Origin of the sequence: Segatella copri, from assembly GCF_019127135.1 — a bacterium.
GTDB lineage: Bacteria > Bacteroidota > Bacteroidia > Bacteroidales > Bacteroidaceae > Prevotella.
The window spans coordinates 1-57,671 of the sequence record NZ_JAHOEA010000017.1; the positions used below are offsets into that span (position 1 = coordinate 1).

Consider the following 57,671-nt stretch of genomic DNA (forward strand, 5'->3'; position numbering starts at 1 on the left):
TCTTTAGAGTTTTGTTCGATACCTAACCCCTGTTCATATGCTGCCCCAATGTTGTATTGCGCTTTCGGATTTCCTTGCTCGGCAGCTTTCTTACACCAAACTGTACCTTGCTTATAATCTTTGTGATACCCATTGATTCCCATAAAATAACAATCTGCCAAATAGCATTGGGCAGTAGTGTCACTTTGCTCGGCAGCCTCCTTTAAAAGCGTTTGAAATTTTAAAGTATCTTTTGGCACACCTGTTCCCTGAAGGTAGTAATCTGCTAAGATTACCTTGGAACGGATATTACCTTTCTCTATGGCTTTCTTTATCCATTTGATACCTTCTTTTTCATCCTTTTCTACAGCTCCATCCCCATTCATGTAATATAAGCCGATGTTGCGAATGGCGCTTGCATAGTCTTGCTTGGCAGCTTTCTTGTACCATTTCATAGCTTCCTTGTCATCTTGCTGAATTCCTGTGCCTGTACCATAGCACCAGCCAAGATTAAATTGCGCTTCTGCATCTCCATCCTTAGCCTTTTGGAGGAGTTCAGGAGAATACGTAACTTGTGCCAATGCCATTTGAATGGCACTGAGACAGAAGATAATTATCGGTATAACTCGTTTCATCATATTTATGCGTTTTGATTAATCATTTGGGTCGTTTACTTTGCCTTGAACTTGAATGTGATAGTTCGTACCATTTATTGTAAGGTAAGCTTTCTTCATGGTGTAATAGTCTTCTACTATCCAAACCTCAGCATCATCTACAGATTCTTTGTATTTATATTTTAGAATAGGGTTTTGAAGCCCTTGGCTGCTAAAATATAAAAACATAAAATAATTAACATCATCTTTCTCCAAGTTTGTTCCAAGTTTTTCATTGATGTATTCTGCCATATCCTCGCTGGTTGTCCAATTACGTCGATGTTCATCTAAATCGTCACGAACTTCTTGTGAGACATCAGACAAGGTTGGAGCATGACCAGCCATTCTTACCTTTCTGATAACTCCACTCAACATCTTTATTTGATTAGACCAGGTAGACTTTTGATTTGCGATAAAAAAGTCCTCGCAGAATTCCTTTGCAGGTTGGTCTGGCTCACTCCATCCACTAAAAATATCGGTTGTCGTTAGAAATCTCACGCCATAGATGCCACCTATCAATATGGCAATGGTTATTACGATATCTCTGGTGGAAATGTTGTAATGCGGAAGAACCTTCTTGAAAAGGAAATAAATAAAAGCTCCGATAGCTATTAGTAATATGAAACTCATGGTTTGCTATTGTTTGAAGAAACAAAGGCTCCATTGTCTTCCTTTAAGTATTCGTTTATTAAGTTGATACATACGAAAAAAGCGTAGAGCCATTCTGTTGCTCGCTTCACGATTCAAAGGCTCTCGCATTGCCCGACAAGTCTGAAACGAACAACGCTGAAAGCCCCTACGCCGATGTAAGTATATAGTATACCCTCCCTACCAACGAATGTTTTTGGCATCCGAAGACAATGAGGGCTGTATATAATACATCCCTTGGGGCGTTCCCGTTGCTTTGTTCTTGACTTGTCGATGAATTTGCGAGATTCTTGAATCGCCAAAACCAAAGCGTCCAAAAACGCCTTTTACCGATATGTATGTCTGCCCAACCTTTGCCCATTAAGGGCTTTTAGCCGAGCTAGACATTGCAAATATAGTCATTTCTTTTTAAATAGCTTCATTTTACCAGTAAAATCTTTCTTTGATGCTTGTTTTTTAACGATAGTTTGTAATTTGTAGAAGAAATCTGTTTATAAAGTATATTTATGAGGTGTACATTTCTTTTGCTCCGATTGAGGTAGATGCTTGTTGCATTTTTTTGCAGAAAGTTCCTTTTAATCTTGTGCCTTGCTGTACAAAACTTGATATTTTTGCTAATTCAATGAAAATGAGAAAGATAGATATGTAGTATCCGATTCCCCCAAAATTTTTGGGAGTATATCAGGTAAATAAAGAAGAAAGTTTGTAATAAAAAAAGTCCGTGAACATTCATTTGTCCACGGACTTTTTAAATTATCTGATTCTTATAAATGTCTTATGCCTTGAAGCTCTCCAAGTCTTCTGCCTTGAAGTTCTGGATGTATGCTGAATGACCGAGAACTTCCTCCTCTGCCATGCGAACATATACGTTGGCACTTTTGGCAAACATCTCTGGTGCCTTGGTTGCATCATCGAGGATGAGAAGTGACATTACGATGTCGCCAGTCATATTGTAGAGACGGCGAGCCAGGAAGTCGTGAACTGCCTGATCGTTAGCTTCCTTCACCTTGTTGATGGCTGCCTCGTAAAGATCTACAAGCTTAGCTACACGCTCCTTCAATGCCTTCAAGTCATCTGATACCTCGTTCTCCAACATCTCCTTGATGATGCTGAGATAAGTACCGTTGGTGATGTAGCGGATGGCTGCAACAACCTGAAGCTGGGTAGTTCCCTCGTAGATAGAGAAGATGCGGGCGTCACGGAACAGACGCTGGCACTTGTACTCCATGATGAAACCAGAACCACCGTGGATGCTGATAGCATCGTATGCATTCTGGTTAGCATACTCTGAGTTCATACCCTTAGCCAATGGAGTAAATGCATCAGCCAAGCGGGTGTATTTCTTCATCTCCTGACGCTCCTCTGGAGTGAGCTTAGTGTCGCGGGCGATGTCTTCCAAAGCCTTGTAGATATCTACGTAGCGAGCGCAGCAGTAGAGGAGTGAACGGCCTGCATCCAACTTAGCCTTCATTCTTGAAAGCATGTCGTAAACGGCTGGGAAGTTGATAATCTTCTCACCAAACTGAGCACGCTCCTTGGCATAAGCCAAACCCTCGTTGTAAGCCTCCTGCTCAACACCTACACTCTGAGCAGCAATACCCAGACGGGCACCATTCATCAGAGCCATCACGTACTTAATCAAACCGAGACGAGTGTTACCGCAAAGCTCAGCCTTGGCATTCTTGTAAACCAACTCGCAGGTAGGAGAACCGTGGATACCCAACTTGTGCTCGATGTGGCGAACAGTTACGCCACCATCACGCTTGTCGTAGATGAACATAGAAAGACCACGACCATCCTTGGTGCCTTCCTCTGAACGGGCCAGAACCAGGTGGATGTCTGAGTCACCATTGGTGATGAAACGCTTCACACCGTTCAGACGCCATGTGCCGTCCTCATCCTGTGTAGCCTTCAGCATCACGCGCTGCAAGTCAGAACCTGCGTCAGGCTCAGTCAAGTCCATACTCATGGTCTCGCCTGCGCAGATGCGAGGGATGTACTTCTGGCGCTGCTCCTCAGAACCGAACTCATAGAGTGTATCGATACAGCTCTGGAGAGACCAGATGTTCTGGAAGCCTGCATCGGCAGCAGCGATGACTTCAGAAGCCATAGAGAAGATGGCGTTAGGCAAGTTCAAACCGCCGTAACGACGAGGCATAGACAAACCCCAGAGGCCAGCCTTGCGGGTAGCATCGAGGTTCTCGAATGTCTTGCTGGCATAAATCATGCGGCCGTTCTCCAAGTGTGGACCTTCGAGGTCAACATCCTCAGAGTTTGGTTCGATGATGTTAGCAGCTACATCGCCGGTAATATCCAGCAATCGCTTGTAGTTCTCGATGGCATCCTCGTAGTTGACAGGAGCATCTTCAAACTGGTCTTTTTCTGCGTAATTTCTTTCCTTCAAGTCCACAACACGCTTCATGAGCGGATGATTCAAGTGGAACTCTATTTCAGGATGGTCTGTATAATAATTAGCCATTTTGCTTTTCTTATTTAAATAATGTGTAATGCAGATTACTTAGAATTCTGCTTGTAGTACTTGATGAGCTTAGGAACCACATCTTCAACATTGCCGTTGATAACGTAATCGGCAATCTTGTTGATTGGAGCATCAGGATCGTTGTTCACAGAGATGATGATACCTGAATCCTGCATACCGGCAATGTGCTGAATCTGACCAGAGATTCCGCAGGCGATATAAACCTTAGGATGAACGGTAACACCAGTCTGACCAATCTGACGGTCGTGATCTACCCAACCTGCATCTACGGCAGCACGGGAAGCACCTACCTCGCCATGGAGGAGATGAGCCAACTCGAAGAGCTGGTCGAAACCTTCCTTGCTTCCTACACCATAACCACCAGCTACAACGATGGCAGAACCCTTCAGGTTGTGCTTGGCAGCCTCTACGTGGTGGTCGAGTACCTTTACTACAAAGTCTTCAGCAGGAACATACTTGCTTACCTCTGGATAAACCACTTCCTTCTTGCACTCACCCTCGTAGATGCTCTTCTGCATCACGCCAGAGCGTACTGTAGCCATCTGAGGACGGTGCTCTGGGTTTACGATAGTAGCCACGATGTTACCACCGAAGGCAGGACGAATCTGATAGAGCAGACCCTCATAGTGCTTGCCGCTCTTCTTATCGTCGTAATCACCGATTTCAAGCTCTGTACAGTCGGCGGTAAGACCGCTGGTCAATGAAGAAGAAACACGAGGACCGAGGTCGCGACCGATAACGGTAGCACCCATCAATGCAATCTGAGGCTTCTCCTCCTTGAAGAGGTTGACGAGAATGTCTGTATGAGGAGCTGAAGTGTATGGGAACAAACCCTCAGCATCGAAAACAAATAATTTATCTACACCATAAGGGAGAATCTGATCCTCTACCTGACCCTTGATGCCAGTACCAGCCACGATGGCATGGAGTTCCACGCCCTGCTGGTTAGCGAGCTTACGACCCTTGGTGAGCAATTCTTGAGATACTTCGGCAACGGTTGTGCCTTCTACCTCGCAATATACAAATACGTTGTTCATTGTCTTTTCTAATTTTTGAGGAGTTAAAGGAGTTAAGGAGTTATCGCTCCTTGCGGTCGCTGAGGAGTTAAGACAACAGTTTTTGTTGCTTGAGTCAAAGAGAATGACATATAGCCCTAAAGCTGTTGTCTTAACTCCTTAACTCCTTTTACTCCTCTTAAAATACTATCCGATAATACTTTCGTCCAACAATTCCTTCATCAGTCCGTCGATGTCCTCATCGCTGCTGGTCAAGGTCTTGCTTTCCTTAGCCTGGAACACGATGTTCTTCACGGCCTTCACCTTGGTAGGTGAACCGCTCAAACCGCACTGTGCAGGGTCGCCGTCAACATCGGCAACGCTCCACTGGTTCAGGGTGAGGTAAGGGCGCTCCTCATAGAGGTTGGTCCAAGGTTCATCACCCTTGCGCTCCATAGGGCAGGTAGCGTATTTATATTTCATAACGAGCTTCACGTTGCATGGGCGACATGGAGCAGCACTTCCGTTTACGGTAATTACCAATGGCAATGGAGCCTCTACGGTCTCAACACCACCATCAATGAGGCGGCGTATAGTAGCCTTGCCATCCTCTACCTTGAGGATTTCCTCTGCATAAGTAACCTGGTTCAATCCCAGCTTCTGAGCCACCTGAGGACCTACCTGGGCTGTATCACCATCGATAGCCTGGCGACCACCGATTACGATGTCAACGTCACCAATCTTCTGGATACCAGTAGCAAGGGCATAGGAAGTAGCCAATGTATCAGCACCGGCAAAGAGACGGTCGGTAAGCAACCAACCCGTATCTGCACCACGATAAAGACCCTGGCGGATGATTTCGCCAGCACGTGGAGGACCCATAGTCAAAATACCAACTGTAGAACCTGGATTCTGCTCTTTCAATCGGAGAGCCTGCTCCAATGCGTTCAAATCTTCAGGATTGAAGATTGCAGGAAGGGCAGCGCGATTTACTGTGCCTTCGGCGGTCATCGCATCCTTACCCACATTTCTTGTGTCAGGTACTTGCTTGGCAAGTACTACGATTTTTAAACTCATATTTTTAAAAATGGTTATTGTTATAATTTCCTAAGTTTGTTAGTGCTCAGTACTCAAGTTGTACGTCGTCTAGTGCGATTGTCAGACTTGCTATCGTCTAATAAGTTACTGTCCAATGTTCAATTTGGGACAAAACACGGGGGCAAAAGTAACACTTTTTTATGGCTTACGCAAATATTTTATTAAAAAAATGCCCATTTAGTCTTGCTTTGTGCGCAAAACGCAAGAAATGTGCAAGTTTTTTAGAACGTCCGTACTTAACTTTGCTGGCTTATTCAAAGCTCTTGAGTCGAGCGATATATTTGCCCAGAATGTCGAATTCGATATTCACTACCGTTCCCACTTCGATGTCGCAGAAGTTGGTATTCTCTCTGGTATAAGGAATGATGGCAACGGTAAATGTGTTGTCTGTAGGATCACATACGGTGAGCGAAACGCCGTTAACGGTAACGCTGCCCTTGTCCACCGTGAAATAGCCTTTTCTTGCCATTTCCTTATTGAGCTCATATTCGAAAGTAAAATAAGTAGAGCCATCAGCGTCTTTCATTGCGATACATTTGGCAGTCTCGTCCACGTGTCCCTGTACGATATGACCATCCAGACGGCCGTTCATCACCATAGAACGTTCCACGTTTACCTTGTCGCCCACCTTGAGCAGACCGAGGTTGCTGCGGTCCAGGGTTTCCTTCATGGCAGTAACGGTATAGGTACCGTCCTTGATTTCCACCACAGTGAGGCAGACACCATTGTGCGCCACGCTCTGGTCGATGCCGAGTTCATCAACGAAAGAGCATCTCAATGTGAAGTCGATGTTCTCCTTATCATGCTTGATAGCTACTACGGTAGCCATTTCTTCTACGATTCCACTAAACATATATTCTATTTTTATTTGGTTTCATTATTATTTAGAATGCAAAGATATTGCATTAGCTAGAAACAGCCAAATTATTTAAGTTCTTTTGATAAAATAAGCAAGATATATTTGTTTAATTGCCATATTTTTTATATTTTTGCACCTTATAATATATGCACATGATAAATGTGATATACATGTCTTTTCAAAACTCCACCGAATATGAAGAATAATGAAGACTATATAATAAGGTATAGGAGCAGCAAAATTAGATAACACAGTTTAGGTAACAATAAAAACATTTGAAGACAATGGAAATCAAGGAAGGATATATGCCCTTCATGGGCTATCAAACATATTATCGTATCGTTGGTAAAACAGAGGAGGGCAAGAGCCCTATCATCCTCTTGCATGGTGGACCAGGCAGTACCCACAACTATTTCGAGCTATTGGATAGGGTAGCGGAATCAGGTAGAGCTGTCATCATGTACGACCAGTTGGGCTGTGGCAACTCATTTGTGGAGGGACATCCCGAACTCTGGACTCCTGAGACTTGGCTCAACGAACTCTGTGCGCTCATCGACTATCTCCACATCGACCATTTTCATCTCTTGGGACAGTCGTGGGGTGGCATGCTCGCCATCATCTATCTGATAGAGAAGCAAGCAAAGGGCGTGAAGTCAGCCATCCTCAGCAGCACTCTTTCGAGCAGCAAGCTTTGGGCAAGTGAGCAACATCGCATGATTAAGTTTATGTCGGAGGAAGACCAGCGTGCCATCGCTGAGGCTGAGGCGAAGGATGACTTTTCGAGCGAGGCGTATGCCAAGGCGAATGAACACTTCATGCTCCTGCATTGTGCCGGTGAGGTGACGGAGGATAGTCCAGAGTGTCTTCGCCGGAAGAAGCGTGCTGGTGCTGAGGCTTATCTCTATGGTTGGGGACCAAATGAATACACTCCTACTGGTACGCTCCGTGATTATGATTACACCGACCGCTTGGGCGAGATACAAGTACCATGCCTTGTGATGAGTGGAACCAATGACCTCTGCACTCCATTGGTAGCAAAGACGCTCTACGATGGTATCCCAGATTCCAAGTGGCATCTCTTCGTAGGAGCCCGACACATGCCATTTGCCGAGCAAAATGATGAATATTGCAAGGTATTGGAAGAATGGTTAGGGGAGAAAGATTAGGCTTCTTCAAACTTTAGAAAAATGGAATTTCATCCAATCGATTGGACAAATTAAAATAAAACCGTCCAATCGATAGGATGAAATGTATAGAATCAATAATCAATATTAGTAACTTAAAGAGAGCTTTTCTCTTTTTCTGGTGCAAAGGTAGTAAGTTATTTCCAAACTTGCAAGAAGGCACGATTAGGTTACTCAGTTTCCCTGAGGTTACTATTACTGATAATGAATGGCTTGTGAAATGTAGATTTAACGATAATTAATGTGAACAAGCTTTGTTAATAGAGAAACTATTGCTTCTTGAGAGTTAAGTTGGGCTCTATTCCATTGATGCCAAGTCCTAGAATGTTGGTTACTTCCCTGCATCCACAATCACAATTCTTAGCCGATGAACATCCATTGCAGACTGTAGGCTGATAAGAGCGGAATGCAAATTTGTTCCAATAATCAGTATCCTTAATCCAAGGTTCTTCGAAAACATTTCCTACGATGTGAGGAGAATGATTGCAGGTTCTTATTTGTCCTGCTGGATCAATAACGAAGAATCCTTTTGCCGCAGCGCATAGATACCCTACATGTATTCTTTTGTATGAATTAGCAGAAGCTATGATGCACTTTGGTATTTCTGTACCCACATTTCCATAGCGATTAGCTAGTGTTAGTACTTCTTCTGCAGTATCAAGCATTCCGTTGATTTGCTCTGTGGAAAGGCAAAGTTCATTCATATATTTCAAACCACGTCCACCAGGCAGAAAACGGTTGAGAAGAATTTCTGTAGCTCCATTGATGAGGGCAAGCGATATGGTCTCAAATAGCTCATAATAGTTCTTTTTTGTAACGGTAATGTTTGCTGTGCATTCTAAGCCGATTTCTTTGGCTTTCGAAAAGTATTCTAACACATAATCTGCATTAGCAACTCCTGTATGCTCTTCAAATGATTGGTAGCCAGGAAGGCTCATGCTAAGATGAACATTCATTTCCTTGAAGAATTTGAGTTGTTCTTCATTCATGAGTTTTCCATTGGAGATGAGTATGATTGGATAATTCATCTTCCTTTGGTTGCCAATCATTCGGATGTGTCCGATGATTTCATGAAGGTCTTCTCTTAGCAATGCTTCTCCGCCAGACAAAGAAAATGTCTTTACTCCATAGTCGTATAGTTTTTCTATTACCCATTTCCATTGAGTGGTGGATAGTTCCTTTCCTAATGGATATGAAGAGTTAGGCGCATACCAAGGGCATGAGCAAAACAAGCAATGGTGATTGCACCTATATGTCAGTTCCAAAGCGACTGACTTCGGAAGTATGGGTATGCTATTCTTCATTGCTATCATTTTCGTTTATTTCTATTCCCGTCATTCTCTTGATAGGGTCTTGTTCATCCATGATGCTATGGTAGCGGTCATAACTATCTTCAAAATAAGACTCTCCTTTTAAGAATGCCAATACGGCTTGATAGTCATAAAGTGATTCCATATCAGTTATAGCTTGATGATAGTCCTTGTCGTTTTTTGTCTTGAAGCAGAAAAGATGGTATGCATTTTCCTCACAGATATCATCTTCGGAAGTAAATGGTAAATCGAAAAACTCTGCTTCTTCCTTCGCTTCTAGGGCGCATGAACCACATATTACTTCAAGAGACGCATCATATCCCAAATCTTTTATCTCTTTGATGATGGAGTTGAACATTTCTTCATCACTGTGGAAAGCTTGATAGGTCAATGGACGATGGCAATGTTGGCATATTGTGGAAAAACTATCTATCATCGAAGGTTCATAGCACATGGCTCCCATGTGATTTGCCAGATACGTTGGCAGCTTTTGAGCAGCTAGTTCCTTTAGCTGCTCAATAAGCTCTTCTCTGTTAAGTGAATGTTTCATATTCCTGTTACTTTTTTCTCTTGATAGGAGAGAGGTTAAACAATAATTTATCTATGTCTTCTGCTGGCATGTCTTTGAAGAACTCTAGAAGTTCCTCTTGTCTGGGCTGTCCCATGGTTAGACGGTAGAGGCGTAATACAGACTTCATGTGTCTGTATCTATCATAGTCCATGCTCAGAGGATAGAGTGGTACAAATATACTCTCTGTCAGTTTCAGCTATGCTTTTTAGCATATCTTGTGGAATCGACCAATAGGGAACTAGCTCGCAGAAGCCCTTATCTTTAGCTTCGGTTCTTGCCAAATCAAACATCTCATTCCAGGTATATGTCTCAGGGTGGAACTTGGCTACGTTTCGTCTTACAAACAAACTCTTGTATCGATCTATTCTTCCTTCTCTCTGCTCCATGTCTTGTGGATTGGATGAGATGTTCCAGTGCATGATTTTACGGCAATACCAATGGAAGTCAAGACCTTCTTGTCCTACGCTTGTTGAGGCTAAGACGAATGGACGAAAAGGAGAGTTGAATGCCAAACGAACATCATTTGCCCTGTTGGTGGCTTGATCTGTCATTCTAATGTTGCCATAAGGCATAGCGTAATGAGTGCGGATTCTCCATTTCTTTTTCTTCTCTTTGCCAAATGACTCGGTAGTATCAATCTCTTGATAGTTTCGATCGATGAACGATTCTATCATTCTTTTCTGAATCATTTCTACATTTCGCTCACCATTACTTCTTTCATCTATCATGTAGGCGAACTCATCCAATACGGCTTGCAGATTGCCCATCACGCAATAATCGATGACTTGCTTGAAGTAGGGTTGAACGCTCTTCTTGTTGTAGAGTATGTCTATGACGGCTGCATTGTATCTACGGTTGAAGATATTATTGCAGAATTTTGTTGCTGCTTCTTGGGCTAAGTCTTTGTTGCCCAATAGACGATAAAAGCAAATACCAGGTGAACCTATAGCCATATTGACCAAAGTGTCTAAGCCGTCTTCGGATATTAGGATTTTCTCTCCTGCATTCGAATCTAAAAGTCTTATGGCTTCCAAAAGAAACTTTGCTGTTGTTGGCTGCTCAACTAAGGTGAGTCGGCCTGTGTTCTTTATATTCTCCTTTATGTTGGCTCTTATTTCTTTGATGTCTTGTCCAAGGTTGGTTTTTGGATTATAGGCATCTGTCAAGAAATCAGAGCTGCAAGTTACCAGTTCCAAGCTTTCTCTACGTAATCTTCCTGTTCCGTGTTGTTTATCAAGTGCATCCTTTTCGGAATTTTCTTTCGTGTTTGTATATGTGGCAGATGGAAATGCACGGCTGATACTCTTTTGCTCGACGGCATAGGAAATCATACAAGCTATCATACGTGGTACCATTTCCCATGCAGAAAAGACCAACACCTTGGAAAAGTCATGGTTCTTGGCAAATATGTTGTTGGCTGGTATCTTGTAATAAGGGTGAGACGCTGGAATCCAAAATAGTTGCTCTCCATGCTTTTCACCTTTTTCATCAAATAGAATGTTGCTTAGTTTGGATAATTTTGCATTGCATAATGGAATGTCGTTATATTTATATATATCATTTGTCTTCAACAGAAGTCTTTGTTTCTGCATATTGCTATTCCATGGATTCTCAACGTATGCTTTTACAAGTTTCTCCTTTAGCTTATATTTATCCATGAAGGACAACAAATAAGGAGAAGATTTGGCGTATTCCATAGGCAAAGTTTTTACGCTGAATCTTCCTTCGCTCATTTTGTTGCATTCATCAATAACCTCTTGCATTTGGCAATAAGACACAATATCCCCTGTACTGATTTTCAAGTGGGTGTCATCTTGGGCAGAATTGCGGTAACGCTCTGTTCTGCTCATGGCTTGATACATTGCTTCCTCTGCTATGTTCTTTCTAGCAATGAGTATGTCTAAGTTATCCGATGAGATGTGGCACAATTCTTTTGAATAGTCACGCCAAACCTGTTGGAATGTAATGTCCTCTCTGCTGTCAAAGAGAAAATCTGTCAACTTGTTGAAGTCTTGATATTGAGTGTCTATCTTGTTTTCATTCAATTCCTCCAAAGTCGTGAATGGTTTGTAAGGTGTGGCAGACACTAACAATATGAAAGGACCATCCTCTTTTCCAAAAAATGTACGTGTTAGCATAGCCTCTTCGCTATTCCCTTCCAAGTCAAGAAGTGAACTAAAGCGTTGGAACTCATCCATGATAACCAAATCGGGATTAAGTTCTTTCATGCTAATTTTGCAGAAGATGATTCTGAACTGAGTGATGGCTCTGTTCTTGGTGTTATAGTCAGCTTTTTCCTCTATGGCTTTGAGAAGTAAATTCTTAGCCTCTTGATAGTTGTCATCCTTTACCACTTCTTTGCAGATGTTTTCTCTGTATCCAGTGCATACCTTTTCTATTTCAGTGACTTCGTTTTCGTATTTTTTGATGGTATTTTCCCAATTGTCGTTATTTGCTTCATAAATGTTTAGACGATTCTTCAATGCCTTCGTATGTTCTTTGAAGTCTTTCACATGGCTAAGTATAGCGAACATCAGCGCACGTTCGTTCATGTTGCCCGCTGATGTTTGGAGATTGAAAGATGTACCAGGTGTGAGAGGAATCAATATGCTAGGTTTGTCCTTCTTAGCCTCGATTAGCTCTTTCACCTTTTTAGCCACGATGAAGTGCTGCATGGACAATCTGCTTTCTTCTATGTTCATGACATCCTCTATTCCCAAGTTTTCTGTGTTTTGCTTTACGATATTGGCGTTGGAGCAGATATACACTACTCGATAGGTGTTGTCGTCCCATATACCATATTCATCGCTTAATTCTCCAACTGCTTGAATGACACCTTTGGACACGATAGTCTTACCCAGTCCCACTTCGTCTGAAAGCAGAACTCGGCGTTGCTTCTTGCTTTTGAATATATCAACGATGTGTTTTACCGTTGCCTTTTGAAAATCCTTTAATTCCTTTTCCATCATGATTTCTGTTTTATGGCTTCCTTAAAAGTTTTGTAGATCTCAAGAAATTCTTGGGTGTATTCTTCTTTGCCGATTTTTCTGATGACATCCTCTATCTCTATGAACTTTTTGGGATTGCTGCTAGCAGCTTTCAGCAGTTGCTCATAAATGTTGAGTGAGAGAGGCACGGAATCTTTATCATTGCCGTGCTGAGCAATCAGCTTCATGCTTTGTTCTGCATCAAACAGATATTCGTCTATGTCATCGGTCAGTATAAATGACAAGTAACGGAGAAACTTCTCCTTGCTATCCACAAACGTTTTATATATAGCAATGTCTCTATCTTCGTATGGTATGCCTTCGGTCGGAATCTTGATGACTTTGTCCATATTCTGTCCATTGGCATCTTGTACCGATATAATGTAGAAGTCTGACAGTTGAGCCAATGTCAGGTTTGAAAGTATTGCCTCGTTTTCTAGTTCTACTTTGTAACCTGCTGTTTGCATGGGTGCAATCTGTATTCTGTACCTGTTGTCGTGATGTCCTGCCTTGATAATGACATTATATTTGCCATCTTTACAGGAATAGCACTTTGCCAAGAAGTTATTCGTGATATAATTTCGTACAAAGGCTTCTAGCTCTGATGTCTCATGCGTTTCTTCTGATTCTGGAGGGAAGTTGACGGTCTCGAAGATTTTACTTTCTTCTCTTGCATCCATTTGTAGAAATTCCTCTTTGAAAGAGTCAAATACTAAATGCTTGCCATACTTGTATTGCAGTCGGATGATGAATTCTGAATTTTTATGGAAGGCTGCATATGTGGCATTAGCAGATCCGACGAACAGAAAATTTCCGTATTCCCCTTTAGGGTTACATACTAGAAATGTCTTTGCATGAAGGTCAGTTGGCATAATGTCGTTATGCGTCATTCCATCTTTCATTACGTAGATTTCATGATTTTCTTTATTGAACAGGTCGTATATGTCTTTAGATACATATCCTGATGTGGTAACGAGAATGTGCCTGTTTTTTGCATTCTTGTCTAACTCTCGTAGAGTTTTTATGTCAATAAATGGCGAGATGGTCATTTGGTCTGTTCCTTGCCATGCTTCTGGATAACTGATGTTCTTGTTCAGGTTTTGCCCAAAGAGTATCGGGATGAATTCATACCCATCCTTCTCGAATAAATCTGTATCTATCTCAAAATGTTTGACTTTTCTTATGGATTCAATGACCATTTTCATCTTTTTCTTCTTGTCTTTGATGATGTGCTGGTTGTTGGTAGTGCCATTTCCCATCAAGGGAATTAATGAAGTCAGAAAGTCAATGAGAGGCTTATGCTTCTTGTTGTTGATGGTTTGTTTCCCGATTTTACCTGTGAGGCTAACAACCATATCAAGGTTATTGTCTAGAGTAAGGTTTCTGCTCATGACGATGACTTTGATTTGCTGGTCGTTTTTTTCTTCTCTGTTGGTCTCTTTGATAATCCATACTTTCGGATGGAAGTTGGATAGAAATTGAGACTTTTGAGGGCTTTGTACTTCATAGATACAGTTATCCATGAGGGATAGATAGGGTTGGCAGTTTGATGGTATGTGCGTTCCACCTTTGTTGCAGAACAACACAAATTTGTTTGCACTTCTTCTAATTCCTTCTAATAGGCAAATGGGGGATTGAACGGCAGCTTCGTTGTTGCTGCTTAGCAAACCTAATGCCATAGGGATGATAAGCAATGCTTGTGGATTAACGCTATAGGTTGTACCAATAGCGAAGTCCACGTCATAGCCTGGTGAGACCAGCATCTCGCCATAAGTATAATTGCAGAGTTGTTCTTTAGCCATTTGACAGTCCTTTCTTTATTTCTGTGATGATGTTATATACGGTTCCCCAACGATAATCGAAGAAATAGGCTTCTATTCTGTCGATTCCCTTATATTTGTTAGGATTCGCCAACTTACTTCTTGATGAACCTTTTGTTTGTTTTTCCCGATTAACAATGATTTCTTGCAATCGGATGAAGTTTTCATCTGTAGGGTTGTTAATTAATGAGCATGCTTCTTTGCAAAATTTGATGGATCCATTGTCTTGTAGGGTATAGCCAACGAAATCTAATGCTTGGAAGAGTTTTTCTTCGCTAATGTCTGATTTCCATTCTTCTTTCAACTGTTCGTAACGTTCAAATTCCTTTTCTGCTTCTTCTGTTCTATCTGTTCTTGTGTAAAACACATAGTTATAGACTAACCGAAGAAGATACTGAAACTTAGAAAATCTTGCGGATAGCGTATAAATCATGAAATGCTCATCGGTTATGTATTTCTTCCATTGGTCTCCAAGGTCGAAATATGACTTCTGGGCAAGTCCAATAGGGTAGTTGTCACGAAGAATAGTAGCCAAAAATGAATCTTTGGCTATTGATGAGGCTATTATCTTGTCTTTGATAAACTTAGCTTCGTCAGATGTCAAGTCTATATTGATGGGAGTGTAGCCATCAAATGTATATGACAATCCACCGCCATCAAATAGTTGATAATTGCCCGATAACTGATTAGCGTCTCCCATTTCTTTTTCTTCATCTTGGGAAATGTATTTCTTGGGTTGTTTGTGGATAGTCTTGCTTCTTTCGTAAATAAGACTATAGATGTTGCTGTTTGTCAATATCATCCCATAAGAGACAAGTGCGCCATAATAGATGTAAACTGGGTCGTACTTTACGTATTTATTATTCTCGGTTTCTGCTGTATCGATTACGCTACTTCCTGTTATTCCCCAGTTGTTGGCTGGTTCTGTACCTCGCAATAATTGACGAGTCAATTTAATCTCCAGATTCAACACCTTGGCTCTGACTTCATTTGCGCTTTTGTATGTGCCTTTCTCTGCTTCCAAAAACAAGGAAGGGAGTATGGCATAGTATTTCGCTCTATTATGTAATGTGGAGATTCCTGGAAACAGCTTGTTTGAAAATGCATCGCGAATGCGTCCCAGACCAAGCTCGTCAATTGCTTGATGCTCTTGGATGGCTTGTATAACTTGATGCATTTTCAGTTGTTCCTCGGAACTGAAGTTTATGAATCCTAATTTCATTCTAATTTCCTTTTTTGTTTTGACATGGTTACTAACATAGTTACTATAGCTCTGTTACTAGCTCTGTTACGATTTTACGAAAAGTAACAGAGCTTGAAATGCCTGACTCTGTCGTTGACTCTGTCGTTCAGTACTAAAAAGCGACAGAGTCGTATTGTTTATATTGTCTCCAAGAACAACAAACCCTTTTTGGTCGTTCTGTATTGCTGCTTAGGACTTGTCGGCTTGTCTGGTACCGTAAGTTCCAGATAATCATGAAGTAACAGAGGCTCGATGAATGCCTTGAAGTTCTTTGATTGATAAGTAACACCGAGTAGCTCGAATATATCTTTTCTGAATTTCGGGTCTTTGCAAAATTTGAGAATGGATACAACTTTGTCTGTAGCATCTATGTATGTATCTTCTTCAGCTCTGTTACTAGCTCTGTTACTAGCTCTGTTACTAGCTCTGTCACTAGCTCTGTCACTATCCAGCCAAAAAGTGACAGTGCTGGTACAAATATCGCTCTCAAAAGTCACGTCATTGCCTGTGATTTCTTTCCACTCGTTCATCATGTCAAAACCATAACCGATGGTTTCAGATAGGTTCACCAGTCTGAATATCTTGGCGATAATCGGGTTGCGAGGATTGGAATAGAGATGGTTGCCCAGTTGGGATATAGGCACAGGATAGCCACCAGCATTGAAGAACTCGACTCTGTCGGTATAGATATGAATGCAGGAGTGAATGGTGCTGAATGGATCGAAGTGAGAGAGCATATTGACTAATGCTTCTCGCAAAATCTTAAACTGCGAGCGATCTTCCACATTGAATCCCTCGTCGTTCATCATGAATGGAGTATCCACGATGAGGCGCAGTCTCCTAATCATAATCTGAAAATACTCCCAAAGGTTCTCTTGCTCTGGGATGCGATAGGTATAGCGAGTTCGTGCTTCTCTCACGCTTCTGCCAGGAATCTCCACCAAGTCCATCCAAAACGTAGGGACATAACGGCGAACCCATTCTTCTTTTCCAAAACACATCAAACCACCATAGTTCAGATGCCCTTCATTATCGTAGATGCCGATGCGCTTGCAGAAGTCGGCGATGTCATTGCCTATCAGATTGGGACGATGACTGTATAGCTTGAAGTAATTGCGATAGTCACGAATGGTGTCCTCATTGAGCATGGAGAGGTCGGAGTCTAAGAGTATCTGCTCAGACTTGATGCCGAATGATTGGTTATGAAACATGGCGGTTATCTCGCCATTGGTAGCTCGCTGGTCTTCACTGCCGAATCGGATGAATGTATTCTGCGGATTGTTATAGTAGATGGGTTTGTGGGGTGATGAGGCGATATGAAATGCCAAAACCTTATGCCCATCTATATGATAGAGCATGCTCTTGGCATCGACTGGCTCATTGAATTTCTGAGAACGCAAGGTGCCCAGGAAGTCTTGTTCCAACTTCTCTGCATTGTCAACTCCTGATATTTCAAACTTCTTGCCATTCTGCTTTATTCCAAGCACTATCCATCCGCCGGAAGTGTTGGCGAATGCACTTACGGTCTCCCATATATTCTTAGGGAGTTCACTCTTGGCCTCCTTAGCCTCGAAGTCCTCCCATTCGATGTCGTTGATTCTGTCTATCAGCTCTTCCTTTGTCATAATCTTAATGTTTTGGTGATTTCTTTTTGCAAATATACTCATAATAATAGATATTTGCAAGTTTTTATTTTTCTTTTCCAATTTCATTTTTCCTTTCACCTATCTTGCAATCATTTGTGAATCATTTGTTTATGGTGAAAGGAGAATGGAGAAAGCTGCCTTTGTTACTTTAGAAAATAGATAGGCGCATGCTGGGTGCCTTCCTTCACCATGATACCCTTCTCGCAGAAATGAGTGAGCCACTTCTGAGCCATGTATGGAGTCAAGCCGAAGTGGATGCGCATGATGCGAGTGGTGATGTAACGATTCTTTTGAAGATACTCCTTGATATTTTCCAACAGCTTTTCTTCCGAGTATTTTGTGGATTGGTTGGAATAGCGAGAGCGTTTGAAATGGACGTTGCGCTGTACCTCCTCCATCAGTTTAGCCTCTGGTCGGAAGTTGATGCCGGTGATGCGTACTTCCTTGCCCGTAATCTTCTTGTCTGGATTTTCCTCAGGCATCTCTAGGCTAGCCGACATGGAGAAGTAGCCTATCTCTGGGATATAAAAGCGGCGTCCCATGGAGAATTCTTCCACCAAAAGGTCGTGAAGCTCTGCCAGCACCGCAGCCACATCTCCCTTGGTGAGTGAGCAGCGGTTCTGGATTTTCTCTTGCAGTTGCTTCTCGGTCATAGGTTCATGCTGCACGATGCGAACGTATTGGCGCTTTTCTCCTGTACCCTGAGCATTGTTGAGAGTGTAAATGTCGTATTTCAGTTCCATATTTCTTGTTGTTTGATGGTTCGTTGTTTTCTATTTTCTTTGTCTTCTATGAAAGATGATGCAAATATATATAATAATGTGATAACTTGTATCTTTTGGTGTAAAATATTAGGTTTATTTATACATTGGTATATGTCATGTGATTATACGGCATTTGTCATCCGACCGTATGATAAGTGTCGTATAATCGCATGACAAATGTCACGCAATCGTTATAATAGCTTCCTTGCATCGTTATAATTGCTTCCTTGCATCATATAAGTCACAACATAGTTATCATCCATCTCACCCTTGGCAATTCGCAGGGGAGGTATGTGATGAGGCTGAGACTATCTATTTTTGCTCATTTTTACTCATTCTGAATGAGTAAAAATGATAGAAATTACTCATTCTGAATGAACAAAAATGAAGATTTATTTGGTTGTTTACTTAAAAAATCGTATTTTTGCAAGCAAATAAATGATTGAACATGAAAGAGTTATTAAAGCAAATTATATTTGAGCAGCAGGAATACTGCAAGAATATAGCACAAGATACTGTGCCGAGAGACATAGAGGAAGAGTGGCTTACCACAACGGAGATACTAATTATTACTGGTATAAGACGTTGTGGAAAGTCTGTTTTGCTCCAGCAAATGCGCAGCAAATTGCCGGAGCAAGACTTCTTTTTCAATTTTGATGATGAGAGACTGGTCAACTTTACTGTGGCAGATTTCCAAACATTGCAAGAATGTTTCTTCGAACTCTTTGGTGAGCAGCATACCTATTATTTTGATGAGATACAGAATGTGAAGGGCTGGGAGACCTTTGTGCGCCGTCTCTACAACGAAGGCAATAAGGTGATTGTAACCGGATCAAATGCCCGAATGCTGAGTAGAGAGCTTGGCACTCATCTCACGGGGCGTTATATCGCAGTGGAGATTTTTCCTTTTTCCTTTCAAGAATACTTGCAGTTGGCAAAGGTGCAGCTGGAAGCCAAGGACTTTTATCTAACCAGCAAGCGTGCCATTCTCTTGGGGCATTTCAAGGAGTATTTGGAGAAAGGTGGATTTCCTAAGTATCTCCAGTCGTCATCCACTCGTTACCTCTCGTCACTCTACGATAGCATCATCTTCCGTGATGTGATGGCTCGTAATGGGTTGACCAATGATAAGGAGATGCAGGAACTCATCTTTTATCTCGCCAGCAATGCCACGAAGCGCATTACCTATACCTCACTGGGTAAGATAGTGGGCATTCGTCATTCCGAAACCGTCAAAAACTATTTGGAGTACATCGAGCAAACCTATATGATATTCCAGCTCTTGAAGTATTCGCCATCGGTAAAGGTGCAGATGCTGAACCCGAAGAAGATTTACTTCATCGACAATGCCATCGTGAGTCGCATTGGATTCAATGCCACCGACAATATGGGAGTGAAGTTGGAAAACATCGTATTCATCGAGTTGAAACGCCGCGGATATGATGTTTTTTATTATGCAGATAAGAAGGAGTGCGACTTTGTTGTTAGAGAGGGCATGAGAATCATGAAGGCTTATCAAGTAACGATAGTGATGAATGACGAGAAAACTCGCAAGCGAGAAATCGAGGGGCTGATGGAAGCCATGAATGCTTATGGCTTGGCTGAGGGATATATTCTTACGATGGAGGAGAAGGAAGAGCTTGAGATAGATGGCAAGCAGGTTCATGTTCTTCCTACGTGGGAATGGATGTTGAGAGAGAAATGAAATAGAAAAAAGTGATCCTAATGTCGGGACTGTTGTTGCTTATCAGAAGGGTGACATCCTGCTTTCAAAGAAAGGAAATGGAAATATAATAATGTCTAAGCATAAGTCATACAAGAATATCATTTTTGACTTAGATAATAACAAAGACGAAACAATGATGAATAATAATATAAAATGTCCAAAGTGCAATTCTGACAATGTGCAGACAGAGGGTGTACTGCATCTTTGCTTGGATTGTGGTTATAAATGGGAGGACGCACCCCAAACTGATTTGGGAGAAATGATCATTTACCAATCTGATGATGGCGTGAAGCTTGATGTGAGATTGGAGAATAAGACGGTTTGGCTAAACCAAGATCAAATCGCCTCCTTGTTTAATAAGAGTAAGTCTACGATAGTAGAACATATATCAAATATTTTTGAAGAGGGAGAACTTGATGAAAAAGTGGTTGTTCGGAAATTCCGAATAACCACTCAGCATGGTGCTATGGCAGGAAAAACCCAAAGCAAAGAAGTGAAGTTCTATAACCTTGATGTTATCATATCTGTGGGCTATCGTGTAAAATCTATTCAAGGCACTCGTTTCCGTCAATGGGCTACAGAGCGACTGAATGAGTACATCGTAAAAGGGTTTACGATGGACGATGAACGACTCAAAAATCTCGGTGGTGGCAACTATTGGAAAGAGTTGCTCGACCGTATCCGTGATATTCGTTCGTCAGAAAAGGTGCTCTATCGACAAGTTCTGGACATCTATGCCACAAGTGTTGACTATGACCCTCGAACTGATGCCTCAAAGCTTTTCTTTAAAATCGTGCAAAATAAGTTGCACTATGCTGCTCATGGGCATACTGCGGCAGAAGTTATCTATGAGCGTGCGGATGCCGACCAACCATTTATGGGCTTGACGACATTTGAGGGCGAGCTGCCAGCTATCAAAGACATCAAAATAGCCAAGAACTATCTGAAAGAAAATGAGCTGAAGATACTCAATAATCTTGTTTCCGGTTATTTTGACTTTGCCGAGATTATGGCAATGGAGCATCGCCCAGTCTATATGATGGATTATGTGAAACAACTTGATACTATCCTGCAATCCACAGGGCGACCTTTGTTGAAGGGGTCGGGAAGTATCAGCCATGAAGAGGCAATGGACAAAGCTATAGCTGAGTATCGAAAATATCAGGTCAAGACATTAACTCCAGTAGAGGAAGCTTATCTTGAATCCATCAATGCTTTGGGAAAAATTGCAAAGCGCAAGGGAAGACAATCGGGGGAAAATCATTAATGTAACGTTCTGATCATTTGTAGGATAGTAAATGCTGTAGATGTTCTCTAGCTTCTCATTCAAGTCGACATTGAAATTTACCTCTATTGGGGATGCGCTAATTTGAAGCAAAAATGCCATCTCCATCAAAACTGATAGAGGTGGCATTGGGTTCTATGCAGTATGTCCTTTCTTACATCACATATGTATTAAATGAATGTGACTGAAAGTTGAGATTTTTATAATTTATTGTTCATATGCTTTTTGATAAAGCGACCCACATGATTCTCTTGTAGAGTTGTTGGGAGGGCTTTGAATATTTTCTTTTGATTCGAAGAACCTTTTATCAAATGCTGATAGAACAGATAGCAGATGATGCCAGGAGAATGGATATTGCTGAGTGCGTAAGCCGTATACTTGCGCTCGTCCCATCCATCATGGTTCTTGCTTTCCTCTTCCACCCACTGTTTATAGAAACTTGATCCTGTGAGGCTGTAGTAACCATTGTGTACGCTTAGCTCTGCTATCTCTCCTGGTACAAAAGGAATGTCTATCCATTCCGAGCAGATGGTTCCATCTTTCATCAGTGCTCTCACTCTTCCCATGGTTATGTCCTTCAGGTCGTGCTTGTATGAGAAGTTAGTGCCGTTGGTAGCTACAAGGATGGGTTCTACATACATATCTGTTTCGTCTTTGTAACAGATAAAATAGCCACGGTCCCAAAGTTCAGGGTCACGCTTGCCAATAATCTCAAAGTTGCCTTTCAGGTTGGTCTGAGCATCTTTAAGCATCTTGGTCAACTGCTCATTAGGCACTTCTTTTTCTTCTTTAGTCTCTTCTTTAGGAGCTGCCTTTTCTTCTTGGGTGTCTATTGGGGTAAGAACACCTGTATAGTGGACGGCATTATATGGTTTCTGGTTTATTTCATCAGCCACGCGGTGCTTGTTTAAAGGAGCTTTTCCTTCTACGATGCTGATGTTTCCTTCATAGCCTTTTTCGTTAACCAAACCATTCTCTATGATATGGCCCCATTCTATGGCACAGACTCTGCGCATGCCAGAGTGACCCATTTGTTGGCGATTGATAAGGACGCTATATGCCGAGAAATTTCCAACCATAATAAGGTCGTTGCCTACAGATATGTCAAAGTTCATCCATGTTTTAAGTGGGTTGTTGTTTCCATCTACCATATAGTAAAAGTCAGTTACAGGCTGATTGCAATCTTTTTGAAAAGCCTTGTTGATTCTGTCCAGTTCCTTGAGAAACTTGTCTTTCTTGAGAGTTTTAAAGCGATATTTTTTCCAACTCCATTGTGCTGTGTCACCAACCTCATTTTTTGCTCCTGATTGATTCATGGTGAACGCCTTGTTGCTTACCAATTTCTCCAAAGCCTCTTTGAAATAAGACTTTTGTGCCTGTGCTCCCATTGATGAGAACATCATGAGTAATAAATATATGACATACTTTTTCATGTTCTTTGTTCTTTAATGTTTATACCTTAATTATATATACTTTCTTTAGAGTTTAACGGTGATTCGCCGTTCTTGTAGGCAATCATCCTCACTTTGCACGGCATTGCATGTAGTGGCTTGAACCTCTGCTGTCTGCATTTTGAAAAGATGCTCTTCGGGCAAGGTTGACATAGGGAAGAGTACCGGACCTTTTTCTTCGGTGTCTGGCATGTCATCTCCAAACTCAGCTTTAGGCTTAGCCTCCCTTTTGGGAGCATTTAGCTTGGCGAAAGTCTTTTTCTTCTCGTATGTTCTGCTCTCTTCTGTGATGTCTTTTTCTGCTGTATTTTCCTTTTCTGCCGTCAAATTCTTTTCTTGCATCATAGCTTTTTGCATCGGCTGTGTAGCCTTTCTCACAGCCATTGTCGCATTGCCCGACGCAGAAGTGGTATCCTTGGGTGGTTGCAGGATGATAGCGATGATGCCAGCCACGCATGCTGCGCAAATCCATGGAAAGATACGCAAGGTGCGATGGCTGACCAAGCTCTTCCTTGCCTTCTCTATTACTTGTTGCTTGGTTTGGGAGGAGGCATGGAAATCACATTGAGGTTGGAGCAGTTGCTCTATATCCTCAAATCCTTTGTCATTATGGATGTTCATTTGATCTTTCATATACTTTTCTCCTTTCTGAGTCGTTGTTGGATATGTTGGATGGCATAGCGATAGCGAGATTTCACGGTAGCTTCTGGTATCTCCTCCAGTTCGGCTATCTCTCGGAACGTCAAGTTGTCGTAACATTTCATTCTTACGATTTCCGCTTGCTCCTGTGGAATATCTTCCAGCAGTTTTGATATTCTGAGAAATTCCTCGTGTATTTGTTTGTCACCATTGCTGTTAGGTATGCTTGCCGCTTCATTGATAGCTATGATTTGCGGACGTTTTTTGCGCAAGTAGTCTCGGCATGCGTTGCTAACAGAGCGAATGATGTAGCGGTCCAACTCTTCCACTTGTTGCCCTTCTTTCAGTTTCTTGAAAGCTGCAAGCAGCACCTCTTGCACCATATCTTCTGCATCCTCACGTTGCCCGATTCGAATATAGGCAAAACGAAATAGCCAGTCTTGCCGATTGTCGACAAGACTCTCCAGTTGTTTTATGAGTTTCGGGTTGTCTATATTCATTCGTTTCTTGTTTTTATGTTTCTAACTTTACTCATATAAACGTATATTTCTCAAAAAAGATTTAAAAAATACTCTTTTTTTTCATTTATTTGTTACTATTGTGATTGTTTATGTAAAAATGAATGCTACGAAGTATGGAACATAAGAAGATAGTGATAGTTTGCGTAAAAAGAATAGGCACGCATCCTTTCGTGGGTGCGTGCCTATACCTTTATTATATGCTACCTTTAAATCACCTTGACTCTCTTTTTTCCTCCTCTTCCATCAATCACGATTTTCTCGAAGACGATGGCTGGGTCGTTAGGAGTGAGGGTGAGGGTGTGGATGCCATCGGATGAGACAGGCAGCTCTAGCTCTATCACCTTGTCCACGATGCGAGTGGCTATCGTTGGATAATAGATATTGTAGATGTTCTCCGGCTTCTCGTTCAAATCTTTGTTGAAGTTAACCTCTACAGGAGAAGCGCCATCTAAACTTACACCATAGGTTAAGCCGCCCTTGTTGAGATAATCCAAGGTTGATTTGGTAATCACATGAATGCGAACCTTCTGCTTGCCATTAAATGCCTTGCCATCCGAAGTCTTGCTAACTTGCATCTTAAACTTGTAAGTGATGCTGGCTTCCTTCACGCTCTTGGTATACGGCATCAGAGTCATTGCCGATACGCTTTTGCCCATGAATGGAATCTCTGTCCATTTTGCCTCGGCAGCATCCGTCTTGCTGCTATAATAAGGTGCTTCGATTTCTACCACGCCATCATTGCCAGCTATCACCGTTTCATTAGAAGATGTTGATACCCGGAAGAGCTTAGGACAGGTGTCCTTCTCGAAGGCATCGTTCCATGAGGTGTAGCCGATGTGCTTCTGCGTCATCATGCCGTTCCATTTGCCACCAGCCATCTTGTGGTTGTATTCATCGCAAATCAAAGAGTCTCTCTTGAAATGGTTCTCGCATTCATCCGCCCAGATGTTCGCCTTCGGGTTGCCCTGCTCATAGAGCTGATTGTTCATCGCTTGGGCAAAGTACATCTGGTGCAGATTGCTCATCACTTCGATAGGGAAGAGGATGATCTGACGGTAGGCGTCATGATAGGCTGCTGGCAGACTGTTGTACTGGCGCAAGGCATCGGCTTCTATCTTCAGATACTGGTTCACCACTTCCTGCCATTCGCCGTTCTCCAGGCTGTAGGTGTTTTTGTCGAGCATCTCTGGGGTGCAGCGACCATTGTACTTGCAGATGAGGTTGAGTAATCTTGCTGCCTCGTCAGCTTGCTCCTCGCCAAACTGCTGGGCACACCAGTCTCTCGTATGGTTGGTAATCTGGTTGACGGCATATTTATGAGGATTCCAAGCGATGTCCATAAACTGGCTGATAGGATATTCCATCGGCTTGAGGTCGCCCACGTTGAGAATCCAGAGACGGTCGATGCCATTCTCGTAGGCTAGGGTGAGCTGCTCCCATGGGTTCTGCACTGGGGTACAGTTGAGCATCTTTGAGTTGCGAGGTGCTCCCACATAGTCCACGTGATAATACAATCCCCATCCGCCCTTGTGCTTTCGTTCCTGGGCATTCGGCACACGGCGCACGTTGCCCCAGTTGTCATCGCAGAGCAGGAGGGTTACATCGTCGGGCACCTTCATGCCCTTGTCGTAGTAATCCAGCACCTCTTTGTATAGAGCCCATACTTGCGGTGTTTCGCTTGCCTTCTTTCCGGTTACGTCAGCGATAATTTTTCGCTGGTCGTTGATGATGTTAGTCATCAGTTTGGTATCTGCCTCTGCGCTCATCGCCTCATCGCCGTCGCCACGCATTCCGATGGTTACAATCTGTTCGGTTCCCTTCATGCGCTCTATTCCCTCACGGAAGAACTTCTGCAGGTTTGCCTTGTTCTTCTGGTAGTTCCATGGTCCCCATCCCTTTCGGTTGCGGGCGTATTCCTGGTGGTTGCGGGCCATCGGTTCATGATGGGAAGTACTCATCACTACGCCCATCTCATCTGCCGTCTTCTCGTTCTCCGGGTCATCGGCATAGAAAGCCCAGCCCCACATGGCAGGCCACATCATGTTACCTCTCAGTCGCAATACCAGTTCGAAGACGCGCTGATAGAAACGGTGGTCGCCATATCCGGTGCCGTAGGTGTTCTTTACCCATGACGTTAGGCAAGGTGCCTCGTCGTTGAGGAAGATACCGCGATAACGTACGGCTGGTTCGCCATCTGTATAGATTCCCTTGTTTACGAAAATAGAATCGTGGTGCTCTACAGGCACGTCTGCCCAGTCATACCAAGGCGATACGCCCATCTGCTGCGAGAGTTCGTAGATGCCATAGATGGTGCCTCGTCGGTCGCTGCCAGCAATGACGAGCTGACCATCTATGAGCGTGATGATAAACTTTTCACGTTTGCCCTTCAGCAGATTTCCGTTGATGCGCTTCTGTTTCACCAGTTGGTCGATGGCTGCTGAATGGCCGATGGTGCCTACGAGGATAGCTGGTCGGGCTGTGTCGGCTTTTTTCAGGAAACCGGCATCCGAGGTGAGGGTGGCTGTGGCTCCACTCACACTTTTGATATCTTTCAGCAGGGCATGAGCAGCATAGCTCACTCCCTTGCAGTCGTTGGTGTCCATGTAGATTTCTACCCGGTTATTGGCATTCAGTAGCAAGTCTCCTTGCTTGAAATTCACAAATCTGTCGGCTGCGCTCATGCTGATTGTTGAGAGCAGGGCAGCGCTTGCCAGGAATGTTCGCTTGATGTTGTTTAGTTTCATATTTATTTATTTTGTTGTTATTTTCCGATTGTCAGCAATGTGTTTTTGCCGGTTGCAAAGATAGCCAAAACTATCCGAATGTACCTTGTTTTATGTAAACTTTAGTTTTTAATATGTTTCATTTTTACTTTTCTGTCCGTTTCTCTTTGTGTTTTCAAAGAAAAATAGTAATTTTGCATAGTAAAAACAGAAAAAAGAATATATATAATGATAGACAGACCGACGATAGCAAAAATTATGGATGCCACTAAGATAGAAGAGGTGGTATCTGAATTTGTTACGCTCAAGAAGCGTGGCATCAATTATGTCGGCTTGTGTCCTTTTCATAACGATTCCAATCCATCTTTCTCTGTATCTCCAACAAGAGGTATCTGTCATTGCTTTACCTGTGGAAAGGGAGGCAATGCAATCAACTTTCTGATGGAACTGGAACAGATGACCTATCCCGATGCTCTTCGCTGGCTCGCCAAGAAATATAAAATAGAGATTCAGGAACGGGAACTGACTAATGAAGAAAAACAGCGCGAGAGCGAAAGAGAATCCATGTTTATCGTCAACGATTGGGCGGCGAAATATTTTCAGGATATTCTCTTGCATGATGTGGATGGTATCGCTATCGGTATGGCCTATTTCCGAGGAAGAGGTTTCAGAGATGATATCATCAGAAAATTCCAGTTGGGTTTTGCGCTCCCTAAGCGTACTGCTCTTGCTGAAGCGGCTAAGGCGGCTGGCTATAATCCGAAATATCTGGTTGATACGGGACTCTGCTTCAAGGTGGATAAGGACGAAGCTGGCAATAAGTCGGGTGAGGATAAAATTCTTGACCGTTTCTCGGGCAGAGCCATCTTCCCCTGGTTCAGCGTGAGCGGCAAGGTGGTAGCTTTTGGCGGACGAGTGCTCGACAGCAGAACCAAGGGCATCAGCCAGAAATATGTCAACTCGCCTGATAGCGTTATCTATCATAAGGAGCGCGAACTCTATGGACTTTATCAGGCCAAGAAGGCGATAGCCAAGGAGGATTGTGTCTTTATGGTGGAAGGATATACCGATGTTATCTCGATGCATCAGTGTGGCATCGAAAATGTAGTGGCTAACTCGGGTACAGCGCTGAGCGTGCATCAGATTAGATTGCTGCACCGCTTTACCAGTAATATCGTTCTTCTCTATGACGGCGATAATGCGGGTATTCATGCTGCGCTGAGAGGTACCGATATGTTGCTCGAAGAAGAGATGAACGTAAAGGTGCTCTTTCTCCCTGACGGTAATGACCCAGACAGTTTCGCCCGCAGTCATTCGGCAGAGGAATTCAGAAGATATATTCAGGAGAATCAGACCGACTTCATACAGTTTAAGACCGATATTCTGCTACGCGGTGTGACAGACCCTGTAAAGAGAAGCCAGGCTATCAATTCGATTGTAGAGAGCATCTCGAAAATCAAGAATCAGATAACGCGCGCTTCTTATATCACCGACTGTTCTCACCGTTTGGGCGTGAACGAGGCAATCATCGTGAATGCCTTGAATAATTTTGTGCGCAACGGTATGAGTGAGCAGGTAAAGGCAGAGCGACGTGCTGCGGGATTGAAAGATTCGCCTGTAGCGGCAGCGCAGCAGGCGCAATCAGCGATGAGAGCGGTTACCCCACTGGATAAACTGCTGGAGGTAGAAGGCCTTCTGGTACAGTTGATTATTCATCATGGCGACCAGCTCATCACGGTACAGGATGTAGACGGAAATGATGTGGAGGTAGCTGTGGCCCAGTATATCAGTCTTGATTTGGGTGGAGATGGGTTCAAATTTCATAATGATTTATATAATCAGATTATGCAGGAAGCTGTGGAGCATCTCGAAAAAGAAGATGATTTTGTCGCCGAAACTTATTTTGCCAATCATCCGAATCCGGAAATCAGCAGGTTGGCAGGTTTGCCTACAGGTGACCAGGAGGTATCTACGGCTAGTCTGCAGATGAAGATGAGCGCCGATAAGCTCCGTCAGTTTGTCTTTAAAGACATCTTGAGCTTCCGTACTCATTATATTGCTCAGCGTATTATTGAGGTACAGCAGGAGTTTGCCAGGAATCCGACCAATCGTGAACTGCTGCAGGAGTTTATGAAACTCAAGCAGATGAACACGCTTCTGGCGAGCCAGGCAAACAATATCTTCAATTAACCGGAGCCTCTGTCTTGTGAGGGAGAAACTCTGTAAAGAAGTATTAGAGATTTAAAAGGAGAAATGCTATATGATTTATTTTCACTGGATATATCTGTTGCTTTATGTCGTGATAACCGTTCCGGCTATCATCACCGTTTTGATGGACAATCGTCAGCCCGCCAAGACGATGGCATGGATATTGGTCTTCTTCTTCATCCCCTTTGTGGGTATCATCTTCTATTTCTTCTTCGGACAGAATACCCGCAAGGAACGGCTTATCAGCGACCGCAGTATGGACCAGCTCACCAAGCGCTCCATGCTCGAGTTCGTAGAGCAGGAGAATCTTCACCTGCCAGACAGCAATAAACCGCTGATGAATCTCTTTGCCAACCAGAGTTGGGCGCTGCCTTTTAAAGATAATCAGGTGGATATTTATACCGATGGATATGATTTCTTCCTTACCTTATTATATAATATAGGACAGGCAAAGCATCATATTCATCTCGATACCTATATCTTCGAAGCCGATGCCTTGGGATATCTGATAGCTGATGCCTTGATTGATAAGGCGGAGCAGGGAGTTGAGGTGCGACTGATTTATGATGATGTAGGCTGCTGGAAGGTAAAGGAAGAATTCTTTGAACGTATGCGTGATGCAGGCATTGATGTACATTCGTTCATGCCAGTCCGCTTTCCGGCTTTTACGAGTAAGGTAAATTATCGTAACCACCGCAAACTCTGTGTCATAGATGGTAAGGTGGGCTTTATCGGCGGCATGAATATAGCTCTGCGCTATGTGAAGGGTGATAAGAAACAGGCTTGGCGCGATACGCATCTCCGTATTGAGGGCGGTGGCGTTTACGCCATTCAGAGAGCCTTTCTGGTAGACTGGTATTTCGTAGACCGTACATTAGTTACCAATCGCCAGTATTATCCGCCGGTCAGTGTGCATATCCACAACAATTGTCTCGTACAGATAGTTACGGGCAGTCCTATCAGTCCTTGGCCTGATATCATGCAGGGCTATGTCCGCATCCTGCTTCAGGCCCGGAAGTATGTGTATATGGAAACGCCTTATTTCCTGCCGACCGAACCTGTATTGTTTGCCATGAGAACAGCAGCTCTGGCGGGTGTGGATATCCGTCTGATGTTGCCCCGTCATGCTGATGCCAAACTGGTAGAGTGGGCATCACGTTCGTATGTGATGGAAGCGATAGAGGCTGGCGTAAAGGTTTATCTCTATACGGCAGGCTTTAATCATAGTAAATTGCTCGTAAGTGATGATAATCTCTGTACGATAGGCAGTACGAATATCGATTTCCGAAGTTTTGAGAATAATTTCGAAGCGAATGCGTTCTTCTTTGATGAGGGGATGGCGCAGCGCGTGAAGGCTGTCTATCTGCGGGATGAGGCGAAGAGTATCCTGGTAGATGATGTATCTTATTTCGTAAAACGTCCGTTCCTGCAGCGTCTTTTCGAGAGTACGGTAAGATTACTCTCGCCGCTGTTGTAACGAAAAAATCCCCGTTTGCATCTTGTCTGGTGCAAACGGGTTTTTTTTTATCTGAATATTGAGAAGTTTACGCTTCCGTAACTTCTGTGCTCCAGAAATCGTGGATGCTCGGAGAAATCATAGTCTTTGCCATGCTCAAAGACGAAGATGCCTCCTTCGTTGAGATAGTCGCCATTCAGAACGAGGTCTGGAATCTGCGGCAACTCCTTTAGGGCGTATGGAGGATCGGCAAAGATAAAGTCAAACTTCTGCTTGCAGGTCTTCAGAAAACGGAATACATCACCACGAATCAGAATATCCTTGTCTTCGCCCAACTTCTGGAAACATTGGCGTATGAAGTTGGCATGGTCGCGGTCGGCCTCTACGCTGATTACCCGGCTGCAGCCTCGTGATACCAGTTCGAGCGAAATGCTGCCCGTACCGGCAAAAAGGTCGAGGGCAGAGGTATCTTCGAAATCAATATATCCCTGCAGCACATTAAAGATGTTCTCCTTTGCAAAATCTGTTGTCGGACGCGCCTTAAACGAACGTGGAATGTCGAAATGGCGTCCCTTATATTGTCCTGTTATGATTCTCATTTGTTTTAATGTTGAATATTAAATGTTGAATGTTAAATGTTGAATGTTGAGTAGGGCTAGCGCCTTTTTGTCAACGCACTTTACTTACTTAAGTACAGCGCCATCAAATCGAATGGCAGACCTTTAATCTCTGTGATGGGCGCACGGTTGAATTCGGCGGCAGGATTCAGAATGAAGGTCTTCTTGATATAGAGTTTCGTGTTGTAGAGGAACCAGTCCTTATCCGGAACATTGCCTGATACATGCAACTCATCCTGCATCTGGTTGAATCCTAACTGCTTCCATACATAGAGAATGAAATAGAGGGCATCCTTGGCATGCTCGGCATTGAACGAGTTGAAGAATTTGAAACGGTTCTTCTCGAAACCGAAAACGTCCAGCTTCTTGTCGTGGAAATAAACATAGAGCTTGCGGTGAATGCCGGTGAAACTGCGATGATGCAGATAGTGCCACATCGGTTGCATGATAGGTGTGAAGCGGACATCCTTGAAGTTGTCTTCTACCACCATCTTCAAATCCTTGTTGATAGGGAATACCGCTACCGCATTCAGTTCCGGCTGCACTCTGTAGAGAATGGCATCGCTGTTATGACTGTTGAAGGCATGCTGATAGAGCACATCGATATCCTCTTCATGAAATTCTTCGATAGGAACCAGCAGGATAGGCGAATCGAGATATACGCGTACCTTCTGGTATCCCCGCTGCAGGAGAGTACTCTCCTTGAAAGCCTGACGCAAGTTGGCTGCCATCGAAACACCACTCTTTACTGTATAAGGTTCATAGATGAGCTGATGCTCAGCTTCACGGTCAACTACCGAAAAACTGAGGGTGTTTCTGCTCACGCGGATGGTGAGGCGTGCTTGCTGAATGTTGTTACCTTTTATTTGCATATCTGTTACCAATTACCTGCGTTGTTATTATCTGTCGTTAAATCGCCTATCTTGAGCCCGGGATAGTTGCCGGCATAGTTGGCCTCCTCTATCTTCTGCTGGATGGAACCTTCATCGAGTCCGTCGAGGAAGGTTTCATAACCGGCCCCACATTCCATCACCGGAATCTGCTTACCGCTTTTTCCTACGATAACCGTGGCAGCAAGTGTAAACTTCTTACCATCGGAATAGGGAATGTATTGGGCATCTTCCTGTAAGAACTTGCCTTTTATCAGTGTCGGGAAATCGCCTGTATATACGCCGTGTTTCGCCTTGTATTTCTCTTCAGCCTGACGTATCTGCATCAGTTTCTCCTTCACCTCTGCTTCTCTGCTAGTCATGGCTTTCTGGAAGCGGATGGGCTGGCTTACACTCAGAATACAGAGTAGCATCATGATGATGACGCATGCTCCCAAAATATAATTATTCTTTATTCTTTTTCTCATTTCAAAAAGTATTATTACTTTTGCACAGCAAATAGGTGCAGTAAATTTTCTGCAAAGATACTAAAAGTTTTCGAAATATGAACATTGAAGAGTTAAAATATCAGATATTACAGCAATTTGGCTTTCCGCCAACCCCAGAACAGGCTCAGGCACTCGATGTTTTCGTGCAGTTTATGACGGATAGTAATCCTCATGCAGTGATGATTCTCCGGGGTAGTGCGGGTACCGGTAAGACATCGCTTTCGGGTGCTATCGTTCGTACGCTCCGTGCCGTTCGCCAGAAGGTGATGCTCCTTGCCCCTACAGGTAGGGCGGCTAAGGTGTTCTCTCTGAACAGCGGGATGCCTGCCTATACCATTCATCGCCGCATCTATCGCGAAAAGGCGTTTGCCGGAGTGGATGGCCAGTTCAATCTCAATGATAATCTCTATACTGATACGCTTTTTATGGTGGATGAGGCTTCGATGATTGCCAATCTGGGATTGGGCGGAACCACCTTTGGCAGCGGTTGTCTGCTAGATGATCTGGTTCATTTTGTGTATCAGGGACGTAACGACCGCCTCTTGCTGATAGGCGATAAGGCACAGTTGCCTCCTGTTGGTGAGGAAGAATCACCAGCTCTTTCTGCTGCGATGCTCCAGGGATATGGACTGTCGGTTTATGAGTGCGATTTGAACGAGGTAGTCCGTCAGAGTCAGCAGTCGGGTATTCTCTTTAATGCTACCCGTATCCGCCAGATGATTACCCACGATGACATTACCCAACTGCCTAAAATCCGTTTCTCCGGTTTCTCGGATATCAGGGAGATGCCGGGCGCAGAACTCATCGAGGCTCTTGGCGACAGTTATCATCATGTAGGACTGGACGATACCATTGTTGTGACTCGTAGCAACAAGCGCGCCAACATCTTCAACCAGGGCATCCGCAACATGGTACTTGATAGGGAAGAGGAACTGGAGAGTGGCGACATGCTGATGATTGTGAAGAACAATTATTATTGGATGGAGGAAGAAAAAAAGAAGATAAAGGAAAGGCAATTAAGTGAAGAACGAAAAGTGAAGAGTGAAAAATTTAATACTTTAGCTAATCATACAGTTCAAAGTAACGAAGTTCCAAGTCATGAGATTCCTGCTTTCCTGGCTAATGGCGATAGGGCGAAGGTGATGAAGGTGAGTCGTCGCATCGACCTCTACGGCTTTCATTTTGCCACCCTTCTGTTGAAATTTCCCGATTATGATAATTATGAACTGGAGGCTACAGTATTACTGGACACTTTGACGAGTGAGGCTCCTGCTTTGACCCATGATCAGCAGGAACAGCTTTTCCATAAGATAGAGGAGGATTATCAGGACATACCACTGAAGGCAGACCGTATGAAGGCAATTCGGCAGGATCCGTATTTCAATGCTCTCCAAGTGAAGTTTGCCTATGCCGTTACCTGTCATAAAGCGCAGGGCGGACAGTGGTCGCATGTTTATGTAGACCAGGGCTATATGACGGATGATATGCTTACTCCCGATTATATCCACTGGCTCTATACTGCTTTCACCCGTGCCACCGAAATGCTATATCTGGTGAATTGGCCAAATACGCAGATAGAAGGATGAAGATAACAAAAAGAGGGTGTGTCATAAGTCTGTGACACACCCTCTTTGTTTAGAAATGAGGTTACTCTAGACCATCGTCACCGCTTCCTTCGCTAGGATTTGTTGGGGTGGTAGTGCTGCTGTCGCCATTGTCACCCTTGTTAGAACCCTCGTTTGGTTTGTTCTTGTCGATGACACCGTCGTTGTAGAGGATGCCGTTGGCACCTTGCTCCACACTGCCATCGCTCTTCACGTCACCTACATACACAGAGTTGCTCACGCTTGAGTTTTGCACAGAGGCAAAGGCGATGTAGCAGGAGAGAAGGTCGTCAGACCAATCGACAGGGAGTTTCAACACAGTTTTGCAATCTATACGACTCGCATCTTCGGTGGTGAATACTGCCTCGCCCTTTGTGAAATTGTAGACGAGAGGCATGGCGAAATCGTCGATGCTGGCGTGGCTCTCGTCAGAGTTGTCCTCCCAGGAAAAGGTCGCCACGTTGCTTGCCACTTTCACCGTGCAGAAACGGCCCGGCATCAAGGAGCCGCTACTCACCAATACCTTGCTAGGGTCGATACCAAAGGCGGGATACTTGCCTGCCATGCAGTTGCGCACGGTGTGGCTCATGGCCGCATTGGTGGCTGTCTGGTGCTGGGTGTAGTTGCGGAAACCCACTTTCAAATAGGCTGTCATCACCTTGACAAACTTCTGTGCCATACCAAACTTGATGCGCTGTGACATCTGTTTCTCGGTACGAGGGTTCTTGATACTCTGGGCCTTGCCACGCATGTAAGCCATGCCCTTCCAACTACCACCAACTACTGTTCCTACGGTTCCATTGAATCCACCAAGGATACCTTGTTTAATTTTTCCTATAATCTTGTTCCTTTCTTTAATATTAAATTGTTAAACACTAAATGAATTCTATCTTTATCCCCTCAAAACTAAGTTTTTCGGAGCATGTATAGACTTGGTACGGAGCAGGTACGGAGAGGGTACGGAGCAAGTCTTGTCGCCGTTGAGCTAAATCATGGTCCGTAGCCCTCGTTTCCTAACCACATTGCAAAGATACTACTTTTTTCAGCACTTTCCAAGCATCGGTAGGAGGCTGCGCTCGTCTGCGTTTTGTTGCTTAACCTTCTCATATTCTCCGTTTCCTGTTCGTTTGCATAGACCGTGCTTGTTGACATATTCGCCTACATATTTCTCGGCTGTGCGCTGAGGAATGCCAAGCTTTTTTCCGATAGAAAGAACCGTTTGGCGATTGAACTTGTCGGGAAGGTTCTCGAAGAGTCTTTCGCTCTTAGGGCTTAGTTTGATTCCCAATGTTCCGTCTTCCTCCTTGTTTGGCATAAGCGTGGCAAAGATTTTTGCGGCGTGCTGCATCAGTGTGTCGGCGATGGTTATGGCATTGTCCAAGTCTTCGTCTCGGCAAATAATGGAGGTTGTTGCATTCTCAGAGATGGAGGTTGTGGGACTTTCGGAAAGCGTTTCCTCCAATCTTGCGATACTCAAAACCATGGCGATGCGGAAGGTGCTCAGTCCCAGTCGGTAGATGCTTGCCACAAAGTCTCTGCCCAACATGTTCTTGTATTCCTCCACTAGGCTCTCGAAGTATTTGTTGAATTGCTCACCTTGTGCATCAGTCAGTTCAAACAGGATGTCATTCGAGTAGGACTGACCAGTCTTTGGCTTCATACTCTTGCTAGCAACCAAATGCTGATGGATGCGGAACACACGCTTGCCGATGGCTTCCATTTCCTCGTCGATGGTGCGCTTAGCCTTGCTGAACACGTTGTGCCATTTGGCAGGAATATCCACCTTCATGAAGAGAAAGCGGGAGAAAAGTCCGTTCTCAGGTGAAGGGATGAGGTTGTTCACCTGTCCTGGTGTACCTGTGAGATAGACCGTCCATTTAGGGTTGTGAATCTCCACGTGCTCGTTCTCCTTGCGACGTCGATAGGTGATGTCCTCATGATGGAAACCCTTGCGCAGACCATCGGAGAAATTGCCATAGTCGCTCTTGAGGGTGTTGGCGAGCGAATCAGCCTCAGTCTCGAAGGTGATGCCTTGGTCGTGGTTGTCGTGGAGGGCTTGGTAGATAGCGGTAGAGGAACAGTTGGCTGGTATCAACATTGAGCGATAAGGCGGTTCCTTGGGCATAGGCATGGCAGCGGACTTCTTGTTGCCCGAGGCACGCAGGTCAGCGAGTTGCTGTTGGTAATCGTCCACCTCCTGTTTATTGGCCTCACGTATTTCTTGCTCTATAGGACTCACCAGCTTGAGGCAAGCAGAGGTACGTCCTTTGCCGCTGGCAGCGTTTGCCACGAGGAAGGTGAAGAGGTTAGGATATACTCGCATGTCATCATAGATGGCGAAGACCTCTGGGAAGGCTCCGCTCAGAATGGTGATGGAGGCAAGCAAGAGCATGTCTTTCTCGGTAGGTGTCTTGCCCAAGGTTGTGATGTCCTTGAAGATTGGGGGCAAGTTGGTGGCTACTTTGTCGCTGAAGGTTGGCAGAGGGATGGGTTCTTCTGTGTTTGCATCATTTGCAGAGTTTGCAAGGTTTGCATCATTTGCAATGTTTGTAGAGATTGCGTTTTTTGTGCTGTTAGCATCTCCCATGGTAATATTAACCCCTGCTTCCTTGGCATAACCGAAGAAAGAAGCAATGCTGATGCCAGAATGGTTGCTGTTGGAATTGAGTCGCTTGATACAGTCGTCATAGAGTTTGTCGCATTCCTTGTGGTTGTAATCGGCATAGAATCGACTGATGTCGTGGAAGAAGCTTCTGCCTTCCTCGCCCATTTCGAGCGAGATGCCAAAGGCGATGTTGCGCCAACGGTTATAGCCTGCGGTGATGTCGATACCCATCTCCACGATACGATTGGTCACTGTGCGGATTTGTTCCGCAGTATTGATGTTAGCCCATTGCTTTGGGCTGAATGATTTATTTGTTGTCATAATTGTAATCTCCTTATACTTTTGATGTTTTTAATAACGTTATGATGCCATTTGAAGGCATTTGAATTGGCTTTCCCTTCGGCCGCCGAACGCTGTTTCTTCACTCTTCGTTCTTCACTTAAAAAGGGCATATGAGTGGGTTCACGTAACAATGTCGGTCGTAGGGTAGGAAACAGGCTCGGCTCACGTTTTTGCAAGCAGGGTCAATGTCCACTCCATAGTTCAATCGAATGTAGTTTTGCAGAGCAAGAAACCAAGTTGCATGGTCAGCCTCTTGCAAGTCTATTGCTACGATGAGCTTCAGTCCATCACCCGAAGGACTGCGGAAGGCCAGTTCCAGTTCGAAGTTTTCCTTCATCACCTCATCGTGTATGAATTGCTGCTTGAGGTCTTCCACCTGTTCGTAACCGATGTGGTCGATGTCGATGCAGAGCAGACTGGAGTGCTGGATGAGACCTTGGTCGTTGCGACTGCTGAAGGTGCCGCTTGCTAGGATGTAGTCAAACTCCTTTGCCTTGAAAGCCTTGCGCTCTTTCTCGTCGGCAATGCCACGGAGCGTGTCCGTGGCTTGCTTGTAGAGCAGAGGGTTGGTGATGTAAGTCCAAAGATGGTAGATGCTCACACGGTTGTGGCTCAACACGTTAGAGATGGGATGTCGGTAATATTGCATCCGATGCTCGTGGAGTTGGTCAATGGTCATTGGCATGGTGTGCCTCCTTCCTTTGCTGGTTGCTCGGCCTTTGGCATAACCTTGTCTTTTGGCATAGGCTTCACTCTGCTGTCTCTGTAGGATTCCTCCATGAGTCGTTGCAGGTCGCTTTCCTTGTAGTAGCATCTTCCGCCCATCTTGGCGAAGGGCAGCTTGCCGTTGGAACGGAGCGTCTGCAAGGTACGCTGACTGATGTGAAACATCTCCATCACCTCATAGTTGTCGTGCCACTGGTCGAGTGGGGTGAGGGTAGGAGCTTGCACGGCTTGTGTAGACTGCACACTTTGCACGTTTTGCAAACCTTGCAAACTTTGCAAAGGCTGCAAGGTTAGTGTTGTGGCTGGTTGTGAGTCTTGTATGCCTGTGTCTTCTTTTTTGTACGTGCCATACTGTGCTTCAGGCATCATACTGTTTATTATGTCTTTTTTGTTCATTTTCCGAACCCTAACGATGTGACGTATGGATTCGGTTGCAAAAGAACTTGGTCTATCTTGGGCGACGAAGAAATGTATTCTGGTCTGTTTTGGCCTATTTTGGTCTGGTTGGTCTAAATAGGTCTAGCTCTAAGATTTTTACGGAAAACTAAAATTTTTAAAGAAATTCTCAAAAAAGTTTGGTAGATTCGAGAGAAAGTTGTATATTTGCAGCACAAGAACCCGCCAAGCCTCTTTTTAATGCTTAAATCGGCGGGTCGTTTTATTTTTGTATGTAAATTATGATATGCAGTACAATAAACAATATACAGCCCCATCAGAGCTATTAAGAATAATGGAAGGTAGAGGTTTGGATTGTTCGGATGTATCTGATGCCGAAGCTTTGCTAAAATCAATAGGTTATTACCGATTGAGTGGCTATTTGTACCCTTTTCTTAAAATTCCTAAGGAAGAGCATCTCTTTAAGGTAAAAAGCAGTTTGGGTAAGGCAATCCAACTTTATGACTTTGATAGGGATTTGCGTTTGTTGATATTTAACCAGATTGAGCGTATAGAGATAGCTGTAAGAAGTGCAATTGTTAATATATCGTGTGCAGAGACTAACGATGTGTTTTGGATGACTAACTCTTCTTGCTTTGCTCATCTTGACAAATTTTCTAAGACAAAATCACTGATAGATAAGGAACTACAGAATACACGTGAGGATTTTATAAATCATTTCAATCATGTTTACGACAATCCTTACCCTCCATCGTGGATGATTTCAGAAATCATTCCTTTAGGTGTATTGACGAGAATATATGAAAATATAGCTAGTAACCAGCTACGTAAGAAAATAGCAAGATATTTTGGCTTGACAGTTCCTGTTTTTATTTCTTGGATGACTATAATAACATTGACAAGAAATACTTGTTGCCATCATGCGCGCCTTTGGAACAGATATTTGTCTTTGCGTGCATTGGCAATGAATCGACCAAGCTTTCCGTGGGTGTCAAATGATGTCGTGCAAGGAAAGGTGTTCTTTACCCTTTGTATATTGAAGCATTTTATAGATGTGGTCTATCCTCGAAATTCTTTCAAGCAGGATTTAGTAGAGCTATTAAAGAAGTATCCAATTGTTGATACCAAAGCAATGGGGTTTCCTGAAAAGTGGCAAGAGCAACAGTTGTGGCAATAGCTGTACTATGTGTGAAACAAGTACGGCTATTGCACCTCATTTTTTATATTGGCATATTCTTGCTCTATGTCACCTGAGTATTGATACGGTTTCAGCGACTTGGAATTACGGTTTATTGCAAGTCTGTATTTCTTAAATGCTTCACCGTTTTGCCCCATGACAACCTTGGTGCAAAATTGGTCGTATGCAGTAAGTGTATATCCTGTCTCATATTTGTCCTTTATCCATGAGAAAAAGCCTAGATAGTCGAGCATGGCTGCGGCATGAGCAGGAGCATCAAGCATCTGCTCTATTAGCTTTATAGCTTTTTCTTTTCTTCGATTATCATTGTTGGAGTCAAGGGCGACAATCTTTGGCATTTTCAAGAATTCATATTGTGTAGTGTCCTCTAAGAATCTTTCTGCCTTGTTTAGAGGGCGTTTTTCTTTTTGTTGGTTCTCTTCTGTTGCCACAAGGGCGTCCTTGTGTCGTATGACGATATTCTCCTCTTGGATTTTATCTTTCTCATTTTGATATTTGTCAAATTCTTCTTCCGTTGGAAAGACTCCTTTCCATAGGAAAACGAAATCTCCAAAGTCATCGTCAAAGTCAAGGTTACCTTGGGTATATAACAGGGGAGAGAATGTTAGGATTAAACTGAAGTATAGTTCTGTGAGCATATTTTGTAGTAATACAGCGACGTTTTTATTCTTGCCAGCTTTACATGAATCTATCTCTTTGCTATAGTCTTTGATGGTGGTCATAAGGCTTTTTATCTCTGGTCGGACAAACCGATCGTCTTTCATAATGGAATGTAGTTCCACCAAAGCCCAAATGGTGCGTCGCTTTTCCAAGTCGAGAATGGTCTTGTACATTCTTAGTGTTGGAGTTGAAATTTCTGGGCATGTCATAATGTCTGACAATACAGCTTTATACACTCTCGTATATGAATCTATCTGTGTGGAGCGATTCAAGCAGCTTATAGTATTTCTCTGCTCTCGGTCTTTGTGATATATCTCCTTTACTTGGGTCAGACTATCAAGTGCGTTGATGATGTCTTTCTCCAGTTCTAGCAAATTGCCTCTTTCCTTAGTATGGCGCAAAAGGCGCATCAACAGAGACTGCTTCTCGAATGAAACAGTCTCTGTGATAAGGTTGGGGCGAAGCTCGCCCCTTAGTATTGATTCTGTGATGGGTAAAATCATAGCATCCAAAGATTATTTTTTCCAAACTCAGTTAATTGCCCATTCGGGAAATGTGGTACAAACTTAGCGACCAGTGCTGCATACGCAATGGTGATAGGCATACTTCGCATGGAAACAGATTTCCAGTTGATGCGAGTGGTCTGATAGGTCAAGGTGACAATCTCCTTGACGTCTTGTTCTGTCAATTCCTTTTTGTTCCGTCTTCCTGGCATGATGGAAATCTTGACAGGGAACGGTCTGAGAAACGGCATTTTTTCACCAAATCCACCATATCTCTCATTGTTGTATAAGAGGTATTCGTGGCAACCTTTACGAGTGCGGAGATGTATGTATGTGCCGCTTACTGGCATCAGCACGTTGGTGCACGATGTGTCGAAAGCCATTAAGTCCTCATTGTCCGTCTCTGTGACATGGATTACAATGACAGGACAACTAACTTGACAGGTTCGCAAGGCATCCTCTATGATGTCAGACTCTTCACGATTCAGCTTCTTGTGATAATAGATGATGAGGCGTGAGGGGTGCTTGAACTTTCCGTAGAAGTTCAATATAGCCTTGATAAGGGTGGCTCTCAACTCTTCGAAGTTGCCTTTGAGACAAGCATCAAAGTTGTGTAACTCTCCCTCTTTGTCGAGGCATACTGCTGATCCGATATATTGTTGGTTGATGCCATGCTCTCTGTAAGCACCGATTCCTACAATCATATCATTCTCTTGGCTAGGATAGGCTATCTTCCATGCTTTGCCCCCTTCTTTGCCGGCTATAGCTGCTGCGATGTTGGGCACCATATAATTGATAAAACTGTTCTCATCCACTCTCTTTTTGTGAATCACTTGTGAGCCAATGTTATATTTCATCAAGAGATACTTCATGTCGTAATAGAGGTGGTAATGAGGTGATGAGACATCATCTCTGTCTACGTCTGAAATGATGATAGCAAAGTATTTCTTGTCGTGCTCGAAGTTCATCGCCGTAAGATGGTTCTCTAGTTCCGCCAAAGCATGCTCGTCGTCAGAGAACATAAAGTTCATGCCATTTGCCCAGGCATGATTGCCCATCCATATCGTATGGTATAGATAATTGTTTGTGTCGATGTCATCTGGTGACAGGCGGTTTTTGGGAGCATTCTTGGAATCCTTTCCTTGTTGGAAAATGTAGTACAAACGCCAAAGGGTAAAATTCTGAGAACGTGGACAGATAAAGAAATGTCGATGTTCTGTAGGACGCTCTGCAGCTCCAAATCTCTTGAAGCAGTAGCCTGGACTAACATTTGTCTGGTTGTTGCCAAATCTCAGCATTTTGGCTTTTTCCTCGACGATGTTGATTTTCTCTTCAGCCAGTTGAATGAAGTGGGCGTTGTTGGGCAAATCCACTCCTACGCTTTCAGTGAAAGCTGGAATGTTTATCCATTTGGATATGAAATTTCTTATGCCGTTATATTTAGTAACATATTTGTTGCCATCTCGATGGTAGTGAGTAGGGATTTTGAGTCCGCTCTTGATGCTGTGGTTTACGATGGGGTATATTTTCCCATTTGTAGCCTCCATGTGGTGTTGTCCTATTTCTGATTTCTTCAGAATCATAGTTCCTGCGATGACACGAAATTGCTCATCTTGCAGGGACTGCAAGAGGTAAATAGGTGTTTTCCCGACAAGGGATTTGCTTCCTTGTGTAATATCTAGTTGCCAACCATCCTTTATCTGGTCATTGTATCTTATGGTCAAGCCATATCGCTGGTATGTCCAGTAATTGGTACCCTCGTCCGCTTCCTTGATGTAAACTTCTATGCCACCAATGAAATCCTTCTTGCAAGGACAACCATATTGTCGAAAGTAGCGAATGATTTTTCTATATAGGTATGCCTTGGTCAAGCGAATGTCTTCCTCCGTGTTGAGGTTGTCAAGAATTAGTTCTTTTAGGGAGTTTTTCGTATCCTTCAAGTTGGCTTCTAATTCATCTTCCCAGACAGGGAAGTATACCTCGTCTATGTTTTCAGGAGCATTGAGTTTTTTCCAAATAAGTGTGTCTCGCAATTTGCTGAAATGAACGCTCCCGCTCTTGATAGATTTTTGGAGGTTAGTGCATAGACCTCCTACACCAGCGAAAAGACTGATGGCTGTAGGCTCTTTCTTTACTTTTATAGCGAATGAATTGATTTCCATCCTTTTCTCTTTTTAAAATTTGATACTTGTCCTAGTTTGCCAGAGGCATCCTTAGACGTTTTTATTTTCGCAAAGTTACGGAAAATAGTTGAGATAAAAGCAATAATTGCAGAGAAAATGCAGAGAAAATTGAAAATTAATGAGTTATTCTAAATTTTATTATTAAATTTATTGCAAAATTTGGAATAAAGTACTTCTTTATTTGTAAATGTTTGCTTTTTCTTCGTTCTTTTCCATAAAATATTGTCGATTTTCAAATAATATTTGTATCTTTGCACTTGGATTTGGTTTTGGCCATTTCCAAGACATTTTAGTAAAAACAAAGCATTGACTATTATTTCGCGTTCACAAAGAAAAAGCCTGAGAAACTGATTTCTTTTCCGCAGAAGGAGTAATCGGAATGCTGTTTGCAGTGAAGCCTCTGTTTTAGAGGAAGTTTGCTCGCACACTCATGTGTATTGTTGATGTTCATACCTATACGGTGTGGACATCCGTTCCTACATGAGTGGCGGGTTTTCATTCTCAGGCTTCCCGTGAACGCGAAAGGAAAGGGGTCCGCACCTTTTTCTTTTCTCCATCCATGATGCTCTCTCCTTGCAGCAAGCCGTCTTGATAGTTGGATGCGACTTAAAATAACTATAAGATGGCAGCGATTAATGATTTAATTGCTCGAATACAAGATCCGGAACTTCGCCTTCATGTGGCAAAGGAGGTGAAAGAGCTGACCAAGCATAAAAAGTTTGGACTTGTGTTTGAGAATCATGTGCCAGAGATGACTTTGCTCTATGACTATCCTATCAGCCGTGGATGCAAGGTGATTCGCAAGGTGGATGATGACAAAAGGCTCACAGAGGATATTCTTTGGGAGGTGATGAGTGTGTGCCGTGGGATGGCTACTTGCCACCATTCTATAACAGGTGAGGAACTGCAAGTTTCTTGCCAAGACCTCATTTGTGTGGCAAAGAATGGTGAGCCAATTTACCCTTGCCTTAAATATGTGGACTCTGTTCAAAATGCTCCCGATAGCGACCTTTGGCACACGTTGATAGAAGCGGACAATTTTCATGCTCTCCAGCTCTTGGCTTATCTTTATCCGCAACAGGTGGATTGTATCTATATAGACCCTCCCTACAATAGTGGTGCTACCGATTGGAAGTACAATAATAATTATGTAGATGGCAATGATAGTTACCGTCATAGTAAATGGTTGGCTATGATGGAGAGTCGGCTGTTGCTTACCAAGAAATTGCTGAATCCTAAGAATTCGGTGCTGATTGTAACTATTGATGAAAAGGAGTATTTGCATCTTGGATGCTTATTGGAGGAAATGTTTCCTGAGGCAAATATTCAGATGGTGAGTAGCGTAATAGCACAAAGTGGTGTGGCTAGAAGTAATTCCTTTTATCGAACAAACGAGTTTCTTTATATAGTACAATTTGGGGATAGTGCTGTTCAAAAATTACCTTTATCCGAAGAATGGGAGTTAGGGAAAAATAAAAGTCAAGGTGCTCAAGGTATAGTTTGGAATCAATTAAGAAGAACAGGAACTAATAGCTTAAGAACAGATAGGCAAAATTTGTTTTATCCTATCATTTTCAATGAAAATGCCTCTCAAATCTTGGACATAGGCGAAGCTATGCCTTTGTCAGAACATCCTTCTTCTGTAATGGAGAAAAAGGCTAATCGTTTGTTTTTATGGCCAATTAGACCGAATGGAACAGAAGGAAACTGGCAATTAGGGAAAGATGAATTAAAGGAACGTTTGTCTAAAGGTTATATAAAATGGGGAAAAATTACGAATACGGGTATCTATGTTACTTTTTTAAAAAGGGGAAGCATACAAAAAATAGAAGATAAAGAAGTAAATGTTGTTGGTAGGGATGTTGTAAGTGGAACAGTACTTGTTGATAATTCCAATTATTCTAGGTCTTTTATTCCTGGAACACAATGGAATATTGCAAATCATGATGCTAGTTATAAAGGGACACAACTTTTGTCTAAATTTATCGGCAATCGCTTCTCCTTCCCAAAATCCCTTTATGCTGTCCACGATGCCATCCGTTTCTTCGTTGCCAACAACCCAAACGCTCTCATCCTCGATTTCTTCTCGGGCAGTGGTACAACCCTTCATGCTGTTAATCTCTTGAATAAGGAGGATGGCGGACATCGCCGTTGCATCATGGTGACCAACAATGAGGTGAGTGCCGAGGAGGAAAAGGCATTCCGAGCCAAAGGTTTGCACAAGGGTGATGAGGAATGGGAGAAGTTTGGCATCGCTCGCTATGTGAACTGGCCACGTACAAAATGCTCCATTCTTGGTGTGGATGTGAATGGAAACCCAATCCAGGGAGATTACATTACTTCCAATGCGGAAGAGAAGGTGGTAAAAAGAAGTATCAAGCAAATTAGCCTTGACCTTCGTGATGATTCCTTGGGAACAAAATTGAAGAAACAAATCGTTGGCTTGATTGGCGACAAGAAGATGCCACAAAATGCGGTTAAGGCTGAATGCCCATATCTTGTGCCAGAGGATGCTAATAATGCAATCCTCTTCGACGTTACCAAGATAGACGGGTTTATGGAGGATATTCATGAGAGTATTGATACCATCTACGTGGTTACTTCTAATAATAAGGCATTCACCGCAGCCAAAAAGGAACTGGATGAATTGCCCGAAAAGACAAAGACTGTACCTGTTACGATTCCGATGGCAGAAGGCTTTGTTACAAATGCGGCTTACTATAAGTTGACTTTCCTTGATAAAGATAAGGTTTCGCTTGGCACCCAGTTGAACGAACTGCTGCCTATCTTGTGGATGAAAGCAGGTGCCCATGGTGTGTGTCCTACTCATGTGGATGGTGAGTTTATGGTATTTTCCGAGAACAAGATGGCTGTCTTGAACGATGAGTTTGCCATAGACGAGCTGAAAGAGGCATTGCGGGACAAGCCAGAGGTGGAGACCGTTTACATCATTGAAGATAGTGAGGAGAATTATCGCACGTTGGCTGCAAGCCTGAATGTTAAGCAGACTTATCAGCTTTACCGTGACTATCTCGACAACTTTAAGATTAATATAGAAAGAAAACAATAAGGCACGTATGTTAGTAGATTTATTTGAATTTCAGAATAAAGCACTTGGCAGTCTGCGAGAGCGACAGGTGAAGGCACAGCGTCGCTATAAGCAAGATGGTGAGAAGAGCATCATACCTTTTACAGCCCCTACGGGTGCTGGCAAGACCATCATCATGTCTGCATTCATTGAGGCTCTCTATACTGGAGACACCTATCAAGGGACTCAGAATGATGCCATCGTGCTATGGATAAGCGATGCACCTGAACTGAACGAGCAGAGTAAGGACAAACTCTACAAAGTGGCAGACAAGTTGAGAAATCGCCAAGTTGTGACTATAGATGAGCAGAACTTCAAGGCCGACAAACTTCAGTTGGGTACCATTTATTATGTGAATACCCAGAAATTTGGGGTAAACAGCAATCTTGTGAAGTATAGCGATAGCCGTAACTATACAGGTTGGGACTTTATGCGCAACACGATAGAGGAGTATGGTGACAAACTTGTGGTTATCATTGATGAGGCTCATCGTGGTGCCAAGCCCAATGAGATTGGTACGCAGATGAGCATCATGCAGAAGTTTGTTCTCGGTTCGGAGGCAGACAATATGCCGTCCATGCCATTGATAATCGGCATGAGTGCCACCTTGGAACGATTCAATGAATTGGTGAAATCTGCTGATTCTACGCTGTTGCCTAAGGTGGAGGTTACTCCCGATGAGGTGCGTGCGTCAGGCTTGTTGAAGGATGAGATCAAAATACACCATCCTCAGACAGGAGAGGCTTTCGCCGAGATGACCTATCTGGCGGAAGCCGCAAAGGACTGGAAAAGTAAATGCCAGCATTGGGAGGCGTATCGTCAACATGAGGATGTAGAAGTGAGACCAGCCTTGGTGGTTCAGGTAAAGAACAAAAAGGATGATAAGTTGTCTGAGACCAACCTCGACGAGTGCTTGCGCATCATTGAGGCTCATGCCGGGATTTCATTGAGAAGTGGTGAAGTGGTACATACTTTCGACACCAAGGAATTCATAACTGTCAATGGGCTTGAAGTGCGTTATCTCGACCCTTCACGAATATCGGAGTCCAAGGACGTAAAAGTCATCTTCTTCAAGGATAATCTTTCCACAGGTTGGGATTGTCCAAGGGCTGAGACGATGATGTCGTTCAAGGTGGCATCAGGTTACACCAACATCGCCCAACTGCTAGGAAGAATGGTGCGCACTCCTTTGCAGAAACGAATAGAGACTGATGATACTTTGAATGAAGTACAGCTTTTCCTTCCTAATTTTGATGCGGTTACCGTAGAACGGGTGAAGCGAGAATTGGAAGGTACGATTCCTACTCATGTGGAAACCAATCCTTCGCCTAAGCAGGAATTGAAACTTAGGGGCAACTTGCCTTGTGGACTATCACGACAGGAAGTGTTCGAGGCTATCAATGCCGCTCAGATAGATAATTATGCGATACCGCAAAAAGACGTTACGGATTATCGAAAAGCTCTTTTCAAACTTTGCCATTTGCTGGTTCGCACTCGATTGTGCAGAGATGCCGTCAATAAGCTGAAGAATGATATCGTCGGTCAGATAACTGATTTCGTCAAGGATTTGCAGGATGCTGGGACTTACCAGCAGACGATGGAGAAAATCCGCACCATGAACGATGTGGTGTTAGCTTTTGATGCCTTGGGCAAAAGCGCAAAAGAGGGCGAGGATGGCAAACTCATTCTTTCAGAGTCGGATATAGATACTTGGAGCGAGAATGTGGAAACACGTTTTGGAAAAGACGGCGTGCTGAATGCTTATCGCAAGGCTCGCCTGGATGAGTATGACAATACTGAACTGCGTTTACAATTTATCCTCTACGCTAATAATCAGTCGTGTATGGAACGTCTGGATAAGTATTGCAAGGAGGCATTCTATGAATATTACGATAAGTATCGTCAAAAGTTAGAGGCTTTTGGGGAGGAAGTGAAGCGTGAATATGAGAAGATTGTAAAGGCTCACGTATCTACTTTGCCATTCGATTTAACCTTGCCAGACTTGATGGTTACGAGCAAGCATCCTGAAGGAACAGCATTTACTGATCATTTATATGTGGATGGAGAGGGGAAGGCTGTATTTAAGTTGAATGAGTGGGAGCAAGCTGTACTTGATGTGGAACAGAAAAAAGAAGGTTTCGTTTGCTGGGTGCGAAATGTTCCTAATAAGGATGGTTTTCTATGTATTCAATATCTTAATGGCGACGAATTAAGACCGCATTTCCCTGATTTTATCGTTGTGCGTCGTGTGGATGAGCAGTTTGAGTTTGTATTGCTTGAACCTCATTATACTGGCTATGCAGACTCTGTTCCCAAATTGAAGGGAATGGCAGCATATTCAGAGCATTGTTCTGCTATTAAGCGTAATGAGATGATGCGCATTGTGGATATAGCGACTGGTAAGAAAGTGGAATCGCTCAATGCAGCTTCTTCTTTGGTTCGTAATGATATTAAGCATTTGATGAGCCAAAATGATTTGAACAATTTGTTTATAAGGTATAATAAATAGAGAATCAGGAGGCAATGATAAAGTGAGAGTCTTTGCCTCCTGTTTTAGCTTTTTAGTTCTTCAAGCACCCAATAGGCATCGCCGTATGCGGAACCGCATGTACGGTGGTGTGAGAGGTCGGTAAATGCGAAAATAGGAGACAAACGCCTACGATTAGTGTTTACCTCCTACTCGATTGTATAAAAAAAGTCCGGCTCTCTCTCGAAAGTCGGACTCTTAAATTTTTGAGTTATTTTTTGGGAAAAGTGGGTAGTGATGGATTCGAACCACCGAAGGCATAGCCAGCAGATTTACAGTCTGCCCCATTTGGCCACTCTGGTAACTACCCAAAAGCTTTATATCTCAAAAGCGAGTGCAAAGGTAATGCTTTTATTTGATATTACCAAATTTTTTCGGCACTTTTTTCTCTTTTCCTTCAAAAAATGTTCTTTTTCCCCTATAAAATAGGTTTTTTCCCTCTCTTTTACCCTTTTACTTTTTTACCTTTTTACCTTTACCACATGTCTTCTGCGGTGTTTTCTCGACAGCCTTCTGTGCTTGTAATGTTCATACTTCTTGATGGCAACGAATACCGTGAGGGCAAGGACTACGGCTAGCAGGAAGATAACGATGCCGCCGCCCAGATTGTCGCCCTTCACCTTCGACCACATATCCAATACCTCGGGAGTATGATCGCCGGCATCATGAATCATGGCGCATCGGGCTACTATGCTGCTGTCTGGATACATGATAGGGTTGAGATGGGCACTCCTGCCTTCCTCGCCAAAGAAGTAGGCCAGATTTACAGGTTTGGGATAAGCCTCAGTATCGCTCATAGCTTCTAATACCTTCTTGCCTGCCACGCTACTCACATATCCTGTAGTCTCCATATTGGCGAGTGCCACGTCTTCCTGACAGAGATAGTTGATGAAATAGGCGGCAGCCTTCGGATTGCGGGAATATTTAGGGATTACCCAACCGTCGAACCATACATTGCTTCCTTCTTTCGGTACTTCATATCCCAGTTCTACACCCACTTTCCCGGCTTCTTCAATAGCCCAGACGGCATCACCGCTCCAGGTCATGTTGAGATAGGCTTTGCCTTTGGTCATGGTCTCCTTGCCGAAGTCGGCTTCCCATCCTTCTATGTTTGGCTTCAGAGCTTTCAACTCTTTCTCTACTGCGGCTACGGCAGCGGGTGAATAGTCGTTCATCAGCTGTGGTACGGTCACCTTGCCTGTTTCCAGGTCTTTACGGTGTGCCCAGATGAGTGCGGTGCCATAGGAGTCGCGGTAGGAATCCTTCATCAGGAGTTTGCCCTGATATTTTCTGTCCCATAATGTTCCCCAGGTCTGTGCATCTTCTATAGGTACGTGTACCTTATTATATAGGATGCCACAGGTTCCCCACATGTAAGGCACGGCATAATGGTGGGCGATGCGGCCATTGTTGGAGGTAGCATCTATCTGCTCAACAATGTATGGTGATACGTTGCTGATATAGTTGGGCGTCTTGCCGAAGGCGGTGTCGATAGGTAGGAGAAGGTCTTTGCGTAGCATGCGCTCGATGATATATTCTGACGGGCATACCACGTCGTAGTCTTCATGACCTCGTTCTATCTTGGTAAGCATCACCTCATTGATGTCGAAGGTCTGGTAGATGACTCGGATCTTCTTGCCGGTCTGCTGTTCATACCATTTCGGGAAGTTGGCAAGAGCGTCTTCATCTATGTAATCAGCCCAGTTGTAAACCTTCAGAATCTCCTCACGGTTCTCTTTGTTGTAACAGGAAGAGAGCGGCAGAATCATCAGCAGGCTAAGAAAGAGAAAGACGATGGCCTTAACTTCTTTTACTCTACTGACTCCTAAAAATATCTTGTTCTTCATTCTCATTTCTTCTTATTTTTCTCAGAACGTTTGTTGATGATAATCAGCATCACCAGTACCAGTACGAAGATGATGGTACTCAGCGGACGAAGTTCTGGGGTCAGTCCTCCCTTTCTGGCATCGGCATAGATGAATGTGGAGAGGGTTTCCAGACCTTCGTTACCTATCGTGAAGATGGTGACGGCGAAGTCATCGATACTCATCGTGATGGCAAGCATGAAACCGGAAATCATACCCGGCAATATCTCTGGGATAATGACCTTGCGAAGTGCCTGCATCGGAGAGGCACCCAGATCGAGTGCCGCCTCATAGAGGTTAGGATTCATCTGCTTCAGTCTTGGCATCACACTCAGAATAACGTATGGCAGACAGAAGGTGATATGCGAGAGTACCACGGTAGTATAGCCCTGCGGAATGCCCAGCGTGATGAAGAGCAGGAAGAGCGAGATACCGATGATGATGTCGCCGTTGAGTATCGGAATGTTGTTGACAAACTGGATGGCATTACGTGCATACCGGTTGCGCAGGTTGTAGATGCCGATGGCTGTCAGGGTTCCGAAGAGCGTGGATACGGTTGCGGTAATCAGGGCGATGGTTACGGTATTGACCAGTGCCGCTGTGAGCGAATGGTGTGTACCTTCGGCAAAGAGATTCTTGTAGAGTTGTAGCGAGAAACCCGTCCAGTTGCCCATCACCTTCGCTTCGGTAAACGAGAAGATGATGATGATGAAGATAGGGGAGTAGAGTAGCAGCAGGAGCAACCAGAGATAGCCCTGGCAGAATACTTTCTTCATCATATCCTTACAGAATAATGACTGCATCATCTGATACCTCCTTCCTGTTTGCTGCCATCACCTGCGATGAGGGTAGAGGCGCCGATGAGGAAGAGCATGATGAGCGAGAGGGCTGCACCGTAGTTCCACATCGAATTGTTGATGTTCTCCTGGATGGTGGTACCGAAGAGCTTGATGTTGTTCATCGTCAGCAGTTCGGAGATAGCGAAGGTAGAGATGGTTGGCATGAATACCATCAGGATGCCACTTGCTACGCCCGGCATGGAGAGGGGCAGGATGACCTTGAAGAACTGCTGCCAAGGCGATGCTCCCAGGTCTTCAGCTGCTTCGATATAGCTGCGGTCCATCTTCTGCAGGGTGTTGTAGATAGGGTAAATCATGAATGGGATGAAGTTGTAGACCATACCGAACAGGAGGGCACCCTCACCCAGCTGAAGGTCGGCAAAATCGAAGAGGGCCACGGTGGCAAGTGTGCGCACCAGGATGTTTACCCACATCGGCAGAATGAAGAGCATGACGATGGTGTTGGCATACTTCATCCTGGTTTGTGTCAGGATATAGGCGGCCGGATAGCCCAGCAGAATGCAGAGCAGGGTGTTGAGAAAGGCGATGCCTATCGAATACACAAAGGTGTTGATGGCTTCGGGGTGTGCCAGGAACTTCTGGAAGTTGTAGAGCGTCAGGGCTCCGTTCTCATCGGTAAATGCGAACACTACGATGAGAAGCAATGGCAGTACCACAAATATCGCTGCAAAGATGGCGTAAGGTATCGACCAGCTTTGTCGCGAAGAGATAAACTTGATAATGTTCAATTTATAATTGATAATTAGGAATTAATAATTTTTATTCAAACGAAATATTCTCCTGAGGAATGGTGATAGCCACATGATCACCTAAATCCCATACATCCTGTGTATCTACATAGAGTTTCTCGCCCCAGTCGGTATCTATGGTGAGATGATAGTGGTCGCCCTTGTAGAGAATGAAGCTGATGTCGCCTGTAAAGGTTCCTTCGCTCTCGTTGTCGAAGAGTTCTATCTTGTTGAAAGGTACGTTCACCCGGATGGTTTCGTTTCCGTTTTCATCGGTCTGAATCTTGTCCTTCATTTCTGCCGGAATCTCCATCTGGTATTCGCAGCCCAGGAATTCTATCGTTCCGTCGCCGTTTACCTTTGCATCGAAGGTATTGGTGATGCGCTCCTTCTTCATGATGTGAATATTGTCGGGTATCACGCTCATTCCTATCGTCTGGCCTACTTCGAAATGCTTGTAGTTCTGGATGAGAAATTCGTAGCCCTTCTCGGTTTCTGCCAGCATCTCGTAGTGTACTCCCTTGAAGATAGAAGAGGTTATCTTGCCCACAAACTGGGCGTGGGCGGTATCGGTGGAAACTTCGATATCCTCAGGACGTATCACGACATCCACTTCCTGGTTGCAGCCGAAGCCCTTGTCTACACAAGGCAGTTCAGTACCTGCCACATTCACCAGACAGTCGTGGACCATCGTTCCGCAGAGAATATTGCTCTCGCCGATAAAGTCAGCAACAAAAGCATTGGCTGGTTCGTTGTAGATATCGGTTGGTGTACCTATCTGCTGTATCTCTCCCTCGCTCATCACCACGATGGTATTGCTCAGGGTGAGGGCCTCTTCCTGGTCGTGGGTAACGTATACGAAGGTAATGCCCAGGCGTTCGTGCATCTGCTTCAGCTCCAGCTGCATGTCTTTACGCATCTTGAGGTCGAGTGCTGCAAGCGGTTCGTCCAGGAGAAGAACTTCCGGTTCGTTGACGATGGCACGGGCGATGGCGATACGCTGTTGCTGACCGCCCGAAAGCGAGTTGACATCACGATATTCGTAATCACTCATGTTTACCATCTTCAGGGCACGTTTCACCTTCGGCAAAATCTCTTCCTTCGGTGTGTTCTTGAGTTTCAGACCGAAGGCGATATTGTCGTAAACGTTGAGATGAGGGAACAGAGCGTATTTCTGGAATACCGTGTTCACATTTCGCTTGTAAGGAGGAAGGTTAGTAATATCGTTGCCGGCGATGGTGATGATGCCTTCGCTGGCGGTTTCAAACCCTGCCAAAAGTCTCAATAATGTCGTTTTTCCGCATCCCGAAGGACCTAGAATGGTCATAAATTCGCCCTTTCTCACATAGAGATTGATGTTGTTGAGGGCTGTTTTCTCGCCAAATCTTTTCGACACATTCTTAATATCTATGATATGCTGTGCTGTCTTGTTCATTTTTGTTGTAAATTTGCGTGCAAAGTTACGCATTTTTCGATAAATATTGAAAGAAACAAAGAAAAAATTGTATCTTTGCAAACGTTTTGTAGTATCTGATATACAGAACTGAATAATTGTTGAATAAATATACATACATGATTGTTACAATAGAATGGATGGAGGAGTGGTTCAGACGGTTTGACCACGAATATTTCGGGGGAAAACTGCCTGTTCCTGAACTCGGACTTACTCATGCCAAGACTCGCTTGGGGCAACTTGCCTATAAGCGGGCCTCCAGATGGGGGCGCACCAAACTCTACGATTTCAAACTCTCCATGTCTACTTATTATGATATGACCGACAGGCAGGCAAAGAGTGTCTTGCTCCACGAGATGATACATTACATCATCGGTTATACGGGACTGAAAGATACCTCGGCACATGGTGTTGTGTTCAAGGGACTGATGGATAAGCTCAACAGCCAGTATGGTTGGGATATCAGAGTATCGACATCCACCAAGGGTTGGAAGGTAAGCGAAACCGTAAAAAGTAGGAAAGAGAAAAAGGGACCGCAAATCTATCTGATGCTTGCCATCGAGATGAATGATGGAAGACATTATCTCTCGAGAGTGAATCCGAGTTTTGCCCGTCGCATCGAAAATCAGCTGAAGACGGTCAGGGAAGTGGTTTCTCATCAGTGGTATACTACGATGGAGAACTATTTCGAAGACTATCCGCAGGTGCGCAGCTTGAGAGGAAGGCGCATCTCGAAGGCCGATTTCGGAAAGTTGCTTAATGTGCTCACTCCCTTCCAGCTGTAATGTCGGGCGAATGTATAAGAAAATGAATAACCAAAACTCATTAAAGATATAAAATGAAAGAAACCTGGAAAATGATAGCCCTGCTGGCAATAGCCATTGGAGGACTGCTGGCTTATGCCTTTATTCCAGAGCAAGTGGCTGAAAAAATTCCGCTGAAACAGATTGGAATGGATGCGCTCACCGGTAAAAGTGAGGCAGAGCTTGCTGAAGAGGAAAAGGCTGACAGCATGATAAAGGAACCCGTGGATACGGCGGCGCAGCGAGTACTGATCTTCGGCGACTCGATGTCGGAATATCTCGGTCTGCGACTGGCTGATTATGCCAACAAGAACGGTCACAAACTCACCTGTATTACCTGGGTGAGTTCGGGCACCAGAAACTGGGCTGCTACCGATACCCTGCAGCATTATATCCAACGTATCAAACCTACCCATGTCTTTGTATGTCTGGGCAGCAACGAACTGTATACGGCTGATATGAAGGGATGTGAAAAACGCATCCGTGCCATCTTGAGCAAGATAGGTAATATTCCGACGATATGGATCGGTCCGCCAAACTGGTGTGAGGATAATGGATATAACAAACTTCTCCGTGAGGTGATGGGACCACGAGGCTATTATCCTAGTTACAAACTTACCTTCGAACGCCAGAAAGACGGCCGGCATCCGACTATGGCTTCATCTGCCATGTGGATGGATAAGATTGTTGAATGGATGAATAGCGGTCATTGTGTGCATCCGTTCCGATTGGAAATGCCTGATAAGCGTGACCGCAGATACAGACAGATTACCATCTTGCCTCCTGGAACTAGACATAGGGCCGACAGCACGGCTATGAAGAAGGATTCTCTTTCTATGCCTGTTGAGGGAACTGTGCCTGAAACGACAGAAAGTCCTGCTGCAACCAAGGAATCTGCAACTGCTGGAAAAACGTCTCCGGCTGCTGCTGACAAGTCGGTTCCAGCGGTAAAGCATGTAAACCATAAAGACTCCGTATAAGAAAGAGTTCAATAAATAATATCTTCAGAACAGACAAATGAATTATTCAACATTCGAAATAAGTGCCTTGTGGCATTGGATAGAGCGGCTGTTTGTTTATCAGGCAGATTCTCCGCTGATGATGGGCAGCATTCCGTTTGCGCTGCTCTTCATCTTCTTCCTTGCCATTTATACCCTGCTCAAGAGCTATTCGCGCACAGCCATGATGATGTATGTCATCTGCTTCAGCCTTTTCTTTGCCTATAAGGTGAACGGAATGGTGATGTGGATGCTGCCGCTTACGGCTTGCATCAATTATGCCGTAACCCAGGAAATGAGACTGCATGAGGGGAAGGCACGCAAGGCGCTGCTCACCTTCGTAGTGCTTGTAGACCTGGCTCTGCTGTGCTATTTCAAATATACCAATTTCATCATTGGCGATGTAGTCAACGAGATGTTCAGCACCAATTTCTCCCTGCAGTCTATCGCTCTGCCTGTAGGTATCTCGTTCTATACCTTCCAGGCTATCAGCTATGCGGTAGATACCTATAAGCGTAAGTTTGACATGGAGGTAACGCTCCTGGAGTATTGCTTCTATCTCACCTTCTTTCCGCTGCTGATGGCGGGTCCTATCACCCGTGCCGCCAATCTGATACCCAGACTGAAACGAAACGAACAGGCTTCCAGCAGAATGCTTTGGACAGGACTCTTCCTCATCATGCTGGGACTGGTCAAGAAGAATATGCTGAGCGATTATATTGCACAGTTCAACAACTGGGTGTTTGATGCGCCGCAAACCTTCTCGGGTTTCGAGAATCTGGCAGCACTCTTCGGATATCCAGTCCAGATTTTCCTCGATTTCTCGGGATACAGCGATATGAGTATCGGTGTGGCAGCCATCCTGGGTTTCTATCTGCCCGACAACTTCTATTTCCCTTACCGTTCACTCTCGGTTACTGAGTTCTGGCGTCGCTGGCACATCTCGCTTTCCTTCTGGTTCCGCGATTATGTGTATATTCCGCTGGGTGGAAACCGGAAGGGAAAGGTGCGCATGTATTTCAACAACTTCCTCACCATGCTGGTGGCAGGCTTATGGCATGGTTCTTCCTGGATGTTCGTCATCTGGGGTGCTCTTCATGGTTTCGGACTTGTGGTACATAAGTTCTTCAGCCGTCAGTTGGGCATAAGCATTCCCCGTACGCTGGCTGGCAATTCTCTCAGCTGGCTCATCACCTATTTATATATATGCTTTGCGTGGTCGTTCTTCCGTGCCAAGGATTTGGGTGTGTTGGGGAAGATGTATGATAAGGTGGCAAATGATTTCAGCATCGATTATCTGGTGCCTTTCTTTCATGCCCGTCCTGCCTGGACGCTTTGCATCATCGGTGTCATGCTGAGCTATCTCTTTACCGAGCGCCAGTATCACCGTCTTCAGGCGCGGTTCATCCTCCTGCCTTGGGTGGCTAAACTGCTGCTCTTCATCATCTGTCTGCAGATGGTGGTGGAGGTTTCCCAGGAGAGTGTGCAACCGTTCATTTATTATCAGTTCTAGTTTCGATGGTTAATATTAATATATATATTTGAAGTAACAGACAAAACAGAAAAATTGTATGAAGAAACTATTATTCTTTTTGCTCCTGACGACGGCTGTCGTCGGTAGAGCACAGACTTCGCTTGACTTGCTGCCTGTAGGCACCGAGGCTCCCGACTTCACGATTACTGACAGTAAGACGGGTAAGAAAATCTTCCAGCTCTCAGATAAGAAGACTCAGAAGGATAAAGACGGAAAGACGCTTCCGGGTGTCTGGACCATGCTTGATTTCTGGGCTTCCTGGTGTCCTGACTGTAGAAGAGACATGCCGATGGTGAAGGCTATCTATGACAAATACAATACCAAGATCCAGGTAGTGGGTGTTTCTTTTGATACCGACGAGGCTAAGATGAAGAAATATCTGGGCGATAATCAGTATACCTGGTTGCAATACTGTGAGTTTAAGAAATGGAAGGAAACAAAGATTTCCAAGGATTATCACATCTCATGGATTCCTACCACTTATCTGATCAATTCGGAAGGTAAGGTTGCATTTTCTACCGTGAAGGCGGAGGAGATGATGAAGAAACTGGATTCGCTCGACCAGGCAGGAGCATTGAAACCTGCTCAGGTGCAGACTGCTCTCAAGAAGGTGTATAATGAAAGCATCGATCCGATGGCTCAGATTGATGAGGCTTTGGCTAAAGCTAGAAAGAATGGCAAGTTTGTTATCTGTCAGGTAGGTGGTAACTGGTGTCCATGGTGCTTGAAGTTTGCCGATTTTGTAGAGAAGAATGCTGCGGTCAACAAGATGGTGAATGATCATTTTGAATATATTCATGTGAACTACAATCGCAGAAAAACTGCCGGTGATGCGGCGGTGAAGAAGGCTGAGCAGCTGATGAAACGACTGAACAATCCTCAGCGTTTCGGATTCCCGGTCTTTGTGGTGCTTGATGAAACCGGAAAGGTTCTCCATATCCAGGATTCCAGTTTCCTGGAAGAGGGTAAGGGATATAACGAAGAAAAGGTGCTCAGATTCCTGAAGAGCTGGACACCTCAGGCTATTAAAGGATAAAGAAAGAGGGTGTGTCATTAACTTATGACACACCCTTTTTTCTTATTTGTAGAAATCTTTATTTTACAGCTACCTTTCTGCCGGCTACGATATAGATTCCTGGACGCAGGTTAACCTGGACAGGAACACCGGCTGAAACGGATAACTTGGTGATAAACTGGCCTCCGATACTGTAAACAGGAATCAACTTGGATTCTGCTGACACAATCGTGAGTACACCGGCTGCAGAACTGATGCGGATATTGTTCTGGGCGGTTACCTGACTGATGCCTGTACTCTCGCCAGCACCAATCTGACCCAC

At 44.0% G+C, this 57,671-nt stretch carries 44 protein-coding genes and 1 tRNA gene (1 of these 45 running past the window's edge); 13 read left to right on the forward strand and 32 right to left on the reverse strand.

Annotated features, from left to right (window positions below; all coding sequences use genetic code 11):
* From KSW37_RS06265 to KSW37_RS06290, 6 genes are all read right to left on the reverse strand, one after another.
* Positions 1 to 617, reverse strand: a 617-nt coding sequence (locus tag KSW37_RS06265; RefSeq protein WP_217743435.1) for a tetratricopeptide repeat protein, incomplete at its 3' end; no start/stop codon positions are given.
* A gap of 15 nt (positions 618 to 632) precedes the next feature.
* The gene (locus KSW37_RS06270; protein WP_217326800.1) at positions 633 to 1,262 is read right to left on the reverse strand and encodes a hypothetical protein; all 630 of its coding nucleotides are present in this window, start codon (positions 1,260 to 1,262) and stop codon (positions 633 to 635) included.
* Between the two features lie 793 nt (positions 1,263 to 2,055).
* Positions 2,056 to 3,759, reverse strand: a complete 1,704-nt coding sequence (locus KSW37_RS06275; protein ID WP_217326799.1) for an acyl-CoA dehydrogenase family protein — start codon at positions 3,757 to 3,759, stop codon at positions 2,056 to 2,058.
* A 35-nt stretch (positions 3,760 to 3,794) separates the two neighbouring features.
* Positions 3,795 to 4,817, reverse strand: coding sequence for an electron transfer flavoprotein subunit alpha/FixB family protein (locus KSW37_RS06280; RefSeq protein ID WP_089545009.1), 1,023 nt, complete (start codon positions 4,815 to 4,817; stop codon positions 3,795 to 3,797).
* 165 nt (positions 4,818 to 4,982) lie between these two features.
* The gene (locus tag KSW37_RS06285) at positions 4,983 to 5,852 is read right to left on the reverse strand and encodes an electron transfer flavoprotein subunit beta/FixA family protein (protein ID WP_217313676.1); all 870 of its coding nucleotides are present in this window, start codon (positions 5,850 to 5,852) and stop codon (positions 4,983 to 4,985) included.
* Positions 5,853 to 6,123: 271 nt separating this feature from the next.
* Positions 6,124 to 6,726, reverse strand: coding sequence for a riboflavin synthase (locus KSW37_RS06290; RefSeq protein WP_118255001.1), 603 nt, complete (start codon positions 6,724 to 6,726; stop codon positions 6,124 to 6,126).
* 290 nt (positions 6,727 to 7,016) lie between these two features.
* Here KSW37_RS06290 and pepI point away from each other — a divergent pair, with 290 nt between their 5' ends.
* Positions 7,017 to 7,898 (forward strand): proline iminopeptidase, encoded by an 882-nt coding sequence (pepI, locus tag KSW37_RS06295; RefSeq protein WP_217313675.1) that lies wholly within the window; start codon positions 7,017 to 7,019, stop codon positions 7,896 to 7,898.
* A gap of 287 nt (positions 7,899 to 8,185) precedes the next feature.
* On the opposite strand, the gene KSW37_RS06300 is transcribed toward pepI, so the two are convergent.
* The 7 genes from KSW37_RS06300 to KSW37_RS06330 form a co-directional block, all read right to left on the reverse strand.
* Positions 8,186 to 9,229 (reverse strand): radical SAM/SPASM domain-containing protein, encoded by a 1,044-nt coding sequence (locus tag KSW37_RS06300; protein ID WP_217313674.1) that lies wholly within the window; start codon positions 9,227 to 9,229, stop codon positions 8,186 to 8,188.
* Positions 9,210 to 9,776 (reverse strand): hypothetical protein, encoded by a 567-nt coding sequence (locus tag KSW37_RS06305; protein ID WP_217313673.1) that lies wholly within the window; start codon positions 9,774 to 9,776, stop codon positions 9,210 to 9,212. The genes KSW37_RS06300 and KSW37_RS06305 overlap by 20 nt, the downstream gene beginning before the upstream one ends.
* A gap of 161 nt (positions 9,777 to 9,937) precedes the next feature.
* Positions 9,938 to 12,766: a DEAD/DEAH box helicase family protein gene (locus tag KSW37_RS06310; RefSeq protein ID WP_217313672.1), complete on the reverse strand. Its 2,829-nt coding sequence runs from the start codon at positions 12,764 to 12,766 to the stop codon at positions 9,938 to 9,940.
* Positions 12,763 to 14,586 (reverse strand): phospholipase D-like domain-containing protein, encoded by a 1,824-nt coding sequence (locus KSW37_RS06315; RefSeq protein ID WP_217313671.1) that lies wholly within the window; start codon positions 14,584 to 14,586, stop codon positions 12,763 to 12,765. Before KSW37_RS06315 ends, KSW37_RS06310 begins: the two co-directional genes overlap by 4 nt.
* On the reverse strand, positions 14,579 to 15,826 hold the full coding sequence (locus KSW37_RS06320) for a DUF6361 family protein (RefSeq protein WP_217313670.1): 1,248 nt from the start codon (positions 15,824 to 15,826) through the stop codon (positions 14,579 to 14,581). Before KSW37_RS06320 ends, KSW37_RS06315 begins: the two co-directional genes overlap by 8 nt.
* A 158-nt stretch (positions 15,827 to 15,984) precedes the next feature.
* Entirely contained in the window at positions 15,985 to 17,472 is a 1,488-nt protein-coding gene (locus KSW37_RS06325; protein WP_217313669.1) for an RNA-binding domain-containing protein, read from the reverse strand.
* 164 nt (positions 17,473 to 17,636) lie between these two features.
* The gene (locus KSW37_RS06330) at positions 17,637 to 18,236 is read right to left on the reverse strand and encodes an HU family DNA-binding protein (protein ID WP_217313668.1); all 600 of its coding nucleotides are present in this window, start codon (positions 18,234 to 18,236) and stop codon (positions 17,637 to 17,639) included.
* A 469-nt stretch (positions 18,237 to 18,705) separates the two neighbouring features.
* Between KSW37_RS06330 and KSW37_RS06335 the strand changes: the two genes are divergently transcribed.
* Positions 18,706 to 19,962 (forward strand): ATP-binding protein, encoded by a 1,257-nt coding sequence (locus KSW37_RS06335; protein WP_217313667.1) that lies wholly within the window; start codon positions 18,706 to 18,708, stop codon positions 19,960 to 19,962.
* Positions 19,963 to 20,242: 280 nt separating this feature from the next.
* Entirely contained in the window at positions 20,243 to 21,250 is a 1,008-nt protein-coding gene (locus tag KSW37_RS06340) for a virulence RhuM family protein (protein WP_217313682.1), read from the forward strand.
* A 218-nt stretch (positions 21,251 to 21,468) separates the two neighbouring features.
* Here the strand turns inward: KSW37_RS06340 and KSW37_RS06345 are convergent, their stop codons facing one another.
* The 4 genes from KSW37_RS06345 to KSW37_RS06360 form a co-directional block, all read right to left on the reverse strand.
* Positions 21,469 to 22,701 (reverse strand): hypothetical protein, encoded by a 1,233-nt coding sequence (locus KSW37_RS06345; RefSeq protein WP_217313666.1) that lies wholly within the window; start codon positions 22,699 to 22,701, stop codon positions 21,469 to 21,471.
* A gap of 45 nt (positions 22,702 to 22,746) precedes the next feature.
* Positions 22,747 to 23,352: a hypothetical protein gene (locus KSW37_RS06350; protein WP_217313665.1), complete on the reverse strand. Its 606-nt coding sequence runs from the start codon at positions 23,350 to 23,352 to the stop codon at positions 22,747 to 22,749.
* Positions 23,349 to 23,858: an RNA polymerase sigma factor gene (locus KSW37_RS06355; protein ID WP_217313664.1), complete on the reverse strand. Its 510-nt coding sequence runs from the start codon at positions 23,856 to 23,858 to the stop codon at positions 23,349 to 23,351. The genes KSW37_RS06350 and KSW37_RS06355 overlap by 4 nt, the downstream gene beginning before the upstream one ends.
* Before the next feature lie 227 nt (positions 23,859 to 24,085).
* Positions 24,086 to 26,623, reverse strand: a complete 2,538-nt coding sequence (locus tag KSW37_RS06360; RefSeq protein WP_217313663.1) for a glycosyl hydrolase 115 family protein — start codon at positions 26,621 to 26,623, stop codon at positions 24,086 to 24,088.
* A 207-nt stretch (positions 26,624 to 26,830) separates the two neighbouring features.
* Between KSW37_RS06360 and dnaG the strand changes: the two genes are divergently transcribed.
* Complete coding sequence (gene dnaG, locus KSW37_RS06365) at positions 26,831 to 28,792, forward strand: DNA primase (RefSeq protein WP_022120744.1); 1,962 nt, start codon at positions 26,831 to 26,833, stop codon at positions 28,790 to 28,792.
* A 70-nt stretch (positions 28,793 to 28,862) separates the two neighbouring features.
* Positions 28,863 to 30,287, forward strand: coding sequence for a cardiolipin synthase (gene cls, locus KSW37_RS06370; RefSeq protein WP_217313662.1), 1,425 nt, complete (start codon positions 28,863 to 28,865; stop codon positions 30,285 to 30,287).
* Positions 30,288 to 30,334: 47 nt separating this feature from the next.
* Here the strand turns inward: cls and KSW37_RS06375 are convergent, their stop codons facing one another.
* From KSW37_RS06375 to KSW37_RS06385, 3 genes are all read right to left on the reverse strand, one after another.
* Positions 30,335 to 30,865, reverse strand: a complete 531-nt coding sequence (locus tag KSW37_RS06375) for an RsmD family RNA methyltransferase (RefSeq protein WP_006847080.1) — start codon at positions 30,863 to 30,865, stop codon at positions 30,335 to 30,337.
* 80 nt (positions 30,866 to 30,945) lie between these two features.
* Positions 30,946 to 31,755: a DUF3822 family protein gene (locus KSW37_RS06380; RefSeq protein WP_006847081.1), complete on the reverse strand. Its 810-nt coding sequence runs from the start codon at positions 31,753 to 31,755 to the stop codon at positions 30,946 to 30,948.
* Between the two features lie 5 nt (positions 31,756 to 31,760).
* A complete protein-coding gene (locus tag KSW37_RS06385; RefSeq protein ID WP_217313661.1) occupies positions 31,761 to 32,240 on the reverse strand; it encodes a type IV pilin protein in 480 nt (159 codons plus the stop codon).
* 77 nt (positions 32,241 to 32,317) lie between these two features.
* Between KSW37_RS06385 and KSW37_RS06390 the strand changes: the two genes are divergently transcribed.
* On the forward strand, positions 32,318 to 33,847 hold the full coding sequence (locus KSW37_RS06390; protein WP_153092892.1) for an ATP-dependent DNA helicase: 1,530 nt from the start codon (positions 32,318 to 32,320) through the stop codon (positions 33,845 to 33,847).
* 61 nt (positions 33,848 to 33,908) lie between these two features.
* Here the strand turns inward: KSW37_RS06390 and KSW37_RS06395 are convergent, their stop codons facing one another.
* The 4 genes from KSW37_RS06395 to KSW37_RS06410 all read right to left on the reverse strand — a co-directional run bounded on the left by KSW37_RS06395 (position 33,909) and on the right by KSW37_RS06410 (position 37,934).
* A complete protein-coding gene (locus KSW37_RS06395; protein WP_367397547.1) occupies positions 33,909 to 34,724 on the reverse strand; it encodes a DUF6266 family protein in 816 nt (271 codons plus the stop codon).
* A gap of 183 nt (positions 34,725 to 34,907) precedes the next feature.
* A complete protein-coding gene (locus tag KSW37_RS06400) occupies positions 34,908 to 36,791 on the reverse strand; it encodes a DUF3987 domain-containing protein (RefSeq protein WP_153092893.1) in 1,884 nt (627 codons plus the stop codon).
* A 118-nt stretch (positions 36,792 to 36,909) separates the two neighbouring features.
* Positions 36,910 to 37,497, reverse strand: coding sequence for a BT4734/BF3469 family protein (locus tag KSW37_RS06405; RefSeq protein ID WP_194252962.1), 588 nt, complete (start codon positions 37,495 to 37,497; stop codon positions 36,910 to 36,912).
* Positions 37,488 to 37,934 carry a helix-turn-helix domain-containing protein gene (locus KSW37_RS06410; RefSeq protein ID WP_153092895.1) on the reverse strand — a complete coding sequence of 149 codons (447 nt, stop codon included), beginning with the start codon at positions 37,932 to 37,934 and terminating at the stop codon, positions 37,488 to 37,490. Before KSW37_RS06410 ends, KSW37_RS06405 begins: the two co-directional genes overlap by 10 nt.
* 334 nt (positions 37,935 to 38,268) lie before the next feature.
* Between KSW37_RS06410 and KSW37_RS06415 the strand changes: the two genes are divergently transcribed.
* Positions 38,269 to 39,111 (forward strand): Abi family protein, encoded by an 843-nt coding sequence (locus KSW37_RS06415; RefSeq protein ID WP_153083773.1) that lies wholly within the window; start codon positions 38,269 to 38,271, stop codon positions 39,109 to 39,111.
* 26 nt (positions 39,112 to 39,137) lie between these two features.
* Here the strand turns inward: KSW37_RS06415 and KSW37_RS06420 are convergent, their stop codons facing one another.
* A complete protein-coding gene (locus tag KSW37_RS06420) occupies positions 39,138 to 40,304 on the reverse strand; it encodes a hypothetical protein (RefSeq protein WP_153083751.1) in 1,167 nt (388 codons plus the stop codon).
* Positions 40,292 to 42,457: a Piwi domain-containing protein gene (locus tag KSW37_RS06425; protein ID WP_153092896.1), complete on the reverse strand. Its 2,166-nt coding sequence runs from the start codon at positions 42,455 to 42,457 to the stop codon at positions 40,292 to 40,294. The genes KSW37_RS06420 and KSW37_RS06425 overlap by 13 nt, the downstream gene beginning before the upstream one ends.
* A 643-nt stretch (positions 42,458 to 43,100) precedes the next feature.
* Here KSW37_RS06425 and KSW37_RS06430 point away from each other — a divergent pair.
* Together KSW37_RS06430 and KSW37_RS06435 are read left to right on the forward strand one after the other, a co-directional pair.
* On the forward strand, positions 43,101 to 45,548 hold the full coding sequence (locus KSW37_RS06430) for a site-specific DNA-methyltransferase (protein ID WP_153092897.1): 2,448 nt from the start codon (positions 43,101 to 43,103) through the stop codon (positions 45,546 to 45,548).
* Between the two features lie 7 nt (positions 45,549 to 45,555).
* Entirely contained in the window at positions 45,556 to 48,075 is a 2,520-nt protein-coding gene (locus KSW37_RS06435) for a DEAD/DEAH box helicase (protein ID WP_217313659.1), read from the forward strand.
* A gap of 246 nt (positions 48,076 to 48,321) precedes the next feature.
* On the opposite strand, the gene KSW37_RS06440 is transcribed toward KSW37_RS06435, so the two are convergent.
* The 5 genes from KSW37_RS06440 to potA all read right to left on the reverse strand — a co-directional run bounded on the left by KSW37_RS06440 (position 48,322) and on the right by potA (position 52,981).
* A tRNA-Tyr gene (locus KSW37_RS06440) sits at positions 48,322 to 48,403 on the reverse strand.
* Positions 48,404 to 48,554: 151 nt separating this feature from the next.
* Entirely contained in the window at positions 48,555 to 49,862 is a 1,308-nt protein-coding gene (locus tag KSW37_RS06445; RefSeq protein WP_228115259.1) for an ABC transporter substrate-binding protein, read from the reverse strand.
* An 80-nt stretch (positions 49,863 to 49,942) separates the two neighbouring features.
* A complete protein-coding gene (locus tag KSW37_RS06450; protein ID WP_118201306.1) occupies positions 49,943 to 50,737 on the reverse strand; it encodes an ABC transporter permease in 795 nt (264 codons plus the stop codon).
* Between the two features lie 23 nt (positions 50,738 to 50,760).
* Positions 50,761 to 51,546 (reverse strand): ABC transporter permease, encoded by a 786-nt coding sequence (locus tag KSW37_RS06455; protein WP_153092901.1) that lies wholly within the window; start codon positions 51,544 to 51,546, stop codon positions 50,761 to 50,763.
* Positions 51,547 to 51,577: 31 nt separating this feature from the next.
* On the reverse strand, positions 51,578 to 52,981 hold the full coding sequence (gene potA / locus KSW37_RS06460) for a polyamine ABC transporter ATP-binding protein (RefSeq protein ID WP_117693789.1): 1,404 nt from the start codon (positions 52,979 to 52,981) through the stop codon (positions 51,578 to 51,580).
* Between the two features lie 137 nt (positions 52,982 to 53,118).
* Between potA and KSW37_RS06465 the strand changes: the two genes are divergently transcribed.
* The 4 genes from KSW37_RS06465 to KSW37_RS06480 are packed head-to-tail and all read left to right on the forward strand — an operon-like array spanning position 53,119 to position 57,370.
* Positions 53,119 to 53,784: a SprT-like domain-containing protein gene (locus KSW37_RS06465; protein ID WP_153092902.1), complete on the forward strand. Its 666-nt coding sequence runs from the start codon at positions 53,119 to 53,121 to the stop codon at positions 53,782 to 53,784.
* 53 nt (positions 53,785 to 53,837) lie between these two features.
* A complete protein-coding gene (locus KSW37_RS06470) occupies positions 53,838 to 54,782 on the forward strand; it encodes a hypothetical protein (protein WP_217313658.1) in 945 nt (314 codons plus the stop codon).
* Positions 54,783 to 54,819: 37 nt separating this feature from the next.
* On the forward strand, positions 54,820 to 56,313 hold the full coding sequence (locus KSW37_RS06475; RefSeq protein ID WP_006847095.1) for an MBOAT family O-acyltransferase: 1,494 nt from the start codon (positions 54,820 to 54,822) through the stop codon (positions 56,311 to 56,313).
* Between the two features lie 58 nt (positions 56,314 to 56,371).
* The gene (locus tag KSW37_RS06480; RefSeq protein WP_217313657.1) at positions 56,372 to 57,370 is read left to right on the forward strand and encodes a thioredoxin-like domain-containing protein; all 999 of its coding nucleotides are present in this window, start codon (positions 56,372 to 56,374) and stop codon (positions 57,368 to 57,370) included.
* A gap of 58 nt (positions 57,371 to 57,428) precedes the next feature.
* Here KSW37_RS06480 and KSW37_RS06485 read toward each other — a convergent pair whose 3' ends face one another.
* Positions 57,429 to 57,671 carry the 3' portion of a C10 family peptidase gene (locus KSW37_RS06485; protein ID WP_217313656.1) on the reverse strand. Its footprint extends 1,944 nt past the window's final position, so 243 of the gene's 2,187 nt are visible here — the last part of the coding sequence; the start codon falls outside the window, past its right edge; its stop codon occupies positions 57,429 to 57,431.

Bases quoted from the DNA above. Each gene is read 5' to 3' on its own strand.
- KSW37_RS06270 (WP_217326800.1), bottom strand. From the start codon at position 1,262: ATGAGTTTCATATTACTAATAGCTATCGGAGCTTTTATTTATTTCCTT.
- KSW37_RS06275 (WP_217326799.1), bottom strand. From the start codon at position 3,759: ATGGCTAATTATTATACAGACCATCCTGAAATAGAGTTCCACTTGAAT.
- KSW37_RS06280 (WP_089545009.1), bottom strand. From the start codon at position 4,817: ATGAACAACGTATTTGTATATTGCGAGGTAGAAGGCACAACCGTTGCC.
- KSW37_RS06285 (WP_217313676.1), bottom strand. From the start codon at position 5,852: ATGAGTTTAAAAATCGTAGTACTTGCCAAGCAAGTACCTGACACAAGA.
- KSW37_RS06290 (WP_118255001.1), bottom strand. From the start codon at position 6,726: ATGTTTAGTGGAATCGTAGAAGAAATGGCTACCGTAGTAGCTATCAAG.
- pepI (WP_217313675.1), top strand. From the start codon at position 7,017: ATGGAAATCAAGGAAGGATATATGCCCTTCATGGGCTATCAAACATAT.
- KSW37_RS06300 (WP_217313674.1), bottom strand. From the start codon at position 9,229: ATGATAGCAATGAAGAATAGCATACCCATACTTCCGAAGTCAGTCGCT.
- KSW37_RS06305 (WP_217313673.1), bottom strand. From the start codon at position 9,776: ATGAAACATTCACTTAACAGAGAAGAGCTTATTGAGCAGCTAAAGGAA.
- KSW37_RS06310 (WP_217313672.1), bottom strand. From the start codon at position 12,766: ATGATGGAAAAGGAATTAAAGGATTTTCAAAAGGCAACGGTAAAACAC.
- KSW37_RS06315 (WP_217313671.1), bottom strand. From the start codon at position 14,586: ATGGCTAAAGAACAACTCTGCAATTATACTTATGGCGAGATGCTGGTC.
- KSW37_RS06320 (WP_217313670.1), bottom strand. From the start codon at position 15,826: ATGAAATTAGGATTCATAAACTTCAGTTCCGAGGAACAACTGAAAATG.
- KSW37_RS06325 (WP_217313669.1), bottom strand. From the start codon at position 17,472: ATGACAAAGGAAGAGCTGATAGACAGAATCAACGACATCGAATGGGAG.
- KSW37_RS06330 (WP_217313668.1), bottom strand. From the start codon at position 18,236: ATGGAACTGAAATACGACATTTACACTCTCAACAATGCTCAGGGTACA.
- KSW37_RS06335 (WP_217313667.1), top strand. From the start codon at position 18,706: ATGAAAGAGTTATTAAAGCAAATTATATTTGAGCAGCAGGAATACTGC.
- KSW37_RS06340 (WP_217313682.1), top strand. From the start codon at position 20,243: ATGATCATTTACCAATCTGATGATGGCGTGAAGCTTGATGTGAGATTG.
- KSW37_RS06345 (WP_217313666.1), bottom strand. From the start codon at position 22,701: ATGAAAAAGTATGTCATATATTTATTACTCATGATGTTCTCATCAATG.
- KSW37_RS06350 (WP_217313665.1), bottom strand. From the start codon at position 23,352: ATGAAAGATCAAATGAACATCCATAATGACAAAGGATTTGAGGATATA.
- KSW37_RS06355 (WP_217313664.1), bottom strand. From the start codon at position 23,858: ATGAATATAGACAACCCGAAACTCATAAAACAACTGGAGAGTCTTGTC.
- KSW37_RS06360 (WP_217313663.1), bottom strand. From the start codon at position 26,623: ATGAAACTAAACAACATCAAGCGAACATTCCTGGCAAGCGCTGCCCTG.
- dnaG (WP_022120744.1), top strand. From the start codon at position 26,831: ATGATAGACAGACCGACGATAGCAAAAATTATGGATGCCACTAAGATA.
- cls (WP_217313662.1), top strand. From the start codon at position 28,863: ATGATTTATTTTCACTGGATATATCTGTTGCTTTATGTCGTGATAACC.
- KSW37_RS06375 (WP_006847080.1), bottom strand. From the start codon at position 30,865: ATGAGAATCATAACAGGACAATATAAGGGACGCCATTTCGACATTCCA.
- KSW37_RS06380 (WP_006847081.1), bottom strand. From the start codon at position 31,755: ATGCAAATAAAAGGTAACAACATTCAGCAAGCACGCCTCACCATCCGC.
- KSW37_RS06385 (WP_217313661.1), bottom strand. From the start codon at position 32,240: ATGAGAAAAAGAATAAAGAATAATTATATTTTGGGAGCATGCGTCATC.
- KSW37_RS06390 (WP_153092892.1), top strand. From the start codon at position 32,318: ATGAACATTGAAGAGTTAAAATATCAGATATTACAGCAATTTGGCTTT.
- KSW37_RS06400 (WP_153092893.1), bottom strand. From the start codon at position 36,791: ATGACAACAAATAAATCATTCAGCCCAAAGCAATGGGCTAACATCAAT.
- KSW37_RS06405 (WP_194252962.1), bottom strand. From the start codon at position 37,497: ATGCCAATGACCATTGACCAACTCCACGAGCATCGGATGCAATATTAC.
- KSW37_RS06410 (WP_153092895.1), bottom strand. From the start codon at position 37,934: ATGAACAAAAAAGACATAATAAACAGTATGATGCCTGAAGCACAGTAT.
- KSW37_RS06415 (WP_153083773.1), top strand. From the start codon at position 38,269: ATGGAAGGTAGAGGTTTGGATTGTTCGGATGTATCTGATGCCGAAGCT.
- KSW37_RS06425 (WP_153092896.1), bottom strand. From the start codon at position 42,457: ATGGAAATCAATTCATTCGCTATAAAAGTAAAGAAAGAGCCTACAGCC.
- KSW37_RS06430 (WP_153092897.1), top strand. From the start codon at position 43,101: ATGGCAGCGATTAATGATTTAATTGCTCGAATACAAGATCCGGAACTT.
- KSW37_RS06435 (WP_217313659.1), top strand. From the start codon at position 45,556: ATGTTAGTAGATTTATTTGAATTTCAGAATAAAGCACTTGGCAGTCTG.
- KSW37_RS06445 (WP_228115259.1), bottom strand. From the start codon at position 49,862: ATGATTCTGCCGCTCTCTTCCTGTTACAACAAAGAGAACCGTGAGGAG.
- KSW37_RS06450 (WP_118201306.1), bottom strand. From the start codon at position 50,737: ATGATGAAGAAAGTATTCTGCCAGGGCTATCTCTGGTTGCTCCTGCTG.
- potA (WP_117693789.1), bottom strand. From the start codon at position 52,981: ATGAACAAGACAGCACAGCATATCATAGATATTAAGAATGTGTCGAAA.
- KSW37_RS06465 (WP_153092902.1), top strand. From the start codon at position 53,119: ATGATTGTTACAATAGAATGGATGGAGGAGTGGTTCAGACGGTTTGAC.
- KSW37_RS06470 (WP_217313658.1), top strand. From the start codon at position 53,838: ATGAAAGAAACCTGGAAAATGATAGCCCTGCTGGCAATAGCCATTGGA.
- KSW37_RS06475 (WP_006847095.1), top strand. From the start codon at position 54,820: ATGAATTATTCAACATTCGAAATAAGTGCCTTGTGGCATTGGATAGAG.
- KSW37_RS06480 (WP_217313657.1), top strand. From the start codon at position 56,372: ATGAAGAAACTATTATTCTTTTTGCTCCTGACGACGGCTGTCGTCGGT.